The organism is Actinacidiphila sp. bgisy144 (genome assembly GCF_057708105.1).
Map to the genome: position 1 here is coordinate 57,672 of NZ_JBYIRM010000016.1, position 56,247 is coordinate 113,918.

The 56,247-nt window shown below is 71.1% G+C and carries 52 protein-coding genes, 1 tRNA gene, 3 pseudogenes and 2 CRISPR repeat arrays (2 of these 58 running past the window's edge); of the genes and pseudogenes, 18 read left to right on the plus strand and 38 right to left on the minus strand.

The genetic code is table 11. The features are described from left to right. The 4 genes from AC3EVP_RS19485 to AC3EVP_RS19500 form a co-directional block, all read right to left on the minus strand. Positions 1-782 carry the beginning of a hypothetical protein gene (locus AC3EVP_RS19485; RefSeq protein ID WP_435131401.1) on the minus strand. Its footprint begins 1,318 nt before the window's first position, so 782 of the gene's 2,100 nt are visible here — the first part of the coding sequence; it begins with the start codon at positions 780-782; the stop codon falls past the left edge of the window. Positions 783-882: 100 nt separating this feature from the next. Further along, positions 883-1,176 carry a hypothetical protein gene (locus AC3EVP_RS19490; RefSeq protein WP_435131403.1) on the minus strand — a complete coding sequence of 98 codons (294 nt, stop codon included), beginning with the start codon at positions 1,174-1,176 and terminating at the stop codon, positions 883-885. Positions 1,177-1,412: 236 nt separating this feature from the next. Then, complete coding sequence (locus tag AC3EVP_RS19495; protein WP_435131404.1) at positions 1,413-3,080, minus strand: polyamine aminopropyltransferase; 1,668 nt, start codon at positions 3,078-3,080, stop codon at positions 1,413-1,415. 181 nt (positions 3,081-3,261) lie between these two features. Then, positions 3,262-3,783 carry a DUF2617 family protein gene (locus AC3EVP_RS19500; protein WP_335980988.1) on the minus strand — a complete coding sequence of 174 codons (522 nt, stop codon included), beginning with the start codon at positions 3,781-3,783 and terminating at the stop codon, positions 3,262-3,264. A 379-nt stretch (positions 3,784-4,162) separates the two neighbouring features. Between AC3EVP_RS19500 and AC3EVP_RS19505 the strand changes: the two genes are divergently transcribed. Both AC3EVP_RS19505 and AC3EVP_RS19510 read left to right on the plus strand, forming a co-directional pair. Beyond that, positions 4,163-5,374, plus strand: a complete 1,212-nt coding sequence (locus tag AC3EVP_RS19505) for a pyridoxal phosphate-dependent aminotransferase (RefSeq protein ID WP_335980990.1) — start codon at positions 4,163-4,165, stop codon at positions 5,372-5,374. Between the two features lie 145 nt (positions 5,375-5,519). Beyond that, complete coding sequence (locus AC3EVP_RS19510) at positions 5,520-5,840, plus strand: DMT family transporter (protein WP_335980991.1); 321 nt, start codon at positions 5,520-5,522, stop codon at positions 5,838-5,840. Positions 5,841-5,966: 126 nt separating this feature from the next. Here AC3EVP_RS19510 and argG read toward each other — a convergent pair whose 3' ends face one another. The 4 genes from argG to clpB form a co-directional block, all read right to left on the minus strand. Then, complete coding sequence (gene argG, locus AC3EVP_RS19515; RefSeq protein WP_335981055.1) at positions 5,967-7,418, minus strand: argininosuccinate synthase; 1,452 nt, start codon at positions 7,416-7,418, stop codon at positions 5,967-5,969. 163 nt (positions 7,419-7,581) lie between these two features. Further along, a complete protein-coding gene (locus tag AC3EVP_RS19520; RefSeq protein ID WP_335980992.1) occupies positions 7,582-8,187 on the minus strand; it encodes a GNAT family N-acetyltransferase in 606 nt (201 codons plus the stop codon). A gap of 214 nt (positions 8,188-8,401) precedes the next feature. Beyond that, complete coding sequence (locus tag AC3EVP_RS19525; protein ID WP_435131405.1) at positions 8,402-8,962, minus strand: YbjN domain-containing protein; 561 nt, start codon at positions 8,960-8,962, stop codon at positions 8,402-8,404. Continuing rightward, the gene (clpB, locus tag AC3EVP_RS19530; RefSeq protein ID WP_335980996.1) at positions 8,959-11,589 is read right to left on the minus strand and encodes an ATP-dependent chaperone ClpB; all 2,631 of its coding nucleotides are present in this window, start codon (positions 11,587-11,589) and stop codon (positions 8,959-8,961) included. Before clpB ends, AC3EVP_RS19525 begins: the two co-directional genes overlap by 4 nt. A gap of 134 nt (positions 11,590-11,723) precedes the next feature. On the opposite strand from clpB, the gene AC3EVP_RS19535 reads away from it, so the two are divergent. The 4 genes from AC3EVP_RS19535 to AC3EVP_RS19550 all read left to right on the plus strand — a co-directional run bounded on the left by AC3EVP_RS19535 (position 11,724) and on the right by AC3EVP_RS19550 (position 14,838). Beyond that, entirely contained in the window at positions 11,724-13,028 is a 1,305-nt protein-coding gene (locus AC3EVP_RS19535) for a cytochrome P450 family protein (protein ID WP_435131406.1), read from the plus strand. A 76-nt stretch (positions 13,029-13,104) separates the two neighbouring features. Further along, entirely contained in the window at positions 13,105-13,512 is a 408-nt protein-coding gene (locus tag AC3EVP_RS19540; protein ID WP_335980997.1) for a pyridoxamine 5'-phosphate oxidase family protein, read from the plus strand. A 178-nt stretch (positions 13,513-13,690) separates the two neighbouring features. After that, the gene (locus AC3EVP_RS19545; protein ID WP_435131408.1) at positions 13,691-14,251 is read left to right on the plus strand and encodes a thioredoxin family protein; all 561 of its coding nucleotides are present in this window, start codon (positions 13,691-13,693) and stop codon (positions 14,249-14,251) included. Next, positions 14,248-14,838, plus strand: coding sequence for a hypothetical protein (locus tag AC3EVP_RS19550; RefSeq protein WP_435131410.1), 591 nt, complete (start codon positions 14,248-14,250; stop codon positions 14,836-14,838). Before AC3EVP_RS19545 ends, AC3EVP_RS19550 begins: the two co-directional genes overlap by 4 nt. Positions 14,839-14,848: 10 nt before the next feature. On the opposite strand, the gene AC3EVP_RS19555 is transcribed toward AC3EVP_RS19550, so the two are convergent. The 5 genes from AC3EVP_RS19555 to dnaK form a co-directional block, all read right to left on the minus strand. Then, the gene (locus AC3EVP_RS19555; RefSeq protein ID WP_335981000.1) at positions 14,849-15,355 is read right to left on the minus strand and encodes an FBP domain-containing protein; all 507 of its coding nucleotides are present in this window, start codon (positions 15,353-15,355) and stop codon (positions 14,849-14,851) included. 169 nt (positions 15,356-15,524) lie between these two features. Beyond that, complete coding sequence (locus tag AC3EVP_RS19560; RefSeq protein ID WP_335981001.1) at positions 15,525-16,001, minus strand: heat shock protein transcriptional repressor HspR; 477 nt, start codon at positions 15,999-16,001, stop codon at positions 15,525-15,527. 4 nt (positions 16,002-16,005) lie between these two features. Continuing rightward, positions 16,006-17,202 carry a molecular chaperone DnaJ gene (dnaJ, locus tag AC3EVP_RS19565; RefSeq protein ID WP_335981002.1) on the minus strand — a complete coding sequence of 399 codons (1,197 nt, stop codon included), beginning with the start codon at positions 17,200-17,202 and terminating at the stop codon, positions 16,006-16,008. Positions 17,203-17,243: 41 nt separating this feature from the next. Continuing rightward, positions 17,244-17,948 carry a nucleotide exchange factor GrpE gene (gene grpE / locus AC3EVP_RS19570; protein WP_335981003.1) on the minus strand — a complete coding sequence of 235 codons (705 nt, stop codon included), beginning with the start codon at positions 17,946-17,948 and terminating at the stop codon, positions 17,244-17,246. Further along, a complete protein-coding gene (gene dnaK / locus AC3EVP_RS19575; protein WP_335981004.1) occupies positions 17,945-19,819 on the minus strand; it encodes a molecular chaperone DnaK in 1,875 nt (624 codons plus the stop codon). Before dnaK ends, grpE begins: the two co-directional genes overlap by 4 nt. Positions 19,820-20,130: 311 nt before the next feature. Between dnaK and AC3EVP_RS19580 the strand changes: the two genes are divergently transcribed. Next, on the plus strand, positions 20,131-22,389 hold the full coding sequence (locus AC3EVP_RS19580) for a (Fe-S)-binding protein (RefSeq protein WP_335981005.1): 2,259 nt from the start codon (positions 20,131-20,133) through the stop codon (positions 22,387-22,389). Positions 22,390-22,509: 120 nt separating this feature from the next. Here the strand turns inward: AC3EVP_RS19580 and AC3EVP_RS19585 are convergent, their stop codons facing one another. After that, positions 22,510-23,400 (minus strand): DsbA family protein, encoded by an 891-nt coding sequence (locus tag AC3EVP_RS19585; RefSeq protein ID WP_435131413.1) that lies wholly within the window; start codon positions 23,398-23,400, stop codon positions 22,510-22,512. A 141-nt stretch (positions 23,401-23,541) separates the two neighbouring features. Between AC3EVP_RS19585 and AC3EVP_RS19590 the strand changes: the two genes are divergently transcribed. Together AC3EVP_RS19590 and AC3EVP_RS19595 are read left to right on the plus strand one after the other, a co-directional pair. Next, positions 23,542-24,498: a Yip1 family protein gene (locus AC3EVP_RS19590; RefSeq protein ID WP_435131414.1), complete on the plus strand. Its 957-nt coding sequence runs from the start codon at positions 23,542-23,544 to the stop codon at positions 24,496-24,498. A gap of 53 nt (positions 24,499-24,551) precedes the next feature. Further along, a complete protein-coding gene (locus AC3EVP_RS19595; RefSeq protein WP_435131416.1) occupies positions 24,552-25,004 on the plus strand; it encodes a DUF2000 family protein in 453 nt (150 codons plus the stop codon). 30 nt (positions 25,005-25,034) lie between these two features. On the opposite strand, the gene dcd is transcribed toward AC3EVP_RS19595, so the two are convergent. Both dcd and AC3EVP_RS19605 read right to left on the minus strand, forming a co-directional pair. Then, entirely contained in the window at positions 25,035-25,610 is a 576-nt protein-coding gene (gene dcd / locus AC3EVP_RS19600) for a dCTP deaminase (RefSeq protein WP_335981011.1), read from the minus strand. Between the two features lie 183 nt (positions 25,611-25,793). After that, on the minus strand, positions 25,794-25,982 hold the full coding sequence (locus tag AC3EVP_RS19605; RefSeq protein ID WP_335981012.1) for a hypothetical protein: 189 nt from the start codon (positions 25,980-25,982) through the stop codon (positions 25,794-25,796). A 179-nt stretch (positions 25,983-26,161) separates the two neighbouring features. On the opposite strand from AC3EVP_RS19605, the gene AC3EVP_RS19610 reads away from it, so the two are divergent. Beyond that, a tRNA-Gly gene (locus tag AC3EVP_RS19610) sits at positions 26,162-26,235 on the plus strand. A 557-nt stretch (positions 26,236-26,792) separates the two neighbouring features. After that, positions 26,793-27,515 (plus strand): hypothetical protein, encoded by a 723-nt coding sequence (locus AC3EVP_RS19615; RefSeq protein WP_435131420.1) that lies wholly within the window; start codon positions 26,793-26,795, stop codon positions 27,513-27,515. A 50-nt stretch (positions 27,516-27,565) separates the two neighbouring features. Here the strand turns inward: AC3EVP_RS19615 and AC3EVP_RS19620 are convergent, their stop codons facing one another. Together AC3EVP_RS19620 and AC3EVP_RS19625 are read right to left on the minus strand one after the other, a co-directional pair. Further along, positions 27,566-28,720 carry a tyrosine-type recombinase/integrase gene (locus AC3EVP_RS19620; RefSeq protein ID WP_435131422.1) on the minus strand — a complete coding sequence of 385 codons (1,155 nt, stop codon included), beginning with the start codon at positions 28,718-28,720 and terminating at the stop codon, positions 27,566-27,568. Beyond that, a complete protein-coding gene (locus tag AC3EVP_RS19625) occupies positions 28,720-29,037 on the minus strand; it encodes a helix-turn-helix domain-containing protein (protein WP_488179813.1) in 318 nt (105 codons plus the stop codon). The genes AC3EVP_RS19620 and AC3EVP_RS19625 overlap by 1 nt, the downstream gene beginning before the upstream one ends. A gap of 628 nt (positions 29,038-29,665) precedes the next feature. Between AC3EVP_RS19625 and AC3EVP_RS19630 the strand changes: the two genes are divergently transcribed. The 5 genes from AC3EVP_RS19630 to AC3EVP_RS19650 all read left to right on the plus strand — a co-directional run bounded on the left by AC3EVP_RS19630 (position 29,666) and on the right by AC3EVP_RS19650 (position 34,732). Then, a complete protein-coding gene (locus tag AC3EVP_RS19630; RefSeq protein ID WP_435131424.1) occupies positions 29,666-30,595 on the plus strand; it encodes a hypothetical protein in 930 nt (309 codons plus the stop codon). Further along, positions 30,592-31,284 carry an ATP-binding protein gene (locus AC3EVP_RS19635; protein ID WP_435131426.1) on the plus strand — a complete coding sequence of 231 codons (693 nt, stop codon included), beginning with the start codon at positions 30,592-30,594 and terminating at the stop codon, positions 31,282-31,284. Before AC3EVP_RS19630 ends, AC3EVP_RS19635 begins: the two co-directional genes overlap by 4 nt. Positions 31,285-31,373: 89 nt before the next feature. Further along, positions 31,374-32,288: a DUF2637 domain-containing protein gene (locus tag AC3EVP_RS19640; RefSeq protein ID WP_435131427.1), complete on the plus strand. Its 915-nt coding sequence runs from the start codon at positions 31,374-31,376 to the stop codon at positions 32,286-32,288. 176 nt (positions 32,289-32,464) lie between these two features. Further along, positions 32,465-33,001, plus strand: a complete 537-nt coding sequence (gene mobC / locus AC3EVP_RS19645; protein ID WP_435131429.1) for a plasmid mobilization relaxosome protein MobC — start codon at positions 32,465-32,467, stop codon at positions 32,999-33,001. After that, positions 33,002-34,732, plus strand: a complete 1,731-nt coding sequence (locus AC3EVP_RS19650) for a relaxase/mobilization nuclease domain-containing protein (protein WP_435131431.1) — start codon at positions 33,002-33,004, stop codon at positions 34,730-34,732. It begins immediately after the preceding gene. A 111-nt stretch (positions 34,733-34,843) separates the two neighbouring features. After that, positions 34,844-35,544: a CRISPR direct-repeat array (repeat unit 30 nt; unit sequence CGGGTCCATCCCCGCGGGCGCGGGGAGCAG). Between the two features lie 364 nt (positions 35,545-35,908). Here AC3EVP_RS19650 and fxlM read toward each other — a convergent pair. The 13 genes from fxlM to AC3EVP_RS19715 form a co-directional block, all read right to left on the minus strand. After that, positions 35,909-38,011, minus strand: a complete 2,103-nt coding sequence (gene fxlM, locus AC3EVP_RS19655; RefSeq protein WP_435131433.1) for a methyltransferase, FxLD system — start codon at positions 38,009-38,011, stop codon at positions 35,909-35,911. Between the two features lie 16 nt (positions 38,012-38,027). After that, the gene (locus tag AC3EVP_RS19660; protein ID WP_435131434.1) at positions 38,028-39,257 is read right to left on the minus strand and encodes a lanthionine synthetase C family protein; all 1,230 of its coding nucleotides are present in this window, start codon (positions 39,255-39,257) and stop codon (positions 38,028-38,030) included. Between the two features lie 41 nt (positions 39,258-39,298). After that, entirely contained in the window at positions 39,299-42,457 is a 3,159-nt protein-coding gene (locus tag AC3EVP_RS19665; protein ID WP_435131435.1) for a lantibiotic dehydratase, read from the minus strand. Between the two features lie 19 nt (positions 42,458-42,476). Further along, positions 42,477-42,626 carry an FxLD family lanthipeptide gene (locus AC3EVP_RS19670; RefSeq protein ID WP_435131436.1) on the minus strand — a complete coding sequence of 50 codons (150 nt, stop codon included), beginning with the start codon at positions 42,624-42,626 and terminating at the stop codon, positions 42,477-42,479. Positions 42,627-42,888: 262 nt separating this feature from the next. Beyond that, positions 42,889-43,011, minus strand: coding sequence for a hypothetical protein (locus tag AC3EVP_RS19675; protein WP_435131437.1), 123 nt, complete (start codon positions 43,009-43,011; stop codon positions 42,889-42,891). Next, entirely contained in the window at positions 43,008-43,580 is a 573-nt protein-coding gene (locus AC3EVP_RS19680; RefSeq protein ID WP_435131439.1) for a hypothetical protein, read from the minus strand. Before AC3EVP_RS19680 ends, AC3EVP_RS19675 begins: the two co-directional genes overlap by 4 nt. 36 nt (positions 43,581-43,616) lie before the next feature. Next, entirely contained in the window at positions 43,617-44,498 is an 882-nt protein-coding gene (locus AC3EVP_RS19685; RefSeq protein WP_435131440.1) for a helix-turn-helix domain-containing protein, read from the minus strand. Beyond that, positions 44,495-45,004: a DUF6907 domain-containing protein gene (locus AC3EVP_RS19690; RefSeq protein WP_435131442.1), complete on the minus strand. Its 510-nt coding sequence runs from the start codon at positions 45,002-45,004 to the stop codon at positions 44,495-44,497. The genes AC3EVP_RS19685 and AC3EVP_RS19690 overlap by 4 nt, the downstream gene beginning before the upstream one ends. Continuing rightward, positions 45,001-45,507, minus strand: coding sequence for a hypothetical protein (locus AC3EVP_RS19695; protein WP_435131444.1), 507 nt, complete (start codon positions 45,505-45,507; stop codon positions 45,001-45,003). Before AC3EVP_RS19695 ends, AC3EVP_RS19690 begins: the two co-directional genes overlap by 4 nt. Before the next feature lie 312 nt (positions 45,508-45,819). Next, positions 45,820-46,407, minus strand: a complete 588-nt coding sequence (locus AC3EVP_RS19700; RefSeq protein WP_435131445.1) for a class IV adenylate cyclase — start codon at positions 46,405-46,407, stop codon at positions 45,820-45,822. Positions 46,408-46,473: 66 nt separating this feature from the next. Further along, positions 46,474-47,043: a P-loop nucleotide/nucleoside kinase family protein gene (locus AC3EVP_RS19705; RefSeq protein ID WP_435131446.1), complete on the minus strand. Its 570-nt coding sequence runs from the start codon at positions 47,041-47,043 to the stop codon at positions 46,474-46,476. Next, positions 47,036-47,938, minus strand: a complete 903-nt coding sequence (locus AC3EVP_RS19710; protein ID WP_435131447.1) for a radical SAM protein — start codon at positions 47,936-47,938, stop codon at positions 47,036-47,038. Before AC3EVP_RS19710 ends, AC3EVP_RS19705 begins: the two co-directional genes overlap by 8 nt. Positions 47,939-48,044: 106 nt before the next feature. Then, positions 48,045-48,737 (minus strand): HAD family hydrolase, encoded by a 693-nt coding sequence (locus AC3EVP_RS19715; protein ID WP_435131449.1) that lies wholly within the window; start codon positions 48,735-48,737, stop codon positions 48,045-48,047. A gap of 98 nt (positions 48,738-48,835) precedes the next feature. On the opposite strand from AC3EVP_RS19715, the pseudogene AC3EVP_RS19720 reads away from it, so the two are divergent. Together AC3EVP_RS19720 and AC3EVP_RS19725 are read left to right on the plus strand one after the other, a co-directional pair. After that, positions 48,836-49,608 (plus strand): annotated as a pseudogene (locus tag AC3EVP_RS19720) (DUF5919 domain-containing protein). Next, positions 49,595-50,062: an NUDIX hydrolase gene (locus AC3EVP_RS19725; RefSeq protein WP_435131450.1), complete on the plus strand. Its 468-nt coding sequence runs from the start codon at positions 49,595-49,597 to the stop codon at positions 50,060-50,062. The pseudogene AC3EVP_RS19720 and the gene AC3EVP_RS19725 overlap by 14 nt, the downstream one beginning before the upstream one ends. On the opposite strand, the gene AC3EVP_RS19730 is transcribed toward AC3EVP_RS19725, so the two are convergent. The 7 genes and pseudogenes from AC3EVP_RS19730 to casB form a co-directional block, all read right to left on the minus strand. Beyond that, on the minus strand, positions 50,050-50,601 hold the full coding sequence (locus AC3EVP_RS19730) for an HD domain-containing protein (RefSeq protein WP_435131452.1): 552 nt from the start codon (positions 50,599-50,601) through the stop codon (positions 50,050-50,052). The two genes, AC3EVP_RS19725 and AC3EVP_RS19730, sit on opposite strands and share 13 nt — an antisense overlap. Before the next feature lie 178 nt (positions 50,602-50,779). Next, a CRISPR array of direct repeats spans positions 50,780-51,235; the repeat unit is 29 nt; unit sequence GGGTCCATCCCCGCGGGCGCGGGGAGCGG. Between the two features lie 430 nt (positions 51,236-51,665). Continuing rightward, a pseudogene (gene cas2e / locus AC3EVP_RS19735) lies at positions 51,666-52,033 on the minus strand (type I-E CRISPR-associated endoribonuclease Cas2e). Next, a pseudogene (gene cas1e / locus AC3EVP_RS19740) lies at positions 52,030-52,851 on the minus strand (type I-E CRISPR-associated endonuclease Cas1e); the annotation flags it as partial. The pseudogenes cas2e and cas1e, both read right to left, overlap by 4 nt. Before the next feature lie 15 nt (positions 52,852-52,866). Next, the gene (locus AC3EVP_RS19745) at positions 52,867-53,601 is read right to left on the minus strand and encodes a type I-E CRISPR-associated protein Cas6/Cse3/CasE (protein WP_435131453.1); all 735 of its coding nucleotides are present in this window, start codon (positions 53,599-53,601) and stop codon (positions 52,867-52,869) included. Beyond that, positions 53,598-54,485, minus strand: a complete 888-nt coding sequence (gene cas5e / locus AC3EVP_RS19750; RefSeq protein ID WP_435131455.1) for a type I-E CRISPR-associated protein Cas5/CasD — start codon at positions 54,483-54,485, stop codon at positions 53,598-53,600. The genes AC3EVP_RS19745 and cas5e overlap by 4 nt, the downstream gene beginning before the upstream one ends. Beyond that, complete coding sequence (locus tag AC3EVP_RS19755) at positions 54,482-55,822, minus strand: type I-E CRISPR-associated protein Cas7/Cse4/CasC (RefSeq protein WP_435131456.1); 1,341 nt, start codon at positions 55,820-55,822, stop codon at positions 54,482-54,484. The genes cas5e and AC3EVP_RS19755 overlap by 4 nt, the downstream gene beginning before the upstream one ends. Then, positions 55,819-56,247, minus strand: the 3' portion of a protein-coding gene (gene casB, locus AC3EVP_RS19760) for a type I-E CRISPR-associated protein Cse2/CasB (RefSeq protein ID WP_435131458.1). It continues 153 nt past the right edge of the window; 429 of the gene's 582 nt are visible here — the last part of the coding sequence; its start codon lies beyond the right edge, outside the window; its stop codon occupies positions 55,819-55,821. The genes AC3EVP_RS19755 and casB overlap by 4 nt, the downstream gene beginning before the upstream one ends.

Genomic DNA, 56,247 nt, shown 5'->3' on the forward strand with positions numbered 1-56,247 from the left:
GTGACGCTGCGGGACGGGTCGGTGGTGAAGGCGCGGTCGGCGAGGGCGAGGAGGAAGTCGGGGGCGTAGGTGCCGCTGTCGATGAGGGGAAGGAGGAGGTCGGGGCGGAACCCTTGGCCGGGGTCGTCGAAGCGGTCGAACCAGGTCGACCAGAAGGCGTGTCGGTCGCGCTCGGGGCTGGTGTCGGCCGCGACGCGGGTGAACCCGCCGAAGGTACGGGCCAGGACGTCGCGGTCATAGGCGAGTTGGTCGGGGTGGTCCGGGTAGCGGCGGTCGTAGGGGCTGCCGGACATGGCGTTGGACAGTTGGGACAGGCGGCGGGGGCCGAGGGTGGTGTAGAAGCCGCGGAGGAAGTCGCCGTCGTAGCCGCCGGCGGCGAGTTCGGCGAAGAGGTGCTCGGGGACGGCGCCGTAGTGGTCGCCCATCTGCTGGTCGAAGTCGCGGGCGAGGGCGCTGCCTTGGGCGGTGGCGCGGGCGGCCGCGCCGGGGGTGACGGCGCTGTCGGGGACGGAGATCAGGGTGCGCTGCGAGCTGTGTTCGCCGATGGCGGCCGCGAGGCGCTGGCGGCGGCGGAGCAGGGGGAGTTCGCCGTCGGCCCAGCGGGAGATGGCGAGCAGCCGGTCCAGCGGCCGGGTGTCGAGGTCGTAGTGGGCGAAGCGGTTGCGGAAGCGGGTGGCGCTGTCGTGCAGCCGTTTGGTGTCGCTCTCCAGGGAGTTGATGGTGCCGGGCAGCCGGTCCGGGTCGATGCCGGAGAAGGTCGGCTTCCGCTGGGGGTGTCCCATGTGTCGTCCCACGCTGCTTCCGTGCACGCGGACGCGGCGGCTGTGCGCGGGCCCGGGTACGTACGTACGGGGTTCAGGGGCGGTCTCGCCCCGGCGGCAACTACGGCTGGAGCAGGTCCACCTGGAGGCTCTTCGCCTCTCCCACGGTCACCTGCGGCGCACACGCGCTGATCGCGGTCTCCACCAGCGGTACCAGCAGGTCGAGTTGGGCCAGCAGGTCGGTGCGGCGGGCCCGCGCCTCGGTGTGCCAGGTGTCGGCGGTCGGGCCGACCCAGATCTCCCCCTGGCCGATGTCGGCGCACGGGCCCTTGAGCAGGGCGCGAAGGTCGTGCATCTCCTTGAGGAGATCCGTTCTGAGGGTGACCAGTTGCTCTCGCCACGGGTTGTCCACCATGGGCCCGTGGCTGTCGTCCGCCGCCACCCGCCGCCTCCCGTCGTACCGTCGTACGTCTCCCCCGCGCATACCGAGCGCACCCGGACACCCCAAGGCATCCCAGGCACCCGCGATCGCCGCGAAGGGTCACCAACTCCGCTACTCACCACGGTAATTCTGACACAACCCGGGCATCGCCCATCACTTTGCGTACACACGATACGGTGACGCCCCGCGCCAAACCGCCCCGCGCCCCACTACTCCGCGACGCGCGGACGCAGCAGCGTGGACGGCGGCACCGGGTGGGACGGACGCTCCCGCTCCGCCCGGCGGGCGGCGGCACCGAGGTCCGCAGCGGTGAGCGCCACACCGGACCCGGGCGAGGCGGAACCCGACGGAGCCGCCGCACCGGCCGGGGCCGACTCGCCCCGCGCGTCCGACGCTCCCGGCCGTTCCGGCGGAAGCCTGAGCCGAGGCGGCACCGAAGTGGGCGCGGCCAGCAGGAAGTTCCAGTCCTGCGTCGCGCCGCACGCCCCGGAGGCGGGCAACGTGTACGGGGTGCCGCGCAGGGACACGGCCCGAAGCGTCGCATCTGTTGTCCACAGGCTGTGGACAACGGAACCCGCGTGAACGGCGATCCGCCCCCCGGCTGCCAGTTCACGCGCGGCCAGCCCGTAGAACTCCTGCGAGTAGAGCTTCGCGCTGTCGGAGTCGCCGGGCGCGGGCAGGTCCTCGATGATCACGTCGTACCGCTGCCGGGCCGCGCTCCCCCCGCGTACGGACCGGCGCAGCCAGCCGAACACGTCGCCCCCCACCTCCCGCACCCTCGGGTCGCCGAACGCGTGCCCGTTGAGCGCGGTGAGCCCCGGGTCGGTGCGGCCCAGCCGGGCGACCTCGGTGTCGCCGGGGACGACGGTGACCGCCAACACGCCCTGGTAGCCCAGCACTTCACGCAGCGCGAGCCCGTCACCGCCGCCGAGGACCAGCACCCGGGCGTGCGGCCCGCTCATCGCCGGTGCCACCAGCGCCTGGTGGTGGACGGCCTCGTCGGCGCCGCAGACCGCCAAGTCGCCGTCGACGTACAGCCGCAGCGAGGCGCCGCCGCCCGTGCCGGTGCCGCCGGCGAGCACGATCTCCTCCGCGCCGGTCTGCTCGGCGACGCGCACCCCGTCGCCGTACACGGCGTGCCGGGCGGCGCGTTCGAACGGCCCGGCGCCGACGGCCGCGCACGCGAGCAGGGCGAGCACGCCGACGTTGGCGGTCAGCAGCCAACCGCGCGCGCGGGCGGTCAGGTCGCCGCGGAAGAGCCACAGCATGATGCTGCCGCCCGCGACCGCGTTGACCGCGCCCGTCGCGAGCGCGCCGGTCAACTGCCCCAGGAACGGCAGCAGGACGAAGGAGAAGGCCAGGCCCCCGAGGAGCGCGCCGACGTAGTCCGCGGCGAACAGGTCGGCGACGGCACCGCCCGCGTCCTGGCGGCGGATGCGCTGCACGAGCGTCATCAGCAGCGGCACCTCCGCCCCGATCAGCACGCCGATCACGTAGGCGCAGCCGATCATGGCGAACCGGGCCTGGCCGTACCAGGCGAAGACCGCGTAGAGCGTCATCACCGACAGCCCGCCGACGAGCGCGAGCGCGGACTCGACGGCGACGAACGCGGCGGCGGCGCGGCTGCGCAACCGTTTTGCCAGCAGCGAGCCGCAGCCCATCGCGAAGACCATCACCGACAGCACCACTGACGCCTGGGTGACCGAGTCGCCGACCAAGTACGAGGCGAGGGCAACGAGTTCGAGTTCGTACACCAGCCCGCAGGCGGCGCAGACGAAGACGGCCGCGAGGACCAGCGCGCGGGCCGCCCGCACGGGGACGGGCAACGCCAAGGCGAGCGGGCGGGGGGTTTGCGGTCGTCCGCGCTGGTCGAGCATGAATGCACGCTATGTCAGGGTTGCGCCGTCACCCGTCACCCACAAGGGTGCAATTCGTCCGTACAGGCGGGCGGGTGGCGGCGGGCGGTGGCGCCCGGAAGCGCGCAGGGGTACGGCCGGGCCCCATGCCGTACGGCACGCGCCCCGGGGGCGGCGGGCGGTGGAGCCGCGCCGGGGCCGGTCAGCACGGGACCCGCAGCCTGGTCCGGGTCGCCACCAACCGCCCTTCCTGCGGATAGGCGTGCCAGGTCCGCCAGCGCACGCTGCCCTCCCTGCACTGCACCAGCATCGCGGTGAACGCGTTGGGGTCACCCGGGAAGGTGCCGGCCAGGCCCTGCGGGTGGTCGGTGACCAGGGCGAGCAACTCCTGGGCGCGGGCGGTGAAGGAGCCGGGCGTGAGGTGCTCGATGCGGGCCGCGAACTCATACTCCCAGGTGCCGACCCGGCGGGATACGCCGAACGGCAGCGGTGCCTGGCTGCCTGGCAGGCACGCCACCGTCTCGGAGCAGTTGTCGCGGCCGGCGTCGACGAGCACCTGGTGGGAGGCGCCGAGCAGGCGTAACTCGACGTCGGCGTGGAGCGCGGCGGCCTCGCCGACCCGTACGCCGAGGGTGGCGAGCGCGGGCAGCGCTTCCTTGTCCAGGCACCAGGCGAGATCGCCTGCCCGGGTGTCCGTGTATGCGGTGTCAATGGTGGTGAGCATGGGAGGGCTCCGCGGTGCACGCTGGGGATCGCACACCCGGCGCGAACAGGCCGTCCCGCCCGCGCCGCGAGGCGGAGGTGCGGTGGCTTGCGCCGGTGTGGGGGCCAGGTGGATGAGGGATCGTTCAGGCACGGATCGCCGGTGGACCTGGCTCGGCCCGGCGGGTTCGGGGTGATCTGGATGATCGGGAGGCCCCGACGACTCCCGCGGCGATCCGGGACCTACGGAACCACGGATCACACGCCGCGCTCAGCGTTTTTACCCATCTGCGCGTACTTTCCATCCCTTGGAGCGCTTACGAGTTCAGGTGTTCCGATATGACAACCCGGTACCATCGGCTGATCGGTTGGGCTGGTGCGTGGAGAGCGGGTGGACCTCGATGGCAGGCACGGTGGGCGCGGCGGACGGCCCTGACGCGTCCCGGCGCCCCTTCCTGAACCGCCGGCTGGCCGGCCTGGGGACGACGATCTTCGCCGAGATGTCCGCGCTGGCGGTTGCCACCGGCGCGATCAACCTCGGGCAGGGCTTCCCCGACACCGACGGGCCGGAGTCCGTACGCGAGGCGGCCGTACGGGCGCTGCGCGACGGCCGCGGCAACCAGTACCCGCCCGGCCCGGGCGTCCCCGAGCTGCGCACCGCCGTCACCGACCACCAGAAACGCTTCTACGGGCTCGACTTCGACCCCGACACCGAGGTGCTGGTCACCGCCGGTGCCACCGAGGCGATCGCGGCGGCGATGCTGGCGCTGCTGGAGCCGGGCGACGAGGTGATCGCGTTCGAGCCGTTCTACGACTCCTACGCCGCCTGCATCGCGATGGCCGGCGGCGTCCGGGTCCCGCTCACCCTGCGCGCACCCGACTTCCGCCCGGACCTCGACGCCCTGCGCGCCGCGGTGACCCCGCGCACCCGGCTGCTCCTGCTCAACAGCCCGCACAACCCCACCGGCATGGTCCTCACCCGCGACGAGCTGACCGCGATCGCCGAACTCGCCGTCTCCCGCGACCTGCTGGTCGTCACCGACGAGGTCTACGAGCACATCGCGTACGACGGCGCCGAGCACATCCCGCTGATCTCCCTGCCGGGCATGCGCGAGCGCACCGTCGCCATCTCCTCGGCGGGCAAGACCTTCTCCTTCACCGGCTGGAAGGTCGGCTGGGTCACGGGCAGCCGCGAACTGGTGGCCGCGGTGCGGACCACGAAGCAGTTCCTCACCTACGTCGCCTCGGGGCCGTTCCAGTACGCCGCCGCCGAGGCCCTCGCGCTGCCCGACGCGTACTTCACCGGTCTGCGCGACGGCCTGCGGGCGCAGCGCGACATCCTCGCGGCGGGACTCGCCGACGCCGGCTTCGAGGTGTACGCGCCACGCGGCACCTACTTCATCACCACCGACATCGCCGGACTCGCCCCGGGCATGGACGCGTTGGCCTTCTGCCGCGCCCTGCCGGAGCGGGCCGGAGTGGTCGCCGTCCCCAACTCCGTCTTCTACGACCACCCCACCGCCGGCCGCACCCAGGTCCGCTTCGCCTTCTGCAAACGCCCCGAGGTGCTCCGCGATGCCGCCGAGCGCCTGCGGCAGGCGTTCACGGGCTGAGACCGACGCCGCTCAGGGCTGTCGCGCGGGGTGGTCGGCGGGCCGGAGGTAGGGGGGTCGGGGGCACTTGGCAGCCTTGGGGGCGTCGTCGACGTCGTCGTGCCGGCGGGCGGTCCGCCGCCGCCGGACCCCTTCAGGAGTCACCGTGCCCTACATACTGCTCGCGCTCGCCATCGCCTCCGAGGTCTGCGCCACCAGCTGCCTGAAGCTCACCGACGGGTACACCCGGCTGTGGCCGACGGTGGCGGTGGTCATCGGCTATGTGCTGTCGTTCGCGCTGCTCGGCCGGGCGCTCGTCCGCATCCCGGTGTCGGTGGCGTACGCGGTCTGGTCGGGCGCCGGTACGGCGGCGGTGGCCGCGATCGGGGCGGCGGCGTTCGGCGAGTCGCTGGGGCGGGTGCAGTGGGCGGGGATCGCCCTGGTCATCGCGGGCGTGGTGCTGCTGAACGTCCACACCTCCCACTGAGAGCCCGGCCGCCGGGCGCCGCGCGAGCCGGTCCGGTCCGGTCCGGAACACCGGAACCCCAGGTCACGAGGGACGCGACCTGGGGTTCTGCCGTGCTCTGCGCGCCTGCGGGCGGGGCTGCGCGGGTCAGTCGGTGCCGGACTCCATGGCGGCCAGGTCGAGCAGCTCGTCGTCCTCGGTGGCCTCGCCGCGGGAGGCGATCGCCTCGGCGCCGCCCTCGGGCAGGCGCGGCATGGTGCCGATCAGGCCGGTGGCAGCGGCCTGGGCGGCGCCGATGGCGGGGCTGCCGGAGCCGATCAGGCCGAGCTGGGCGTACTGCTCCAGCTTGGCGCGGGAGTCGGCGATGTCGAGGTTGCGCATGGTGAGCTGGCCGATCCGGTCCACGGGGCCGAACGCGGAGTCCTCGGTGCGCTCCATCGACAGCTTGTCCGGGTGGTAGCTGAAGGCCGGGCCGGTGGTGTCGAGGACCGAGTAGTCCTCGCCGCGGCGCAGCCGCAGGGTCACCTCGCCGGTGACGGCCGCGCCGACCCAGCGCTGGAGGGACTCGCGGATCATCAGCGCCTGCGGGTCCAGCCAGCGGCCTTCGTACATCAGCCGGCCGAGGCGGCGGCCCTCGGTGTGGTACTGGGCGAGGGTGTCCTCGTTGTGGATCGCGTTGACCAGGCGCTCGTACGCGGCGTGCAGCAGCGCCATGCCGGGCGCCTCGTAGATGCCGCGGCTCTTGGCCTCGATGATCCGGTTCTCGATCTGGTCGGACATGCCCATGCCGTGGCGGCCGCCGATGGCGTTCACCTCGGTCACCAGCTCGACGGGGCCGAGCTTCACGCCGTTGACCGTGATCGGGCGGCCCTGGTCGAAGCCGATCGTCACGTCCTCGACGGCGATCTCGACCGACGGGTCCCAGAACCGCACACCCATGATCGGGTCGACGGTCTCGACGCCGGTGTCCAGGTGCTCCAGCGTCTTGGCCTCATGGGTGGCGCCCCAGATGTTGGCGTCGGTGGAGTACGCCTTCTCGGTGCTGTCGCGGTAGGGCAGCCCGTGGTCGAGCAGCCACTGGGACATCTCCTTGCGGCCGCCGAGTTCGGTCACGAAGTCCGCGTCCAGCCAGGGCTTGTAGATCCGCAGGTGCGGGTTGGCGAGGAGGCCGTAGCGGTAGAACCGCTCGATGTCGTTGCCCTTGAAGGTCGAGCCGTCGCCCCAGATCTGGACGTCGTCGGCCAGCATCGCCCGCACCAGGAGCGTGCCGGTGACGGCGCGGCCGAGCGGGGTGGTGTTGAAGTAGACGCGCCCGGCGGAGCGGATGTGGAACGCCCCGCAGGCGAGCGCGGCCAGGCCCTCCTCGACCAGCGCCGCGCGGCAGTCGACCAGGCGCGCGACCTCGGCGCCGTAGGCCAGCGCGCGATCGGGGACCGAGGCGATGTCGGGTTCGTCGTACTGGCCGATGTCGGCGGTGTACGTGCACGGGACAGCGCCCTTGTCGCGCATCCACGCGACCGCCACCGAAGTGTCGAGGCCGCCGGAGAAGGCGATGCCGACGCGCTCGCCGGCGGGGAGGGTGGTGAGGACCTTGGACATAGCAAGAGTATGCATGATTACGCATGATCATGCAATGTCGGGTTGCCGATGTCTTCGCCGGGCGGTAAGGCGCCGGTCAGGTCGGGTCGTCGGGCCGCCGTCGAGGGGGCAGCACGGGTTGGCGCTCAGGCAAAGAATCGGCGCTCGAAGCAGCGCGCCCCGGTCAGTCGAAGGGCGGGACGGCCGGGTCCGTGGCGAGGCGGGCGTGCAGGTGGCAGTCGTGCCGGGTGCCGTCGGGCTCGACGAACGACCCGCGCATCACGCCCTCCTGCGCGAAGCCCGCCCGCAGCGCGGCCCGGCAGGAGCCGACGTTGTGCAGGACGTGGTCGAGGTGGATGCGGTGCAGTCCCAGACCGCCGTCCTGGGGCGGGCGGAACGCCCAGGTCGCGGCGGCGTCCAGAGCGCGGGCGGTGATCTGGCGGCCGCGCGCCGAGGGCGTCACCCAGTACCCGGCCACCGCCTGGTCGGGCACGCGGTGCACGTCGCGCAGACCGAGGTAGCCGAGCATCTCGTCGTTCGCCGGGTCGGTCACCGCGAACGCGGCGGTGCCCGTCGTCCACGCGGACAGCCGCGCCGACAGCCACACGGTGCCCCGGTCCTTCGGCGGCGAGCCGATCACCGCCATGCCGGCGGCCCACCGCAGGATGCCGGGGTCGGCCATCGCCTTCCTGACCGCGGGTTCGTCGGCCGCGACGACCGGGCGGAGCAGCAGCCCGTGGGCACGCAGGACGGTCGGCGCCAGGAGGTCGGCACCACGCGGAGAGGCCATGGCCAACACCTTACTGATCCGGCGCTCCGCCCGACCTCAGGTTTTGGCGTACGGACGCCGGTCCGCACGCCGGTACGCACGGATGCACGTACGGCTCCCGCTGCACCCCACTGCCCGCACGCCCGCACGTACGCCTGCCCGCACGTACACAGGCGAGCGCCCGGGCCCGTACGGCTCGCGTACCGGTCCCGGGCGCTCGGCGCGGTGGGCCCGCTCAGTCCTCGGAGCCCTCGCCGGACTCGCCCGGCTCCCCGGACTCGTCGTCGTCCGCGGCCCCTTCGAGGCCCAGCCGCTCGCCGAGCCACTTGTTGAACTCGATGGACGCCTGGACCCAGCTCACCGTGGTGGCCACGAAGTGGTCGAGGCCGACGCCCATGCCGATGAGCATCTGGGCCTCGCCGATGAGGCGGACGACCCCTTCGTCATCGGTGTTCGTGTAGACCTTCGGCCACAGCGTGAGGTGGTTCCACTCGTCGAGCGCCTCGAGGAGCTGCGCCTTCTCGTCCACGGAGTACGCGCGCTCGTAGAACGTGCGCACCGCGAAGACGTGCTGCTGCGCCTCGCCGCGGAACATGAAGTAGGTGCGGAACTCCTCCCAGGGCGCGAGGAGGTCGCCCTCGTCGTCGACCGCGTGCTTCAGGCCCATCTGGTCGAGGAGCTGCGTGACCAGGTCCTGGTCCGGGATCACCACGCTGGGGGCCGCGGGTCCTCCGCTCGGCTGGTCCGGTTCCGGCTGGCTCCCGAAGTTCGGGATCGAGGAGGGGTCGATGCTCACCGTGAGGGTTCCCTTCGTGACGTTTCCCCGCCATCCTCCCCCATGAGGATCAGCCCGTCGACCGTCCGGTCCACCCGGACGGTCTGCCCGTCGAGCACCTCTCCGGCCAGGATCGCCTTGGCCAGCGGGTCGCCGATCGAGGTCTGGATCAGCCGGCGCAGCGGGCGGGCGCCGTACGCCGGGTCGTTGCCCTCCTCGGCGAGCCAGTCGAGCGCGCTGTCGGTGATGTCCAGGGTGAGCCGGCGGTCCTTGAGGCGGGCGCCGAGCCGGTCGGTCTGCAACCGGGCGATCCGGCGCAGCTCGTCCTGGTCGAGCGCGGAGAACACCACGATGTCGTCCAGCCGGTTGAGGAACTCCGGCTTGAACGAGGCGCGGACGGTGGCCAGGACGCTCGCCTTCTTCTGCTCCGCGTCCAGGGCCGGGTCGACCAGGAACTGGCTGCCCAGGTTCGAGGTGAGGATCAGGATCGCGTTGCGGAAGTCGACGGTGCGGCCCTGGCCGTCGGTGAGGCGGCCGTCGTCGAGCACCTGGAGCAGGACGTCGAAGACCTCCGGGTGCGCCTTCTCCACCTCGTCGAGCAGCACCACGCTGTAGGGGCGGCGGCGGACCGCCTCGGTGAGCTGGCCGCCCTCCTCGTAGCCGACGTATCCGGGCGGGGCGCCGACCAGGCGGGCCACCGAGTGCTTCTCGCCGTACTCGCTCATGTCGATGCGGACCATGGCCCGCTCGTCGTCGAAGAGGAAGTCGGCGAGCGCCTTGGCCAGTTCGGTCTTGCCGACGCCGGTGGGGCCGAGGAAGAGGAAGGAGCCGGTCGGGCGGTCGGGGTCGGCGATGCCGGACCGGGAGCGGCGCACCGCGTCGGAGACCGCGCGGACCGCCTCGGTCTGGCCGATCAGCCGCTTGCCGAGCTCGTCCTCCATGCGCAGCAGCTTCTGCGTCTCGCCCTCCAGCAGGCGGCCGGCAGGGATGCCGGTCCAGGCGGCGACGACGTCGGCGATGTCGTCCGGGCCGACCTCCTCCTTGACCATGTTGGTCGAAGGGCCCTGGGCGGCGGCCTCTTCCTCCTCGCGGGTGGCCGCCTCCAGCTCCTCCTCCAGCTTGGGCCGCTCGCCGTACATCAGCTTCGAGGCGGTCTCGAAGTCGCCGTCGCGCTGGGCGCGTTCGATCCGGGTGACGATGTCGTCGAGGCGCTCCTTCAGCTCGCCGACCCGGTTCAGGCCCTGCTTCTCCTTCTCCCAGCGGGCAGTCAGGCCGCGCAGCTCCTCCTCGCGGTCGGCGAGGTCCTTGCGGAGTTTGTCCAGGCGCTGCACGGAGCCGGGGTCGGTCTCGTTCTTGAGCGCCATCTCCTCCATCCGCAGCCGGTCGACCGAGCGCTGCAGCTCGTCGATCTCGACCGGCGAGGAGTCGATCTCCATGCGCAGTCGGGACGCGGACTCGTCGACCAGGTCGATGGCCTTGTCGGGCAGGAAGCGGGAGGTGATGTAGCGGTCGGAGAGGGTGGCGGCGGCGACCAGCGCGGAGTCGGCGATCTGCACCTTGTGGTGCGCCTCGTAGCGGCCCTTGAGGCCGCGCAGGATCGCCACGGTGTCCTCGACGCTGGGCTCGGCGACCAGCACCTGCTGGAAGCGCCGCTCCAGCGCCGGGTCCTTCTCGATCCGCTCGCGGTACTCGTCGAGCGTGGTGGCGCCGACCATCCGCAGCTCGCCGCGGGCCAGCATCGGCTTGAGCATGTTGCCCGCGTCCATGGCGGAGTCGCCGCCCGCGCCCGCGCCGACGACGGTGTGCAGCTCGTCGATGAAGGTGATGACCTGCCCGTCGCTGTCCTTGATCTCGGCGAGCACCGCCTTCAGGCGCTCCTCGAACTCGCCGCGGTACTTCGCGCCGGCCACCATGGCGCCCAGGTCGAGGGAGACCAGCCGCTTGTTGCGCAGGCTCTCGGGCACGTCGCCCTTGACGATGCGCTGGGCCAGGCCCTCGACGACGGCGGTCTTGCCGACGCCGGGCTCGCCGATGAGCACCGGGTTGTTCTTCGTCCGGCGCGAGAGCACCTGGACCACCCGGCGGATCTCCTGGTCCCGGCCGATCACCGGGTCGAGCTTGCCCTCGCGGGCGGCCGCGGTGAAGTCGGTGCCGTACTTCTCCAGCGCCTTGTAGGTGCCTTCCGGGTCCTGGCTGGTCACCCGTTGCCCTCCCCTGGCGTCCTCGAACGCCGTCAACAGCGCCTTGGCCTTGGCGCCCGCGGCGTTGAGCAGGTCGCCGGCCGGGCCGCCCTTGACGGCGATCCCGATCAGCAGGTGCTCGGTCGACACGTACGCGTCGCCGAGGTCCTTGGCGCGCTGGGACGCATCGGCGATGACCGCGAGCATGTCACGGTTCGCCTGCGGGGGCGCGACGGTGGCGCCCTGGACCGACGGCAGGCCCGCCACCAGGCGCTCGGTGCCGGCGCGCACGGCGGCGGGGTCGGCGCCGGTGGCCGCCAGCAGGTCGAGCACGTTCTCGTTGTCGGCGCCGCTCAGCAGAGCGAGCAGCAGATGCGCGGGCGTCAGGTCCGGGTTCCCCTCGGTGACGGCCTTGGCGTTCGCGCTGTTGAGCGCTTCCCGGCTCTTGTTGGTCAGCTCGGCTTCCACGGGCGTTCTGTCCTCCTCATACGTACGTCGCTAGCATGTACCTCAACCTGACTACCTCAACATGAAGCAAGTTGAGTCTATTCCACTCAAGGTGATTCCGGGCACAGATCAGCACGCGTTTTTCGGGAGGACCCATGACCTCGGCGCACCCGGCGACACCGGACCCGGCACATCCGCACCCGGCGGCACCGCACCCGGCCCAGCCGTACACCCTGGGTGCCGGCGGCGCCTCCGTACGGGCCGACGCCGACGAGCTGCGCGAGCGCGCCGCCGCCTGCCCGGTGATGCTGCCGGGGGGAGTCCCCGGCATGATCGTCTCCCGCCACCGCGAGCTGCGCGACTTCCTCGCCCACCCCGCCGTGGCGAAGAACGCCCGCCACTTCGCCGCCCTGACGGAGGGCCGGGTCCCGGCGCAGTGGCAGCTCAACGCCTTCGCCCTGGTCAACGGCATGACCACGGCCGACGGCGACGACCACCGGCGGCTGCGGGGCCTTGCCGCCAAGGCGTTCACACCGCGACGGGTGGCCGCCATGCGGCCCTGGATCGAGCAGCTGGCCGGCGAGCTGGTGTCCGCCCTTCCGGACCGCGCCGGGCCGGACGGCGTCGTGGACCTGCGCGCGCACTTCGCCTATCCGCTGCCCATGGGGGTGATCAGCCGCCTGCTCGGGGTGGCGCCCGAGCACCGTGACCACCTGCACGAGCTGACCGGGCTGCTGGTCAGCACCTCCAGTTCGGCCGCCGAGGCGATGGCCGCGCAGCGCGGCATCCACGCGGTGCTCGCCGAGGTCGTCGCCGAGCGCCGGGCCCACCCGGCCGACGACCTGGCCGACGACCTGGCCGGCGCGCTGGTCGCGGCCCGCGACGAGGATTGGGCGGGCGGCGCCGAGCGGCTGAGCGACGAGGAGGTCGCCGGCACCCTGCTGCTGATGATCGTGGCCGGCCACGAGACCACCCTCAACCTCATCACCAACGCGGTGCGCGCCCTGTGCCGCCACCCGGACCAGCGCGACCTCGTCCTGACCGGCGGCGCCTCCTGGGAGGCCGTGGTCGAGGAGACGCTGCGCTGGGACAGCCCGGTGGCCAACTTCCCCTTCCGCTACCCGACCGCCGACCTCGACGTGGGCGGCACCGTCGTCCCGCGCGGCACCCCCGTGCTCGCCGCATACGCCGCCGCCGGACGCGACCCTCGGGAGTACGGCCCGGACGCCGACCGGTTCGACGTGACCCGGGCGCCCGGCACCCGCCACCTGTCCTTCGGGCACGGCGCCCACTACTGCCTGGGCGCCCCGCTGGCCCGCCTTGAGGCCGCGGTCGCGCTGCGCACGCTGTACGGGGCGTGGCCGCGGCTGGCGACCGCCGTACCCGAGGCCGAACTGCCGCCGCTGCCGGGCTTCGTCGGCAACAGCGTCAGCGAACTGCCGGTGCGGCTGGGCGGTTGAGCGGTCGGGTGCCCTGACCGGGCGGGGCGGCGACGGGGCGGGGCGGGGCGGGGCGGGGACGGGCTACCGTTTCCCCATGGCCCGCCGCGATCCCCGCTCCCCCGAACCCGGCTTCCTGGAGTTCTGGCGCGAGTACCACCTGTGCACGCTGACCACCACGCGCCCCGACGGCTCCCCGCACGTCGTCCCGGTCGGCGTCACCTACGACCCCGACGCGGGGCTCGCCCGGGTGATCACCAACACCCGCAGCCGCAAGGCCGCCAACGTACGGGCCGCCGGACCCGCGGGCGCCCGGGTGGCGGTCTGCCAGGCCGACCGCGGCCGCTGGGCCACCCTGGAGGGCCTCGCGACCGTCTCCACCGACCCCGAGCGCGTCGCCGACGCCGTCCGCCGCTACGCCGAGCGCTACGACCGCACCCCCGCCCCCAACCCCGACCGCGTCGTCATCGAGATCGCCCTCACCCGCGCCATGGGCAACGCCTGACCCGCACTCCCCGACCACCCGGCCCCACGCCCGCCCCCACCTGCGCGAACACGCGCTCACGCGGGGTGCGGCTCCTGCTACAGTGCGCTGACTCGGTCGAGCTGGGGGGCAGTTGGCGATGCGGGGACGAGCGCGCCGTGACGCGCGGAGACGTACCGCGGTCAGCACGGGAACGCGGATGCTGGCGGCGGGGGGCGCCGCGGCGGTGACGCTGCTCCTCGCGGGCTGCGGAGCCTCGGACGGAGCGTCGTCCGACGCGTCCGCGCCGGCCACGAAGCCCGCCGGCACGAGCAGCACTCCGACGGCGACGACCCCGACGACGGCGCCTGCCGCGACGACGCCCGCCACGGCGTCGCCGGAAGGCTACGACCCCACGCGGGACGCGGCGGCGGACGTGACCGCTGCCGAGCGGGCCTCGGCCAAGGACGGCCGACCCGTACTGATCGACTTCGGCGCGGACTGGTGCCCGGACTGCGTGGTGCTCGGCCGCACCTTCACCAAGCCGGCGACGGCTGCCCTGCTGTCCAAGTACCACGTGGTGCGGGTCGACGTCGGCCAGTTCGACCACAACCTGTCGCTCGCCGCGCGCTACGTCGACCTCGACTCCAGCGGCATCCCGGCGCTCGCCGTGGTGGACCGGCACGGCACCACCGAGACGGCCACCAACCAGGGCCAGTTCTCCAACGCCCGCAGCATGCCGGAGAGCCAGGTCGACGCCTTCCTGAAGACGTGGGCGTGAGAAGGACCCCGGCCGCCGTACGAAGGAACGCCATCCGCTCCACCGCCGTCGCCCTGCTGCTCTGCGCGGTCGGCTGCGGCCAGGGCGGAGAAGGCGGACAGGGTGGCCACGACGGCCACGGCGGTTCGCCACACGCGGCGCCGGCGCGTACGCGGGCGTCCTTCACCGCGGGCGGCGTGGACGTCGCCGTCACGCTCGAACGGTCGGGCGCGGACACGGTGGCGGTGAGCGCCACCCTCAGCCCGCGGCAGAAGGGCTTCCACCTCTACAGCCTCACGCTGCCCGACGACGGGGTCGACGGTCTCGGCATCCCGACCCGCCTGACGGTTGGCGCGCCGCTCACCGCGACCGGCCCGGTGACGTCCTCCGCCGCCCCGCACGAGGTGCGCCCGGCCGGCCTCGACCTGGCGCTCCCGGTCTACCCCGACGGGCCGGTGACCCTGCGCCTGGCCACGCGGCTCGCGGGCAGCGCCGACGGATCGGCCTCCGCGCGGGTCCTGCTCACCTACGGAGCCTGCTCCACCGACGGCGCCTGCCTCGCGCCGGTCCGGGCACACCCGGTGACGCTGGCCGTCCCGCCGCGCTGACGCCAGGCGGTCAGTGCGGCTGGGGAGCGGTGATCTTGGTGAGGAAGCCGTCGAGGTTGCGCAGGGTGCGGTCGATCTGCTCGGCCAGGGTGAGCGTCTCGTCCATCCGCTTGGCCAGTACGGAGGTCTTCTTGCCCCGGACGTAGAGGGAGCAGGCCAGGTCGGCGCACATGTAGATGCCCACGGTGTTGCCCTGCCGGCCGGCCGGGCCGGCCAGCGGCGCGGCCAGCAGGTCGACGCCGCCGCCGGAGTGGCCGGTCAGGCAGACCGAGCACAGGCTGCTGCGCATCAGGTTGCGGCGCGCGCCGGGGGCCACCCGCAGGGTGACGCCGACCGGCTGCTCGCCCGCGGTCACCAGGTAGGCGCGGTCGGGCGCGCCCGGGTCGCGCCAGCCGAAGAAGTCCAGGTCGTCCCACGGCACCTCCGCGAGGTCCCGCGGCAGCCGGACGCGCTTCGCCTCCCCCTTCGAGCAGTTCACGAAGGAGTCCCGGATCTGCGCCTCGCCAAGTGGGTCCATGACGACCGAAGCTAACAAGCGCCCGGCGCCGCTGTCGCCGCATTTACCGGCGGCCCGCCGGCCGCAGGGCGGGCCGACGCACGAGATCCCCGCGACCCTCGGGAGGGCGCGGGGACCGTGTGCGCGGCGTGAACAGCATGGCGGGACCAGCCCGGCGTGAACAGCCTGGTCAGACGTCCCGCTTGGGGCGCCACACCACGAGCGCGCTCGTGTGCTGCACGTCCTGGTACGGCACCAGGTCGCGCCGGTAGGAGGCGTGCACCGCGGCTTCGCGCTGCTGGATGACGGCGGCTGCGCCGTCGACGGCGGCGGAGAGTTCGGCGACCCGGGCCTGGAGCGCGGCGACCTGGTTCTCCAGTTCGATGATCCGCTTGATGCCGGCGAGGTTGATGCCCTCGTCCTGCGAGAGCCGCTGCACCTCCCGCAACTGCTCGATGTCGCGGGCGGAGTAGCGCCGCCCGCGCCCGGCCGCCCGGTCCGGCGAGACCAGGCCGAGGCGGTCGTACTGCCGCAGGGTCTGCGGATGCAGCCCGGACAGCTCGGCCGCCACCGAGATCACGTAGACCGGTGACTCCTCCGTCAACTGGTACGGATTGCGGCCACGTCCCATGCGGGGCCCGGGAGCCCCGCCGCCGTCGATGCCCATCCGTTCACGCTCCCTTCGCGGCCTTGAACAGCTCCGCCCGCGGGTCGATGTCCGCGGTCGCCTCTCGGTACGACTCCAGTGCGTCCAGCGCCTTGCCCTCGGTCTGCGCGGGCACCGCCACCTCGACGGTGACGAGCAGGTCGCCGCGCGACCCGTCCTTGCGCACCGCGCCCTTGCCGCGGGCCCGCAGCGTCCGGCCGTTCGGCGTGCCGGCCGGCAGCTTCAGGGTGACCGGCGGCCCGCCCAGGGTGGGCACCTTGATCTCCCCGCCGAGCGCGGCCTCGGTGAAGCTCACCGGGACCGTGACCGTCAGGTTCGCGTCCTTGCGGCCGAAGACCGGGTGCCGGCCGACGTGCACGACCACGTACAGGTCGCCGGCCGGTCCGCCGCGCTCACCGGGGGCGCCCTTGCCGCGCAGCCTGATCCGCTGCCCGTCGGTGACGCCCGCCGGGATACGCACCTGCATGGTGCGCGAGCTCTTCGCCCGGCCGCTGCCGTGGCAGACCTCGCAGGGGTTCTCCGCGATCAGGCCGCGGCCCTTGCAGTCCACACACGGATCGGTCAGCGAGAAGCCGCCACCGCCGCCGCGGGAGACCTGCCCGGTGCCGACGCAGGTCGGGCACACCCGGGGGGTGCCGTTCTTGTCGCCGGTGCCGGAGCACGCCTTGCAGGGCGCCTGCGAGGACATCCGCAGCGGGACCGTGGCCCCGTCGACGGCCTCGGTGAAGCTGAGCGTCACCTCGGACTCGATGTCCTGGCCGCGCCGCGGCTGCACACGGGTGCCGCCGCCGCCCCGGTTGAACAGGCCGCCGAACACGTCGCCGAGACCGCCGCCGAAGCCGCCGCCCTGGCCGCCGGTCGTGGTGCCGCCGGGTCCCTGGGCACCGCCGAAGAGGTCGCCCAGGTCGAAGTTGAACCCGCCGGTGCCGCCCGCGCCGGGGCCGGGCCGCATGCCGCCGTTGCCGAACAGCGCGCGGCCCTCGTCGTACTCCTTGCGGCGCTTGGTGTCGGACAGGACGTCGTTGGCCTCGGAGATCTCCTTGAAGCGCTCCTCGGCCGTGGCGTCGTTCTTGTTGGCGTCGGGGTGGAACTCCCGGGCCAGCTTCCGGTACGCCTTCTTGATCTCGGCGTCGGTGGCGTCCTTGGGGACGCCGAGGACCTTGTACAGGTCCTTCTCCAACAGGTCCCTACTGATGCTCATCCTCGGCGTCCCTCCTCTCCGTCCACGTCCCGCGCCCGTCGTCAGCCCTCGGACGGACCACCGGTCTCCTCGTCGTCCGCCTTGCGGTCGGCCGACTCGGCCTCGCCCGGCTCGGACTGCTCGTCCTTGCCGTGCGTGCCCGGCTGGGGTTCGGCCACCGCGACCCGGGCGGGTCGCAGATTGCGCTCCCCGATCCGGTACCCCGGCTGGAGGATCTGCACGCATGTCGTCTGCGTGACGTCAGGCGAATAGCTGTGCATCAGCGCCTCGTGCACCAGCGGGTCGAAGGCCTCGCCCTCCTTGCCGAACTGCTGGAGGCCCAGCTTCGCGGCGACCGTCTCCAGCGACTCGGCGACCGACTTGAAGCCGCCCACCAGTTCGCCGTGCTCCCGTGCCCGGCCGATGTCGTCGAGCACCGGGAGCAGTTCGGTCAGCAGGTTGGCGACCGCGACCTCCTTGACGGCGACGCGGTCCCGCTCCACCCGGCGGCGGTAGTTCTGGTACTCGGCCTGGAGGCGCTGGAGGTCGGCGGTGCGCTCACCGAGCGCGGTGCGCACCTGGTCCAACTGCGCCTTGACGGCCGTCAGCTCCTGGGAGGTCGCGTCGTCCCCGCCCCCGGACGACGGGCCCGCCTTACCGGCGGTCCCGTTGCCCGAGCCGGACTTGCCCGCCTTGCCGGCGGCCGGCTCCTCGGCGGCGTCGGAGGGGACGTCGGGCTCCTCGAAGCCCTTCGGCTCCTCCGTCACGCGGCACCATCCCTCTTGCCCTCGTCGTCGACGATCTCGGCGTCCACGACGTCGTCGTCCGCGGCCTGGGCCGAGTCACCGGGCGCGCCCGCGTCGGCACCGGGGGCCGCGCCGCCCTCGGCCTGCGCGTTGGCGTACAGCGCCTGGCCGAGCTTCTGGCTGGTGGCCGCGACCTTCTCGGTGGCCTCGCGGATCGCCGCGGTGTTGCTGTCGTCGGACGACTCGTTCTTCAGCTTCTCCTTCAGGTCGGCGACCGCAGTCTCGACCTCGGACTTCACGTCCTCCGGGAGCTTGTCCTTGTTGTCCGCGATGAACTTCTCGGTCTGGTAGACGAGCTGCTCACCCTGGTTGCGGGTCTCGGCGGCCTCGCGGCGCTTGTGGTCCTCGTCCGCGTACTGCTCGGCCTCCTGGCGCATCCGGTCGACCTCGTCCTTGGGCAGCGAGGAGCCGCCCGTGACGGTCATCCGCTGCTCCTTGCCGGTGCCGAGGTCCTTCGCGCCCACGTGCATGATGCCGTTGGCGTCGATGTCGAAGGTGACCTCGATCTGGGGCATCCCGCGCGGGGCCGGCGGCAGACCGGTCAGCTCGAACATGCCGAGCTTCTTGTTGTACGCCGCGATCTCGCGCTCGCCCTGGTAGACCTGGATCTGCACCGACGGCTGGTTGTCCTCGGCGGTGGTGAAGATCTCCGAGCGCTTGGTCGGGATCGTGGTGTTCCGCTCGATCAGCTTGGTCATGATGCCGCCCTTGGTCTCGATGCCGAGGGACAGCGGGGTGACGTCGAGCAGCAGGACGTCCTTGACCTCGCCCTTCAGGACGCCGGCCTGGAGGGACGCGCCGATGGCGACGACCTCGTCCGGGTTGACGCCCTTGTTGGCCTCCTTGCCGCCGGTCAGCTCGCGCACCAGGTCCGCGACGGCGGGCATCCGGGTCGAGCCGCCGACCAGGACCACGTGGTCGATCTCGGACAGCTGGATGCCGGCGTCCTTGATCACGTTGTGGAACGGGGTCTTGCAGCGCTCCAGCAGGTCGGAGGTGAGCTGCTGGAACTGCGCCCGGGTGAGCTTCTCGTCCAGGTGCAGCGGGCCCTCGGCGGAGGCCGTGATGTAGGGCAGGTTGATCGAGGTCTCCGTCGAGGAAGACAGCTCGATCTTGGCCTTCTCCGCGGCCTCGCGCAGCCGCTGGAGCGCCATCTTGTCCTTGCCCAGGTCCACACCGTGGCCGGACTGGAACTGCTTGACCAGGTAGTCCACGACGCGCTGGTCCCAGTCGTCACCACCGAGGTGGTTGTCGCCGTTGGTGGCCTTGACCTCCACCACGCCGTCGCCGATCTCCAGCAGGGACACGTCGAAGGTGCCGCCGCCGAGGTCGAAGACGAGGATCGTCTGGTCGTCCTTGTCCAGGCCGTACGCCAGCGCGGCCGCGGTCGGCTCGTTGACGATGCGCAGCACGTTCAGGCCGGCGATCTCGCCGGCCTCCTTGGTGGCCTGGCGCTCGGAGTCGTTGAAGTACGCGGGGACGGTGATCACCGCGTCGGTGACCTTCTCGCCCAGGTACGACTCCGCATCCCGCTTCAGCTTCTGCAGGATGAACGCGGAGATCTGCTGCGGGTTGAAGTCCTTGCCGTCGAGGTTGATCCGCCAGTCGGTGCCCATGTGGCGCTTGACGGAGCGGATGGTCCTGTCGACGTTGGTGACCGCCTGGCGCTTGGCCACCTCGCCGACGAGCACCTCGCCGTTCTTGGCGAAGGCGACGACGGACGGCGTGGTCCTGGCGCCCTCTGCGTTGGTGATGACGGTGGGCTCGCCGCCTTCGAGAACGCTGACGACGGAGTTAGTCGTGCCCAGGTCGATGCCGACCGCACGTGCCATGGTTAATCCTCCAACAACTGACTTGAGTGCAACTGGCTCAACCATGCCTGACCGCGAGCCGGAAGTCAATTGACATGAGCCATGGCGACTCAACTTAACGGCGCGCATCCGACGCACTACCCAGGAGACACCCTGCGCACACCCCGGTTCGCCCGAACGGCGGCCACTCCGACCCCCCGGGTACCCGGCCCGCGACACAGATCACCAGCAGGGCGGCTTTATGGCCCCGGAATTCCCGGGTACCCTCAGCCGAGACCGGAGTAAGTTACCGCTTAGTACGTTTTTGCTCGCAGCAGGCCCGAGGAGCCCTCATGCAGCTCGCCGCGATCATCGTGTCGCTGGTCCTCACGGCGGTCGGCGTCGCCCTGATCGGCCTCGCCGTCGCGCAGATCTACCGGTTCGTCCGGCTCGGCCAGCCCGTACCCGCGGGCAGCCGCACCGACGACCCGGTGGCGCGCACGAAGACGCTGGCCAAGGAGTTCGTCGGCCACACCCGGATGAACAAGTGGGGGCCGATCGGCGTCGCCCACTGGTTCGTGGCGGTCGGCTTCCTCACCCTCGGCCTGACCATCGTCAACGCCTACGGCCAGCTCTTCAAGGCCGACTGGATCCTGCCGGTGATCGGCACCTGGCTGCCCTACGAGGTGTACGTCGAGTTCATCTCCCTCTTCACCACCCTGGGCATCCTGGTGCTCATCGCGGTGCGGCTGATGAACCTGCCGTCCCGGGCCGGCCGCAAGTCGCGCTTCGCCGGATCGACGGCCTGGCAGGCGTACTTCGTCGAGTACGTGGTGCTCGTCATCGGCCTGGCCATCCTGATGCTGCGCGGCCTGGAGGGCGCGCTGCACGGCGTCGACCACTACGAGGCGGCGTACTGGGTGTCGTACCCCCTGGTGGCCGGCCTGCGCGGGCTGAGCACCGGCACCCTCCAGAACACGGTGTACCTGGTCGCGATGATCAAGCTCGGCGTCACCATGATCTGGGCGATCACCCTGGGCCTGAACACCTCGATGGGTGTCGCCTGGCACCGCTTCCTCGCCTTCTTCAACATCTGGTTCAAGCGCAACGCCGACGGCCCGGTGGCCCTGGGCGCGCTCCAGCCGATGACCAGCGGCGGCGTGCCGATCGACTTCGAGGACCCGGGCGAGGACGACGTCTTCGGCGTCTCCCAGGTCGAGCAGTTCTCCTGGAAGGGCATCCTCGACTTCTCCACCTGCACCGAGTGCGGCCGCTGCCAGTCGCAGTGCCCGGCCTGGAACACCGGCAAGCCGCTATCGCCGAAGCTGCTGATCATGAGCCTGCGCGACCACGCCCACGCCAAGGCGCCCTACCTGCTGGCCGGCGGCGGCAAGTCGGCCGAGGGCGAGGAGCGCGCGAGCCAGGAGCAGCTCGCCGGCGTGCCCGCCGCCGCGCTCGCCGAGGCCGAGCGCCCGCTGATCGGCACCCTGGAGGAGAACGGGGTCATCGACCCCGACGTGCTGTGGTCCTGCACCACCTGCGGCGCCTGCGTCGAGCAGTGCCCGGTGGACATCGAGCACGTCGACCACATCGTGGACATGCGCCGCTACCAGGTGATGATCGAGTCGGCCTTCCCCAGCGAGGCCGGCACGATGCTGAAGAACCTGGAGAAGAAGGGCAACCCGTGGGGGCTGCCCAAGAAGCAGCGGCTGGCATGGGTCAAGGAGGTCGACTTCGAGGTGCCGGTCGTCGGCGAGGACGTCGAGGATCTGACCGAGGTCGAGTACCTGTACTGGGTCGGCTGCGCGGGCTCGCTGGAGGACCGCGCCAAGAAGACCACCAAGGCGTTCGCCGAGCTGCTGCACATCGCGGGCGTCAAGTTCGCCATCATGGGCGGCGAGGAGAACTGCACCGGCGACTCGGCCCGCCGCCTGGGCAACGAGTTCCTGTTCCAGCAGCTCGGCCAGGAGAACGTCGCCATGCTCAACATGGCGTTCGGCGAGGAGCTGGACGACGACGGCAAGGTGGTCGCGTCCTCGCGCCGCCCGCGCGCCGCCAAGAAGATCGTCGCGACCTGCCCGCACTGCTTCAACACCATCGCCAACGAGTACCCGCAGCTCGGCGGCGAGTACGAGGTCATCCACCACACCCAGCTGCTCCAGCACCTGGTGGACGACGGGAAGCTGGTCCCGGTCACCCCTGTCGAGGGCCTGATCACCTACCACGACCCCTGCTACCTCGGTCGGCACAACAAGGTCTACACGCCGCCGCGCGAGATCATCGCCAAGGTGCCCGGGCTGCGCAGCGAGGAGATGCACCGCCACAAGGAGCGCGGCTTCTGCTGCGGCGCCGGCGGCGCGCGCATGTGGATGGAGGAGCGGATCGGCAAGCGCATCAACAACGAGCGGGTCGACGAGGCGCTGTCGCTCAACCCGGACATCGTCTCCACCGCCTGCCCGTTCTGCCTGGTGATGCTCACCGACTCCGTCAACGGCAAGAAGAACGACGGCAAGGCGAAGGAGTCCCTCCAGGTGGTGGACGTCGCACAGCTGCTGCTCGACTCGGTGAAGACGCCGGCCGAGGCGACGGCGGAGGCGGCGCCGGCGGGCTGAGCCGAGCACCCCGCCCACCGGTCCTGGACCCTGTCCGGCCTCCTAGGTGCCTGAGCACCTAGGAGGCCGGACGCGCGTCCGCACCCAGGAGGCGAAGCGGCAGTCAGGCGCCAGGACCGCTCAGGACACCCCGTGCTGGGAGAGGATCTTCCTGAACGAGGTGGCGTCGAAGATCCCGTCGTCATTCGACACCTTGTCGCCGTCGATCTTCACCATCGGGGTGCCGCCCGCCCCGCTCTTGATGAACGCGTTCTCCGAGGCGCTGACGAAGCTCGCGTACTTCTGCCCGCGCACCGCGGCATCGAAGGCCGCCGAGCGCAGCCCCGGCACCTTGCCCGCGAGTTGGAGCAGGAAGTCCGCGGTGAAGCCGTCGGTCTGCTCGTTCGGCTGGTACTGGTAGACCAGCGTGTGCAGCGCCACGAAGCCGCCGCCGTCCGCCGACGCGGCCAGGGCGGCGCGCAGGGCGTTCACCGCCCGCTTGGAGCCGCCGCCCCCGCTGTTCTGGTCGATGAACGACGCGAAGGTGTACTGGACGCGGATCTTGCCGGCCGCCTCCAGCGCCTGGATCTGCGCCGCGTTCGCCTGCTCGAACTGCTCGCAGATCGGGCAGCGCGGGTCCTCGTAGACGGTGAGGGTGTGCGCCGCGGCGGGGTCGCCGACGGTGACGGTGGTGCCGTCCGCCTCCAGCCGGGCCGGTATCGCTCTCCCGGTGCCGGTGGTGGTTCCGGTGGTCTCCATGCCGCCGCTCGCGGTGGGAGTGGCCCCGGCGGTGGTGCCGGTCGGCGCGGCCGACGTACGCGCGGGGCTGGTGCCGGAGTCCGGCAGCCGCGAGCCGGGGCCCGGGCCGCTGGAGCAGGCCGCCAGGGGCAGGGCGAGGGCGGCGACCGCGGCGGCGAAGAGGGCCGCCCGCCGGGCGCCGGGCGCGGCGGTGCGCTTCACCCGGACGGCCCCCTCCCGCGCGGCCGCGCCCTCCGCGTCCGATCCGAGGACCGCCTCGGCAGCCTTGTCCATCGTCACCCTCCCCGTACCCGGTCCAGCCCGTCCCCGTCGTCGCCCGGCAGGCTACCGGGGCGTGTCACAGGTTGGCAGCAATGGCCCGCACTCGGACAGACGATCGTCCCGGCACTCGCGGTAGCGGGTACGTTCGAAGGCGTGGCAGGTTTCAAGGGACGACGGGGCGGCGGCGGGCGGCAGGGCGGGGCGCCCTCGGCACGGTACGGGGCGTCCGGGGCCGGCGGCGCCGGGCAGGGCTCGGGTCAGGGTTACGGTCCCGGGTACGGCGGTGCGCCGGGGTACGGCGCCGGTGCGCCCGGCTACGGCGGTGCGCCTGGGGCCCCCTCGTACGACGACTCCCCCGGCAGCACCCGCTCCTTCACCCTCGGCGCGAACGACGGATACGGCGACGACCCGTACGCGGGCCAGGCGTACGACAACCGGGCACCGTACGGCGGCGGGGCACCGTACGGCGGCTACGACGACGGGCGGGGCGGTTACGACGACGGGGCGGCCTACGGCGGCGACAACGTGGCCACCTACCGCGCCGGCCAGGCCAGCGCGCCCCCCGCGGGGCCCCGGCTGCACTGGAAGGAGCTGCTGAGCGGGATCGTGCTGCGCCCGGGCCGTACGTTCTGGCAGATGCGGGACCACTCCGTGTGGGGCCCGGCCCTGGGCGTGACGTTCGTCTACGGGCTGCTCGCCGTCTTCGGCTTCGACGCCGCCCGCAGCGACGTGCTCAACTCCACGCTGACCGCGAGCGTGCCGTGGGTGCTGACCACCGCGGTCATGGTGGTGCTGTGCGGGCTGACGCTCGGCGCGGTCACCAACACGCTCGCCCGGCAGCTCGGCGGGGACGGGGTCTGGGCGCCGACGGTCGGCCTGGCGATGCTGGTCAGCTCGCTCACGGACGCGCCCCGGCTGCTGTTCGCGATGTTCCTCGGCGGCGGCAACGGCTTCGTGCAGCTGCTGGGGTGGGTGACCTGGATCGCGTGCGGGGCGCTGCTGACGTCGATGGTGGCCAAGTCGCACGACCTGCCCTGGCACAAGGCGCTCGGGGCGGCGTCGATCCAGCTGGTGGCGCTGCTGATGCTGTTCAAGCTGCCGCTGATCTGATCGGTCAGGAACGTACAAGATCCGGGGCGGGCCGGGGCGCGAGGGTGGGGTGCATGAGCACCGAGAACGACATCGCACCCGAGCCGCCCGAGCCGATCCGTTTCGACACGAAGATCGCCGTACTCCTGCGGGAGGACCTCGAGACGTGGCAGCGGCTCAATGTCACCGCCTTCCTCGTCAGCGGGCTCGGCTCGCACGTGCCGGAGGTGATGGGCGAGCCGTACGAGGACGCCGACGGGACGCCTTACCTGCCGATGTTCCGGCAGCCGGTGCTGGTCTTCGAGGGCGACAAGCAGATGCTGACCACCGCGCACGCCCGGGCGCTGTCCCGCGCGCTGCCGCGGTCGCTGTTCACCGCGGACCTCTTCGCCACCGGCAACGACCGGGACAACCGGGCGGCGGTGCGGGCGGTGCCACGGGACGGGCTCGACCTGGTGGGGCTCGCGGTGTACGGGCCGAAGAACGGGGTGGACAAGGTGCTCAAGGGTGCGCGGATGCACCCGTGAGGACCCGACCGCGGTGGGCGGGCGGCTCGTTCAGACCTGCGTGCGGTGGAAGTTGAGGAACGAGCGGGAGGGCGTGGGGCCGCGCTGCCCCTGGTAGCGCGAGCCGTGGCGGGCGGACCCGTACGGGAACTCCGCGGGGGAGGACAGGCGGAACAGGCACAGCTGTCCGATCTTCATCCCGGGCCACAGCTTGATCGGCAGGGTCGCCATGTTGGACAGCTCCAGCGTCACGTGGCCGGAGAAGCCGGGGTCGATGAAGCCGGCCGTGGAGTGCGTCAGCAGGCCGAGCCGGCCGAGGCTGGACTTCCCCTCCAGCCGGGACGCGATGTCGTCCGGGAGCGTGATGACCTCGTACGTCGAGGCGAGCACGAACTCGCCCGGGTGCAGGATGAACGCGTCGTCGCCCTCCGGCTCCACCAGCCGGGTCAGGTCGGGCTGCTCCACCGCGGGGTCGATGTGCGGGTAGCGGTGGTTCTCGAAGACCCGGAAGAAGCGGTCCAGCCGCACGTCGATACTCGAGGGCTGCACCATCGCCGCGTCGAAGGGGTCCACCCGCACCCGGCCGTTGTCGATCTCGGTCCGGATGTCCTTGTCTGAGAGAAGCACCCCCCGAGACTAACCGACCCTGATCAGGGTGCCGCGTGGGTGGGCGTGCCACGCCGTACGGGTGCTCGGGCCGCAGGGGCACGGCGTACGGGGGGCGGGGGCGTACGGGGGGCGTACGGGGGTCGGGGCGTACGGGGGGCGGGGCGCCGGGAACGGTCGCCCCGCTTCCCGTCTACGTGCCCGCTACTTTCCCGTGGCCCCGTGCAGGCCACCGGCGGGCTCGCCCACCGGCACCGCGTGCCGCAGCCGCGCGCACTTCGGGCACCTCAACAACCGTCCAGGGCCCAAGCGTTCAGCGCCGAGATGCTGCATCGGAAACGACGCCGTACTGAACACATGTCCCTCCGCACACCGAACAACCGTGCGCTCCATGTAGCCCCTTCCCCAACTCCGCGTGGCCGACGAACCCACACATTAGGGGATGTCCCGCCCACCGGGGCTCCACCACACCGACCCCCAACCTACCCCTCCCCCACCCCCGAACCCCTCCCCATCCCACCCCCGCCATGCGGTACAGTATCCCCGCAGCGTCTTCCCGAAGCCGCTCACACGCGGATGTAGTTTAATGGTAGAACATGAGCTTCCCAAGCTCAGAGCGCGGGTTCGATTCCCGTCATCCGCTCCATAAAGAAGCCCCAGTTCACCGAGTTGGGGCTTTGTCGTTGTCCAGACCAATTACGGTGCCGCGTGCCATTGGCGTGCCGTTAGGCGAGGAATTCCGGCGGGCGGACACGCCGTATGGCCTCGGTTGACCGCTGGGGCCCGAGGCGCTCTCGTATGCCGAGACGCATTTTCGGTGAACTGCATCACATACAATCGCGTGGAATGCACCGGTTGATCCGGATATGAACCCCGGATTCGGCGCGGAGATCCTGCGTCGCGAGGCCCAGTTGCCCCGCCGCAGCCGGCCTCGGCAGGGCGTGCCACTCCCGTGCCACAGCGAGACAGACGCTCGCTCGCCCGGCTCCGCCTTGGTCTCGCTCTCGTCGTTCCCTGCGTAACAGTGGACAAGCAGCCGTCACCAAAGGGCACCGGACCGCTCGTTGATGCCCATGAGCGCGATTCCCGTACGGGAGAACGTCTGATCCTCATTGATTCCTTCTTTAGCCAGCCCACCGAGCGATTCACGGTTCGCGTTGGTCGTGAAGCACCGCGCGTCGGTTGAGCGGCAGTATGTCCTCCGTGATGGACAACGCAGATCTGCACCCGGCCCGGATACCGGGATACGGCGAGGGCCTCCTCACTCGCCAGGACGGGCTCCTGGACGAGCCTCTCTTCTGGCTGTGCCACCTCTCCTCATGCGCGCATGGCAACGCGGCCGAGGAACTGCTGTTCGGCGCGGACTACGACGCCGCCAGCACCTTCCAGCGGCGCATGTGGCAGAGCACGAAATGGCCTACCTTCACCGTCCCGCTCGCCGGCGACCATCGGCTCCATGTCGTCCACCGCACCCTCGCCGACGACCCCGGCACCGACTACCTCCTCCATCATCCCGACTGGGAGCAGGCCGAACTCCTCGCTCGAGACGACGGGCACTTCATGGGACCGGGCCTGTCCTGGCCCGAGTTGGTGTCGATCGCGGGCAACGCGCTGCCCGGGGGCAGCACCACCGATCCAGGCGCCCGCCTCCTGCTCCTGCTGCCGGCGTTCGGCGACGAGGAGGTAGACGACCAGGCCGTTGACCGTCTCACCGACGCGCTCCACTCCCTCACCCGCGTTGAGGACCCCAGATGCCTGTCCGAAGCCCTCCTGGAAGGTCAAGGCGCTCCTGGCCCCGTACGCTGGACGATGGCGGGACAAGGGTTCCAGGTCAACGACGGCGCGCACTCCTTCCGCAACCCCGCCAACCGCTTCGCACTACCAGCAGACCGCCTGGCCCGAGTGGCAACCGCATTGGCCCCGTAACGGGCGCACGCCAGCCGAGGGTCGTTGGCACGCCGCTTTGCGCATGTCGTTCACGCGTGCCGGGCATCTCCTCCGGGCTGCTGGCCGCCAGCGCGCCGGTCGCGGACGTGCGCGTCGATGTCCTCGGCCAGCCGTCGCTGATGCTCCAGCGTCGAGTGCTGGTAGATGAGTTGCGCCTTCTGCGAGGACTGGCCGGCCCGGACCATGAGGTCCTTGAGCTTGGCGCCGGTGTCGGCCGCGAGGGTGTTGCCGGTGTGCCGCAGGTCGTAGAAGCGGAAGTTCGGCGGGAGACCGACGGCGGCGCGGGCCTTGCGCCACCTGCGGCCGAACGTCGAGCGGCGGAACGGCGCACCGCGCTCGCCGACGAACAGCAACCCGTCCGGCTCCTTCGCCGCGAACCACTCCAGGTGTCGCCGTACGTCCACGACGAGGAAACCCGGCAGCACCACGATGCGCTTCCCGGCCCGCGACTTCGGGTCGCCCACCGCCCGGCGGCCCGTGGTGAGTTCGGGTGCCGCGCGGCTGATCCGCAGCACCACCGCGCCGTCCTCGAAGGCGACGTCGGTGCGCCGCAGTTCGGCCTGCTCCTCGGGGCGGAGGCTGGCGTAGGCGGCGAGGAAGACCATCAGCCGCCAGCGCGGGCCGACCGCGTCGGCCAGCGCGTCCACCTGCTCGACGGTGGCGATCGGCCGCTCGTCCGCCTCCTCGCGCCCCGCGCCCTTGATTCGGCACGGGTTGCGGCGGATCAACTCGTCGTCGGCCGCGGTCTGGAGGATCGCTTTCAGCAGGCGGTACGCCTTGGCGACGGTGGTCGGCGCCCCGGTGGTCTCCAGCCGTTCCGCCCGCCAGGTGCGGACGCGCGGAGCGGTGATTTCGTCCAGGTCCCACTGGCGGAAGCCGGGCAGGACGTGCAGCCGCAGCAGGCGCAGGTACAGCTCCTCGGTGGTCGGGGAGAGGCCGCGCTCGGCGACCCAGCGCAGGGCGTACTCCTCGAAGTCGACCGCGCCCGCGTACGGGTCCGTCCAGTCGCCTCGGGACAGGTCCGCCTCGATCTGACTGAGCCAGACCTCGGCGTCGGTCTTCGTGTCGAACGTCGTCGGCGCGCGGCGCTCCAGGCCGTCGGGCGCACGGTACCGGGCCTGGTAGCGGCCCGAGGCCAGTTGGCGGACGGTGCCGAACCGGCGCCGCTTCCTTCCTCCTGCCATCAGGCGGCCCTCCGGTATCCGGCGCGCGCCCTTACCCGGCTCGGGCGCGCGGTGACGGGCGGGACGGTGTTGGCGAGGACGTAGGCGTCCAGGACGCTCTCGGCGAGGCGGACGTGGCGGCCGACCTTGACAAAGGCGATGCGGCGCTCGGATATGAGGCGGCGCACGAAGCGCTCGCCGGTGCCGAGGCGTTCGGCGGCCTCGGCGACGTTCAGCAGCCGCCCGGACACGGGAGCGGCGTTCGCGTTCACGTTCGCGGGGCGGGGGCCGGAGTGGGGTCGGGTGGCGGTGTGCGGGCATGCCGCAGAGGTGCACATGGCGGTCCTTGTCTGCCGGCGCGGGGTGGCAGCCCCGGGTGGTGCCGGCGGGCGGTGCAGGGATGGGCGGGTTCCGGGTCGGGGGCTTTCGGAGGGACGTCATGTTGTACCTCTGGAAACGCGTTTTGGGAAACCGCGTTTTCGGGTGTACAACGCGCCCCGATCATTTCCTTGGCCGGGACGCCGCCCGGACGGTAGCACCGAATCCCGGACGCGCCCTGAACGCACCCAAAACGGGCGACACGGACAGGCGGCGGCGGTCCTGACCTGGTGTGATCTGCCGCTTGGTCCATCCGCGATCGTCGGCTATGGTGCGCGCACCGCACACCGGAATTCGATTGCGGCCCGTCCTTCGAAGGAAATCAGAGCTATATCTGGACTGTCGGCGGGGAATGTGGTTCTACTGTCTGGTCCACCCGTCCGAGAACGAGAAAGGCCCCCGGCGCTGAGAACGCCGGAGGCCGAAGCAGAAACCCCGCCCGCCCATCCCTGAACGGTCCGCCAGCACGCCGGGGCTGCCACCCCGCATGGCCCGCTGACAAGGAGCTCTGTGCACCACCCTACGACCCCGCGCCGCCGCCGCGCACTCCCCTTCGGCCGCCCGGCCCCGAAGGCGGGGTGCTGAGGCATGGCCCGCATCCGCACCATCAAGCCCGAGGCGTTCGCCTCGGAGTCCCTGGCCGCCGTGTCCCTGTCGGCCGAGCGGACCTTCTTCGGCCTGCTCACCCAGGCCGACGACCACGGCCGGTTCCGCGACCAACCCGCCGTCATCGCCGGCCTGCTGTGGTCGCTGCGCCCCGACCACGGCCCGATCGGCGTCGAGGACGACCTCACCCAACTCGCCACCGCTGACCTCATCTGCCGGTACGAGGGCCACGACGGCAAGCGGTACCTGCACGTCGTCTCCTGGCACCGGCACCAGAAGATCAACCGCCCCAGCGGCACCCGGGCTCCCGCCTGCCCTCACCACGACGACCGCGCGGACCGCGAGCCGTCACCGCGTATGCACCGCGCCCTCCATGAGGATTCAGTGAGCCCTCACCGACAGCTCCCCGAGGGCTCCCCGAACCCGCGCGAGCCCTCACCGGATCACGAACCAGCAGGTCAAAGCCCCCTCGCCGAACCCTCGGTGACACCTCACGGAGAGCTCACTGAGTCTGCGCTGATCCCTCACCATCCGGATCTAGGACCTAGGATCCTGGATCTAGGATCAGTACCTGCGGGGCGCGCGAGCGCACCGACGCCCCCGCCGGACCTTCCCGCCACGGCCTCGGACCTCGTCGGCGAGTACGTCGCCGCCTGCACCCACCGCCCGCCGAAGGCGTTCCTCGCGCAACTGCGCCGTGCCGTCGACCGGCTGCTCGCCGAGGGCATCGCCCCCGCCCACATCCGCCCCGCTCTGGAGCGGCTGCGGGCCAAGAGGCTGAGCACCAGCGTGCTGCCGAGCCTCGTCAACGAGGCCATGAACGCCGTCCCGGTCCCGCCGAACGCCCGCCCGCCGTACCGGGCCTGGACCAACCCGGCCGACGTCGAGTCCGCGTACGGCGGTGACCTGTGACCACCGCCACCCGCGAACCCCGCACCGCAGCAGGCGCGATCACCCGCCTCGCCGCCATCCTCACCGCCCGCGGCATCGACCCGTCCGCAGAACCCTCGACGAGCCCCGCCGAGCCAGTCACCGCCCTGGAGTTGGCCGACACCCGCATCCCTCCCCGCTACCGCCACGCCCGCGCAGACCACCCCCGCACCACCGCCTGGGTCACCGAGATCGCCCGCACCGGCACAACCGGGTCCGGCGGAGCACCCGGCATCGCCACCGGCCCGTCCCTGCTGATCGCCGGCCCCACCGGCACCGGCAAGACCCACCAGGCGTACGGCGCCATACGGTCCCTCCTCGCCGCAGGCGTACGGCTCCGCTGGGAAGCGACCACCGCCGCCGACCTCTACGCCGCCCAACGCCCCCAGCACGGCACCAACCCCGAACTCCTCCTCGGGCGCCTCACCCGCAGCCCGCTCCTCCTGCTGGACGACCTCGGCGCGACCAAGCAATCAGCGTGGACGGAAGAGTTGACCTACCGCCTGGTCAACCACCGCTACAACCACATGCTGCCGACCCTCGTCACCACCAACCTGCCCGTCACCGAACTCCGGGACGCGGTGGGTGACCGCGTCGCCTCCCGGCTGGCCGAGATGACCGAACGCGTCGTCCTCACGGGCAGCGACCGCAGAAGGCACCGACCCGCCTGAAGCGCAGCGTCGCAATACGACGGCGCCCGCCTCTCCACGTCTCAGCGCGCCGCCCGCGCATCCACGTACCGCCCTCCCGGAGCTCCCGCATGCCCTCGCCCCACCCGCACGCCCTTGTGTCCGCCCCTGCACCGTCGGCGCGTCACCGCCCCCGGCTCTTCGACCAGGTCGCCGTTCTGCTGCTCGGCGCCTGCGCCTGCGTCATGTCCTTCGACGCCCTGCGCCAAGTCGCGCTCGCCACCCACATACGCCCCGCCCTCAGCTACCTCTTCCCCGTCGTCATCGACGGCTTCATCGCGTACGGCGTCCGCGCGATCCTCCTCCTGCGCGACGCACCCCGAGGCGCACGCCGCTACGCCTGGACCCTCTTCGGCACCGCCACCGCCGCCAGCCTGTGGGCCAACGCCCTGCACGCCCTCCGCCTCAACTCCCCCGGCGCCCGCACCCTCACCCTCGACAACCACACCGTCGCTGTCCTGTCCGCCATCGCCCCGCTCGCCCTCGGCGGCGCCACCCACCTCCACATCCTCGTCAGCCGCCACGCTCACCCCGAACCGGCCGAGGTCAGCACCAGCCATCCGGCACCGGCCGCACCCTCTCCCGTCGTTCCGGCCGGAGCCGGTCCGGTTCCGGCCGATCCGGCGGCAGATACGGCCACCAGGCCCGACACCCCCGGCACCGACAAGCACGAGACGGCCGCCTTCACCACGCCCGCCGGAAACCCGCATCCCGAACCGGCAAGGCCCGCACCGGAATCCCGAACCGTCCACGGCCCGCAACGCGCCTCCCCCAGCACGCGATCCGGCCGCCGCCCCAAGGCCACCATCGACCAGCTCGCCACCGTCCTCGCCGCAACCCACCCCGACCCCGCCGCCGTCAGCCGCACCACCGCCCGCACGACGCTCGAAGCCGCCGGACTCCCCGCCGGCAACGACCGCATCACCCAAACCCTCGAACGCCTCCGCAGAAACGACACAGCCCGACCTCACCCGCCCACCGACTGATCCACCGCCTCCCGTCACGCACAGACCCCACCCCTCCGGAGCCCCGCATGCACCACCCCTCGACACCGACCTCTCCACCCGCCACCTCCGCGCAGAACGACCAGCTCAACGGCCGAGCAAGGTATGGCGCTGGACCGTCCAACGGCCGGTCCCACGCAGGCTCCTCCGCCCCGGGGGTGGCGGAGGAGGGACTCCGGCGCCAGGGGGCGCCGGAGGGAGAAGCCGCAGGCGCGTCCGCCGTCGAGACGCCCACCGAACCGCCGAGCCTGACTCGCGCCTCCGCCGAAGCCGCCGTCCACCGCGTCGCCCGCCGTCGCCGCCGCGAGCACACCCAGCGCACGTACCGCGTCGACGTCCGCTACAGCGCAGCCGAACACCACGCCATCAAGGCCAAGGCGAAGACGATGGGAATCGCCGGCGCCCACCTCGTCGGCGCGGTCGTCATGGCGTTCGTCGAAGGAGCCCAACTCCTCCCCGGCCACCGCACAGCCACCGACGACCTCATCGACGAACTGGTCGCCCTGCGCACCCAGGTCGCCAAAATCGGCGGCAACGTCAACCAGATCGCCCACCGCCTCAACTCCGGCGGCACCCCGCACCCCAGCGACCTCCCCCTCCTGGCCCAGACCCAACGCACCCTCGAGACCGTCCGCGCCGCCATCTCCGCCATCGAAACAGCCGCCCACCAGGCGACCGGCCGGAAAGCCGCCTGAATGATCGCGAAGATCACCCGAGGCAAGACCGTCCGCCGCCTGCTCGGCTACCTCTACGGACCCGGCCGGGCCAACGAGCACACCGACCCCCACCTCGTCGCCTCCTGGGACGGCTTCGCCCCCGACCCCGGCCGCGACACCGACCCGCAAGCCGCCATGCGCCAGCTCACCCAAGCCCTCGACCTCCGCCTCAACCAAGCCCGCCACAACGACGACCGCAACATCCCCGACCGGCCCGTCTGGCAGTGCTCCATCCGCGCCGCCCCCGAAGACCCGATCCTCACCGACGACCAGTGGGCCGCCATCGCCCGCCGCATCGTCCACGCCACCGGCATCTCCCCTGACGGCGACCCCGACGGCTGCCGCTGGGTCGCCGTCCGCCACGCCCCCGACCACATCCACATCGCCGCCACCACCCTCCGCGGCGACCTCCGCACCGCCCGCCACTGGAACGACTACCTCCGCGCCGACAAAGAACTCGAAGCCGTCGAACGCGACTACCACCTCCGCACCGTCATCCGCGGCGACCGCACCGCAGCCAAACGCCCCACCCGCGCCGAAACGGAGAAGGCTCACCGCACCGGCCGCGTCCGCACCCCACGCGAGCAACTCCGCACGATCGCGCGGACCGTGGTCGCGGTGTCCACCAGCCCCGAGGAATACCTGCCCCTGCTGGCCGGCAGCGGCGTCCACGTCGAGGTGCTCCGCTACCCGTCCGGCGACATCCGCGGCTACAAGGTCGCCCTCGACGGCGACACCAACGCGGCCGGAGAGCCCATCTGGTTCTCCGGCTCCACCCTCGCCCCCGACCTGTCCTACCCCCAGATCCGCAACCGCCTCACCACCACCGAACCCACCACCGTCGACCCAAGCATCCGCCGAACCGACCCGTGGCACCAGGCCACCGCCGCCATCGAACGCATCCCCCACCACCTGGACGGCACCGACGACAAGGCGTCCCAAGCCCACATCGCCGCCTTCGCCGAAGCCCTCGACGCCCTTCCCCTCACCGCACCGGTGAACCTGCGACCCCAACTCCGCCAAGCCGCACTCGCCTTCGAACGCGCCAGCCGCTCCCGCATCGCAGCCGACCACCAGCACGCCCGCGCCCTACGAGGAGCCATCCGCGCCATCACCCGCCAACCCACCACCGCCGACGACACCGGCCTCGCGATGTTCCTCGACGCCGCGATCCTCGCCGTCATCGCCATCCAACGCTGGCACTCCGCCCGCCACCAGGACCAGCAAGTCACCTCCGCGTACAGGGCCCTTGCGCATCTGCAGACCGTGTACGACCACGCCGCAGCGGCACCGCTGACCGCTCTCACCCACCGCACCCCCGCGCAGCCGACCGTCGAACGCTGGAACCACCTCATCCAGCAGGCCGTCCCCACCCACGCCGAACAGATCCTGGCCGACCCCGCCTGGCCCGCCCTGACCTCCACCCTCACCGACGCCGAAACCGCCGGCCACGACCCCACCCGGCTCCTCCAACTGGCCGCCGACCAGCGCGCCCTCGACGACGCCCGCTCACCCGCCCACGTACTGATCTGGCGCCTCCACCGCCTGGCCCAACGACCTGCTCCGAGCCCAAGGGCTCGAGCCGCGACGGCCCGCAGCACCCTCGCCGCCCGCCGGACTCCGTCTGTGCCCACCGAGCAACCAGCGGCGCACCCGCCCAATCGGGACCCCGCCAGCGTGAGCGACCTCAAGCACGGACGTCGGCGTTGATCGCTCGCTTGCGTTCCAGGACTACGACCGGGCAGTGCAGAGCATCGGCGATCTTCATCAGATTGGCGAGCGTGGCGTCACGCCAGCCCGTGTGGCTCACACTCCACGTCTTTGGTCCATTCCCGCAGGCGCGGGGAGCAGTGCAACAGCCGTGCGTTGATGACGTTGAGGACGGGTCCATCCCCGGGGGCGCGGGGAGCAGCAGTATCCGGCCTGGGCGTGGGCCTGGGAGGTGGGTCCATCCCCGCGGGCGCGGGGAGCAGCACTGCCAGGCCGGCGCGGTGCACAACCGGCAGGGTCCATCCCCGCGGGCGCGGGGAGCAGGCAAGTACCCCCCGGCCGTCCTCTTCGGCGAAGGGTCCATCCCCGCGGGCGCGGGGAGCAGCGTCACGTGCTCGCCCCGTTGCCGCAAAGCGCGGGTCCATCCCCGCGGGCGCGGGGAGCAGCCCATCTGTCCGCTCGCGCCCTGGGCCACGTCGGGTCCATCCCCGCGGGCGCGGGGAGCAGGGTGTGCGCCGACCGCCGTTGAACGCGCTGTAGGGTCCATCCCCGCGGGCGTGGGGAGCAGCGATCTTCCCGTACTGCGCCGCCTGCGTGGTCGGGTCCATCCCCGCGGGCGCGGGGAGCAGCGTGCGTCCTGGACTGGAAGACGAGCAAGGACGGGTCCATCCCCGCGGGCGCGGGGAGCAGGGATTCCGGGACGGTGCCGCTGTCGAGCTTTCGGGTCCATCCCCGCGGGCGCGGGGAGCAGCAGGCACCGATCCACGTGGTGGAGATCCGCAAGGGTCCATCCCCGCGGGCGCGGGGAGCAGTCTGACTGACCTGCGGGTTTCCTAGAGGGCCGAGCCGCCCTGAACCAACTTGAGAGAAAGCGACATTTAGGGCATCGGACGGACGAGAGGTGCCGTCGACTCCCCACCGCACAGCGTACGGCCGCGCGAAGGCTTACCGCTCTCGGCCACCGCGCAAAGCAGCAAACGTGCCGGTTCGACTCAGCCGCTCCACGGCCGCACCCCGTAAGCATCACGCCGCACCACCGTCGCACTACTTCCAGGGACGCGACGCCACGAAATTCAGACCTGGCCCGATGACGGCGGCACGCGCAGCAGCTTCCGTGTTCGACCCCTGAGTGTGGATGTGGCCGTACGAGGTCCCACCACACGACGTCGTGCCCTGTCACCAGCTGATGGTCAGGCGGGTGTCGGGCCTGGTGAGGCGGGCTCCGGGGGCGAGCTGATCGTCGGGGGTGGCGGCGGGGTACGCGGTGATGACCGGTTGGGCGGGGCGCTCGTCGTTCCAGCGACTCAGGAGGTCAAGGACCTGCGAGTTGAGTTTGTTGCTGTCCGGCCCGTGGGTGATGAGGCCCAGTTCGTCGGTGTCGTCGTCGATGGGTCGGGTCGTGAGGTAGGAGATGGTCGCGCCGTCGTACAGGGTGGCGCCGGCCCAGCGGATGGCGGGGATGGCCAGGCCGAGAGCGTGGGCGGCGGGGCCGATGGACAGGCGGCCGAAGTTGAGGTCGCTGTCGGTCGTGGCGAGCCAGAGGTCGAGGTGGGCGGCGGGTTCGTCGTGGCGGACCTGGATGCCTGTCCAGTGCTGGTGGGCGGGGTGGGTCAGGGCTTGGGCAAGGGCGGGCTCGTCGGGGAGGTCGTCGGCGTCGAGTTTGAGGATGACGTCGTCGGCGAGGCGGACGTGGCGTTCGCCCATTTCGGAGGCGCCGCGCATGGGTACGAAGCCGCAGACGGAGGCGTTGGTGCTGCGCATCCGGTGCTCGTCGGTTCGGTCGAAGGCGAGGGAGCGGGTCAGGCCGCTGCCGTGGAGGCGCAGGGGTACGACGATGCGTCCGCCGAGGGCGAGTTGATGCCACCAGGCGGCGGAGATGTCCCAGGCTCCGGCGGTGACTTCGATCCTGTCGTAGGGGGCGCTGGCCGGGTGGCCGAGGGCGCCGTCGCCGCAGATGACTTCGACCTGGCCGTATCCCGCGGCGGCCAGGTTGGTGCGGGCGCTTTCGGCGAGGTCGTCGTCGAGTTCGATGGTGGTGACGTGGCCGGTAGGGCCGACCAGTTCGGTCAGGAGGGCGGCGTTGATGCCGGTGGCCGCGCCGATCTCCAGGACGCGGTGGCCAGGTGCGGCTTGGAGCTGTTCGAGCATGGTGGCCACGATGTTGGGTCCGGAGGCGGAGGAGACGGCCGTGCCATCGGCAGCGCGCTTTGTGACGACGGCCTTGCGGGCGTAGGCCGTGGCCAGGTCCACCCCGGGGAGGAACAGGTGGCGGGGCACGCTGCGGAAGGCGGCCTTCACCTCGGGGGTGCGAAACGTGCCGAGGCGGTCGATGAAAGCAACGAGGGCTTCGCGCAGCCGCTGAGGTTCTGTGGTCGTCTGGTCCGTCATGTCCGTGGTCACCGTCTTCACAGTAAGGGGCTGGGCGTGGTCGTTCCGGCTGCCGTACGGAGTGTCGTCGGCTGCCGGTTGCCGGTGGAAGATCACTCTGCTGGCGGCAGTGGCCAACAGGTACTGGTGCTGGGCGGGGATGCCGAGCCGGTTGAAGGCAAAGAGCAGGTGGTCCGTGAGGATGGCCCGTAATCCCCGGGTCAGAGCGCCTTGTTGAGCGAGGCAGGTGAGAGCCCGTCCGGCGTCCTCGAAGGCTGTCGGCCAATCGGGCGCCAGCGTCAGGGGGCTTCCGAGACTGTCGCTCGCGGCGGTGACGAGGAACTGCACCGCGGTCAAGGTCGGCGCCCCCGGCTGCGGGGCGCCGGCGTCTGTCCGGTGTTCGGCGACCTGGGCCCAGATGTCGCCCTGCTCGTAGAAGTCCTGCCCGGCCGCGGTCATCATGCGCGTGCCCAGACGCACTGCGAGCTCGCGGCGGTGATCGTCCCCCGTACCGACACGGGCGAGGTACTGAAGGATCTGGCGGCTGTCGGCGTGGAAGAGACGGTGCGCGATGGCCATCGCTTCGGGTCCGCCGAACCGGTACGTCTCCGGCTCGTAGACGGCCTCATGGGCACGCTGGATGGCGGCTCGATCGATCAGGGTGGTGGTCAGGTGGTCGAGGAAGGCGGCGGCCGCCTGGTCGTTCTCGCCCCTGGGGAGGAAGCGCAGTCGCCAAGTCTCCGCTTTGCGGACGAACCACCAGCCAGAGACAGTTCCGGTCGTCTCGGCGTCAGTCAGGAACGGTCCGAGATGGGTGACGGCCATGTGCTCGGCGGCCTCCCAGTCGCGGCACCGCAGGTTGACCTGACGCCATCTGCTGCCGCCGTCCAGCTCGTACATGGTGGGTCCCATTCCGTTGATGCAGTGGTCAGTTGAGCAGGAGACAGGTGGTCCAGCCGCCGGGTGTGCCAATGGCGGCAGTGGCCACGGTGTGCAGGGTCAGGGCGATACCGGCACTGCCCTCGATCAGGCCGGGCAAGGCTCCTGGTGGTAGGTCGCGGGCGTGGCGGAGGAGCTGTTCGAGCAGGTGCGGGAGGTGGGTGGCGAGGGTGGGTGTGGCTGCGTCGTTGGCGGCGTGCCACGCGGCCGCGACGAGGCCGGCCCAGCCGTGGCACAGGGCCGGATCGGTGATGCGGGCGAGTTGGTTCTCGTCGGCCAGGCATCGGGCGAGGGCGTCTTCTGCGGCCTGTTGGCGTGTGCGGTCACCGACGGCGAGGGCGGCCAGTTGCAGGGCGCGGGCGAGGCCCGGCGTTCCGTAGCACCAGGAGGGACGTGCCGGGCCGCCTTGGAGTGACCGTCCGGTGCGTAGTTCGTCGAGGGTGATCCGCTCGGGCCACCACGGTCCGGCCGGCGCCGTGTGCTGCCAGGTGTCGAGCCATCGGCTGATGGTTTGGATCGCGGCTGCGTGGCCGGGAACCTCGACTCCGCGCCGGGCGGAGAGGGCCAAGAGCGCGAGGGGGCCGGCGATGCCGTGGGCCATGCCGAGGTTGGCGTGTCCGGCGTCGAATCGGGGATCGTACGACCCGGAGGGGGTGTCGGCGGTCCACCAACCCGGGGCGCCGGGACCCGCCTTGTCGGTAGCCGGCACGGGTTCGGTCAGCCGCACGAGGTAGGTCAGGACTTGTCGGAGGAGGTCGCCATCCAGGTCACGGGTCAACAGGTAGACGCCGAGTCCGGTGAGGCCCCGGACCAGGTCGAATTCGTTGGGCGACGGACGCAGGCCGCGGTCGATGCGGGTATGGGCGGCGTCCAGTCGGGTGTGGACGAGTTGGGCGATGCCTGCGTCAAGGCGGGACATGGCGCCCAGGTAGGTGCCGGGCGCGGAAGTGACCAAGGCGAAGGCGATTGCGGGCGCGCCGAACCACAGGCCGGCTCCGGGGCCGGCCGACAGGTCGTCGCGGGTGGCGCGGGTCAGCCATGCGTGCAGTGATTCTCGCCCGCTCAGGCCGTGTTGGGCGCGTAGTCCGTACAGGGCGGCGACGCCCGCGGCGCCTTTGGACAGCGACTGATCGCGCCAGCGCGAGCTGGTGGGGCTGTAGTCGTCGGCCGGATCTGTCGACGGTGGTACGGCGAGCGCGGCAGCCAGTTCGTCGGACATCGCGGCGGCTGCCTCAAGTAGGGCGCTGTCGAGCAAGGCGGTCACCGGTCGCCGCCCGTTCCGGTCTGGCGGGCGGCCCAGGCGAGGGCGGCCGCGCGGGCCAGTTTGCCCGATGCCGCTTCACCCGCCGGATCGATCCCGCGGGCGCGGTTGTGGTGCATGTGCAACAGCGAAGTCAGCGCCGAGGCCGGGGTGACCCGGGTGATCTCGGGGGTGAGGCACGACGCGTAGCGGGCGGCGGCCTCGGACCTGGCCCGCCAGGCGGCGGAGATCTCCGGACCACCCGGCAGGGTGAGCAACGTCCAGGCGTTGGCCAGCAGAAGCGTCTGACGGCGCGCCTCACGGTCCAACACGGCTGCCCCATCGGCGATTTCCGGATGGTCGATGAGCCAGCGCATACCCGAAACGGTGCCGCCGGTCATGGCGTGGGCGAGGTCGACCAGGCTGGCAGCGGTCAACGCCGAAGGCTGGATGTCCCGGGCGCCTGCCAGGGCGGCGAGCTGCGTCAGGACCGTGTGAGAGTCGGCGGCGAACACCGCGTGTGCGGCCTGCATGGCCGCCCCGGGCCCGTACCGTGCGACCTCCGGGTGGTAGGTGCAGAACGTCAGGTCGCCGATGAGGCCGAGCCGTCGCATCTGCGTGGCCCAAGCCCCTACGTAGCCGTGGGTCCGTTCCGGATCGGAGTCGTGCAGGCGCAGCCGCAGGTGCGGTGAGCCCTGACGGGATCGGGTGAACCACCACAGCGGCTGCACGTCCCACCGTTCCAGCAACGCCGGCACGTGCCGGAGCAGGATCGCGTCGAACACCTCCGGGTGCCCGTACACCTTCACGAACACCACGTCCTCGCACTGCTCGGGTGGGGTCAGCGGCAGGGGTGCGGCGCCGGTGAGGACGGCCGGTGCCGGAACAGGCGGGGTGGTGGCAGCCAGCGGGATGACGATCTCGTGGGCGCGTCCCTGAAGCCAGCCGTAGTCGACGACGGTCGGTGCTTCGCGGACGGTAACGGGGCCGTCAGCACTGTCGACGTGGGCGCGCAGCACCGCCAGGTGCACGGGGTCGTCCAGGTCCAGACGCAACTGCCGGTCGGCCGTTCCCACCGAGATGTTGGCGGGCAGGTTCCGTCGCTCGCGCGCGGTGTCGAGAGCGGCAGTCCATGCGCTCATCGGCGACGACGAGTTGGGCAGGCTGGCGGGGTTCAGATCCCATTGGGCGGGGGCGAGGATGCTGCGGCCGTATCTCACGCGTGGGAGGAACGGCAGAACCGCAGCCGCACCCCAGTCGAAGGACGTAACCGGCGCATGGGCGGAGCGCGGGATCTCGAACAGCAGCCGGGCCAGATGCGGCATGGTGTGCCGCGCCCCCGCGTGCGGCAGGATCGGTTCCACGACGCGCCGACGGGACAGCGACACCACGTACATCCGGTCGCGGTCGGCAGTGACCGCCAGGTCCCGCAACGGAATCTGTCCTGGTGCGGGGTCGCGGTGCTCGGCCAGCGAGATCACGTGCGACACCACCGGCGGGACGCGCAGCACATTCTCCGAGCGCACCGTCCACGGTGGGAACGACAACTGAGCGACGAGCCCGTCCTGCACGCTCGGCGGCAACCGCCCGTAAGCCTCGGTCATCCGTCGGCGATCCGAGTCGGAGAAGAGGTCAAGGAACCGGCCGGCGTTGGCCGCGGTCCGGCCGAACCCGGACACCCCCAAGGTGAAGAAGCCCTCCGCGAGGGCGCGCGTCGAAGAGGCACGCACGTCCACCCACACGTCCCCGTGCGCCGCTGGCCCTGGCAGGACCGACCCGTCACCCGTCAGCGCGTCCAAGGCGGCATCGTCGAGCCTGATCTCCTGCACGCCGTCGAGCGCGGCCTGTTGGGCAAGCACGAGCAGGCGTTCATCGCGTCGCGACAACACGCCCGCAGGGATTGCGGGTTGGGTGAAGTGCTGTGGGAACCCGAGCCCGACCAGGGGGTCGGTGAGTTCCGTCACCGGCACCAGCGCGCCGGGCCCGTATCGGTCAAGGAACCTTCCGCGGTACGCGTTCCACGCGGCGACCGCCGGGGTCTGCGGGGCAAGACGAACGAGTGCTGCTGCTGCCGACGCGGCCTCGTGCGCCACCTGCAGCGGAAGCACCGCCGAGCAATCTAGCCGCAGATCGACCGCCAAGGGCTGATCTGCGGCGCTCGACACCTGATGCATCTGTTGTGCGACCGTGTGTCCCTGGCGATACGGTTTCGCGGATTCGGCACGCTGCAACGCCTGGTGGATGAAATGGAGTTCACCGACAAGGTGTCGGACCTCGGACAGGCGGTCTGCCTCCACCTCACGCAGCCGGGCCAGAAGATGCACCAGAGCATCGGCCTCGGTCGCGGGTGGACGAAGGCCGCTGATCAGCACACCCCGCGTCATGAGTTCACCCACGACCGCCTCAAGCGAAGCAGAGGCGGGGCCGGGATGTTCGGCCGCGATCTTGCCGATCAGATCGCCGACACGGATGGGGGTACGAGTGAAGCGGAGGATCGTCTCCACGACGGGTACCAGCCGCACAGACACTTCCTCCTGCGAGCCGGAAGTCTGGGCGGCGGCGTGGGGCTGCCAGGTCACGAGCAGCCGCTCTCCGCGCACCGTCGCAAGGTCGTTCACCACGACCGGCAGCCGTAGCCGTAACTGAGGACAAGACTTGAGGCGGGCGGTCACGTCGGCCAACCACACCGCGTCGGCCCGGGCCCGGACGAGGTCGTGCCCGCCCCAGCGGACGGAAGCACCGTGGCCGAAGCGCACCGCGCTCACGCCCGCGAAGAGGCCGAACGGAGTCGCCCGGCCTTGTACGCGCACGAGGTAGCGGGCCAACGCCAGAGCCGTTCGCCGTACTTGCCGGAGATCCGGCTTCCGACGAGCGAGCATCGTCTCGATCTGTTCGGCCAAGGCAGGGCTGGCGAACGCGACCGCTCGTGCCACTGACTCGCTCGCCCACACCTGTGCGATCCAGCTGCACCACTCCTCCGGCCCGGCCTCACCGCTGGCACCGGGCCAAGGCCACCGTGTGCCTGCCTCAAGGGGGTGAGCAGTTGCTCGCAATACCGCCGCGTCGACGTGTTCATACACCGGCTTGCGTTCTCCTGCTCTCACTCTCGAACCCCCCGTCAAGCCGAACGTCCCGGTGAAACCGGGTGGTGGGTACGGCGGGCAAGACACCCACCGCACCCACCGACCCGGGGTCCGATCAGCAGTCGCCGTTCTTCTGGGTGTCGCACCCGTCGTCGGTGCTGCTCAGCAGCGCCGCCGCCACGGGGCCGGCGGTGACGATCCGAACGTCCAAGTCGAGGTCCACGCCCTCGACGGCCTTCGGCGGTGTGCTCGTGACGATGTCCACAGCAAGTCCTCCTGCTCGTTGGGGTAATGCTCATTGCGGTGGTGCCTGCGGCCGAGCCCGTGCGGGAGAGCGTCTATGGCTCTCTGCACCCACAGCCGGTTCCGGCCACCCCCGCACGTCGCGAACAACGCCACGTACGGGAACTTGTGCGCTCCACCCCGCCTGAACGGCCAGGGTGGGCGTCCGCTCCGGGCCCCGCCGACCGTCCCCTGTGGGTGGAAGGGGCGGTCGGTCTCGTTGCCAGCGGTCGGAGCGGCAGCTTTCAAGGGGCGGGTTGGCTGGCGAGGGCGAGCCCGAGAACGAGGCCGATCGTCAGGGCTAGGACGGTCAGGACGAGAATTCCGGTCCAGCCGGCGATGAGGGCGATCTTCCACTGGCGGATCACGGGAGGCCGTCCTCGATCTGGTCACCCGCACGCCTCGCGGGGTGGTCTGGATCGGGTATACGCGACCGGTGGGCGGCCCAGTCCTCGCGGGCGGTGATCAGGTCGGGAAGGACGGTGTTCTCGAAGTAGTCGGCCTGGGTGCGGATCTGGGTGGCGAAGCGGGCGAGGTCGGTGGGGGTCAGGCCCTCGAAGTCCCACGCGTCGACGATCGTGAGGCTGGCGGTGGGAACCTGGTGGTGTGGCTGGGTGGAGTAGGGGTGGAAGGCGATCTGGGAGGCGAACATCGCGCTGGTGGACTCGCGATAGCGGGTGCCGTTGATGTCGATGTCGATGGTGGCGGGCGGCAGGACCGGGTCGACGGGCAGCATCGTGTAGTGGGCGTAGCCACGCAGGTAGCGCACGGCCTGGTCCAGCGTCATGCCGGTCTGGCTGGGGACGTCCATGGACCAGTCGGGCTGGTGGCCGGTCAGAGTGATGCCTTCGACCGTGGTGACCGTCCAGGTGCGCGGCGCGTGCTCCGGTGGTGGCGGCGGGGTGGTGGGTTTGGTGAGCAGGGTGGTAGGGGTCATGGGCGATGGCTCCTTGGGGTGACGGGAGTTGGTGGGTCAGCGGGTGGTGGTGCGGAGGGTGTGGAGGTGTTCGATGGTCTGTGCGGGCGTGAGGGCGAGGTCGCGCAGTTCGTCGTAGAGGCGGCTGAGTTCCTCGACGTCGTCGGGGTCGTCGGTGATCTGGTCGGTGAGGGTGCCGTGCGTGTAGGCGAGGGCGGCGCCGACGCGGAAGGACAGCAGCTGGAGGGGACCGTGCAGGTCGTGGGGGCCGGCGTGAAGAGGGAGGAGTTGGAGGGTGACCGCGGGCTCGTGGGCCGCGGTGATCAGGTGGTCGAGTTGGCCGTCCCAGGTCGCCTTGTTGCGGGCGCCGCGATGGAGGACCAGTTCGTCGAGAACGGCCCGGTAGCGGACCGGGTGAGGGGTGGTCTCGGTGAGGCGGGCCTGCCGTTCGCGGAGCACGTTGATCTGCGCGGCGAGGACGTCCGGTGACTGCGGGTGGGTGGTGGCGAGCTGCTCTTCGGCGTACGCGGGGGTCTGGAGCAGGGCAGGGATGGCGGTGAGGGAGTATTCGCGGATGCTGGTCGCGGCCGCTTCCAGGGCGGTGAGTCCGCCAGCCGCGCGTTTGGCTTCCCGCTTGGCCAGCAGCCACAGCCCGGCGAGCAGCTCCCCGGTGCCGTAGAAGCGGTCCAGGGTCTCGGCGACGAGCATGTTGCCGAGCCGTCCGCCGGTCTCCAGGCGGTGGAGGTAGGACTGCTCGTAGTGGCACCGGTCAGCCAACTCGACCAAGGAGAGGCTGGCCTTCGCGCGCAGGAACGCGAGGTGGTGGGCATACAGGGCACGGGCGCTCACCTGCCCGGAGGCGATCGCAGCCCGGAAGGCCGCGAGCCGATCGGCGCTGGTGGTCACGGGGTCCACGACGGGCGTCGTGTCGGTGGTCACGGGCGGGCCCCCGTACCGGAGGTGTGGTGAGCAGCCCACTCGGCGCGGATGTCGTTGAGCTGGGGGATGACGACACCGTCGAGCCGGTCGGCCACCGCGCGCAGGCCCGCGACGAGGTGCGCCACCCCCGTCGGGTCGAGGTCGGTCATCCAGTACTCGCGCACCGTGGCAACCGGGACAGCCAGCTCGGGAGCCGGGGCGTAGGGCGTGCAGGTGATGCTGGAGGACATGACCTCCAACTCCTCCGGCTCGTCCGTCGTGTTGCCTGGCGAGTACGCCCGCAGGACCTGCCCGGGGAACTCCCTGTAGTGGCAGACGTCCGCAAGCCGCACGGCCAACTCCTCCGAAGACACGTCCGCCTCGCTCGGGTCCTCGGTGGCCCAGGACGGCAGGTAGCCGGAGACCTGCTCACCGGTGGTCGTGGTGATCACCCACTGCCGCGTCGAGCTGGTCGTGGCGTCGGGCTCGGCGGGTAAGGCGGCGGGCGAAGGGACCGCGGGGTTCATCGTGCGGGGTTCCTGTTCGTGGTGGGGCGGTGGAATCGGATGGCGGCGTCGAGCACACGTCCGTCGGGCGGCTGATCCTGCTGCGCGAGGAGCGGACCGAAGGCCGCGAGGAGAGCGGACGGCAGGACCGGGTCGGCCAACTCCCAGCTGTGGCCGCCGGGGTGCCCGGCGAACTCGCTGCATGCCTCACCACCGTCGGCAGTGGCGACAGGGCAGTCGGGGAGCAGGAGGGCGAGGCAAGGCTCGACGCCGTCACGCCAGGCGGCCCAGACGGTGCCGGTGCCCGGACCACGCAGGTTAAGCACCACCCCGTGGTGGACCCGACCGCGGTGGGCCTGGAGCGTGCAGACCAACCGCGCCACCGCGTCCTCCGCCACATACACCAGCCCGTCCCACGCAGGTGCAGCAGTGGCGTTGGCCATGCCCAGGGCCACCTCGACGAGCCGGGACGGCATCAAGGCCTGCCGACCACAGGCGAAGCCGCGCGGACAGAACTTGGACATCGGGGGCACTCCGTCGATCGCTTCGTGTGGGGATGGGTTGGGCCCGCTCCGGTCGCGGGGCGATGCCGTGAGTCCGGCACGCCCGCGGAGAGCTGGGGGCGTGGGTTCCTGCTCGACTCGGCATGGCCGAAGCGGGGGAAGACCGCTCCAGCGGCGGAAGGCGCCCGCTGCCGCGCGCACGGGGACCGGAGTGCGCACAGCAGTGTCGGGTGACGCGCGGGCGGGCCGCTGGAGCTGGAGCGAACGCAGCCGATTACGGGTATCGCTCGGTGCCGCAAGGAGACCTCCGTCGGCACGGCTGCGCTCCGGTGGTCACTGCCTCTGCGCGGGCGGCGCGGGCTGTTCGCCCCTGTGGATGTCGGAGAACAAGAGGGTGGGCTCGGCGAGGATGTCGCGGCCGGCCTCGCTCTTGTAGATGGTGTCGACGCTGCCGAAGCGAGCGTCCAGGTAGTCGAGCCCAAGGCGTGCGGCCGCCTCGCGGACCGATGCCTCGTCGGGGCCTTCGATCTCCAGGAAGGTGGGGAGGTCGGGCCAGGTGTCGAAGTCGTATGTGACGTCGCCGAGTTGCCACTCCTCGCGGAAGTTCTCCTGGTAGCGCACCTCGCGCAGACCGACGTTGCGGAGGATCTCGGCCATCGCCTGCAGGTCACTGACCTCGGTCTCGATCTCGGTCGTCCCGTGGATCGAGGTGGCATCGGTGACCTGCTTGAGGGTGAGCGTGGTGCGGGTGCCCTCGGTGCGGAGCCGTACCCACTGCGAGCCGTCGAGGGCGTCGCTGTCGAAGATCTTCCGGGTGAGCAACGTCCGGGGGAACGTCTGGGCCGCGCCCAGCTCCGCCAGCTTGGTCTGGAGATCGTCCACGTCGACGGCGAGGAACTTCGCCTCGTACTCGTGCTTCATGATCGTTTCATGGCCTTTCGTGGGTCCTTGAGGGCGGCAGGGCGCGAAGTGCGTCCGTGTCGCGGATCAGCGGGTAGGACGGATCGGAGGTGCGGGCGGCACGGAGAGGATGGCGCGGACGACCTCTTGCGGCGTGCGGCCTGTCGTGTCCACCGAGCGCATCGGGAAGGGGGCGTAAGCGTCGGTGATCTGCTCGGCCACCTCCTCTGCGAGCCCGTCCCAGCGTGAGGTGGGCTTGTGGCGGGCGGCGAGCCGGCGTCGGCGTTCGTCCTCGTCGCAAACGAGGTGGTACGTGACCGGCTGGGGCAGGTCCGGCGGCAGGGCTATGCCCAGGCGAGCGCCGAACGCGCGGTGGTTGGCCAGGCACCGGGCGAAGTAGCTGTCCACGACGACCGGGGTTCCAGCCGACAGGTGCAGTCGGATGGCGTCCGCGGCGGTGAACAGCGCGGAGAGGTAGAAGGCCATTCGGGCTTCTACGTTCTCTCCTGCGTCGATCTCCGGCCGCAACTGCTGGTAGACGGTGGGGACCGTGGGGACGACTACTGCTCCGCGGGCGGCCGCAAGCAGTGGCGCGACGGTTGACTTCCCGGTGCCGCGCAATCCTTCGAGGCTCTCGAAGAGCGGCTGGTCAGGCACGGGCGTAGCGCACACCGGGCACCGCGAGGACGATCTCGTCGGTGGCGGAGGGCCGGTGGACGATGTGGCCGGCCTGCTTGTCGTACCAGAAGGCGTGGGCGTCCTTCCCGACCGCCTTACACGACATCGTCAGGCCGCCGCGCGGGTCTGCCTCGATCCGGGGGATGGAAACGGTGCTCGCTGCCGGCCCGCGGCTTTCCGGCGTTCCTTCCTCCGACAGGTCCTCGTCCACGATGACCTCGATGGCGAGGTGGGAGGTCCGGAGTTGTTCGCGCAGCCGCGCGTACGCGGTCGTGTCGGAGATGCGCAGTTCGGGGTGATGGGCGGCGTTGCCGACGGGCCGCAGGCGGTGGAGCTTCAACTGCCGGGCACCGTAGTCCTGAAGGGTGCGGGCCAACGGCAGCACCTCGTCGATGTTGCGTGCGTTGACCGTCATGGTCGCGCCGGTGGGGATGCCGAGGTCGCGGGCGTGGTTCAGGGCGCTGAGGGCGCCCTGATAGCTGCCGTACCGACGGATGGCGTCGTTGGTGGCGCCGTTGCCCTCCAACGAGATCCGCAGCAGGTCCAGATACGGGGCGATCTCGGTGAGGCGGCGTTCGATGCGGTAGCCGTTGGTGCAGATCTCGACGTGCAGGTCCAGCTCCTGCTTGGCGTAGCGGACGACCTCGGGCAGGTCCTTGTGGAGGAAGGGCTCGCCGCCGAGGAGGTTGACAGCCTCGGTGCCGTACTCCTTGTGCATCAGCCTCATCAGCGTGACCGCCTCTTCGAGGGTGAACGCGTCCAGGTGCTGGAGGCGCTCGCCGTGGAAGCAGTGCTGGCAGGCGAAGTTGCAGCGGTAGAGGAGTTGCAGGTACAGCATCCGGACCGTCCGGATGCCTGTGACTTCCGTGATCATGTGGGCCTCACTGGCGAGTTGCCTGGTTGAGGCTCTGATAGTGGCCCGGCGGTTCGGGACCGCATCACCGCGTAAAGGGACGCTCCAGGGACGTCCTGGGACGTTTTCAGCCCCGCTCGACGTCCTTCAGCAGACCGAGGACACCGTCGGTGTCCGAGAGGTCCGGCAGTACGACGGACGCGCCGGCGGCTGCGAGTGCGGACGGGCTGTCGACACCACTGGCCACGGCGATGATGTGCGCGCTTGAGGCGCGGGCAGCTTCGACGTCCCGGGGTGTGTCTCCCACGAGCACGGTGGGCGTCCCCTCGGCCAGGCCGCGGTCCCGCTGAATGCGACGACGGGCGACATCCACAAGGTGTGGACGCTCCAGGGCGTCGGCACCATACGCGCCGACCGACAGATCGACGAGGGAGTCGAGATCGAAGGCCGAGAGCTTCACACGGGCGTTGGCCGCGACATTGCCGGTCAGGACGGAGGACACCCAACCCGATTGCGCCGAGGCGCTCTTGAGCGCATCACGTACTCCAAGGAGCGCTGATCCGCGCTTGCGAAGCTCGCCCGACCGTTCCTCGCCCGCCCGCGCGAGTGCGGCTTCGACCTCCGCCCACGCGGGTTCGTCCACGCCGTTCCGCTGGAACATCTCCCGCATGATCAGACGGTCCGTACGTCCCTCGGTGACCGCCGGCCGCGCAGCGGGGCAGCCCGCCACGATCTCGAAAGCGGCAGCGTAGATCTCCTTGCTCACGCCGGCGTTGTCGATGAGCGTGTGGTCGATGTCCCACAGAACGATGAGCGCCATACGTCCAGCGTATTCGTGACACGGGAACCGTCGATTCCGCTCCCGGGCCGGCGGAAGAGGCTTGCCCACCCGCAACACCGTCGGCTTGTATGGCCTTTGTGAACGAGCGACTCCACTCTGTACTCGCCCAGCGTGGTGTGACGCCCGAGTTACTCGCCGCAGCCTGCGAGGTCGACCCGAAGACCGTCGGCCGCTGGCTCGGCGGACGCATCCCGCACCCGCGCCACCGCTACCGCGTCGCTGAGCACCTCCGCGTGGAGGAGTCCTTCCTCTGGCCCGTCGAGCAAGCGTCGAGCAGGCCGACAGGGGGTGCCCGCAGCACCGAATTGATCGGCACCTTCCAGAACCGGGCCAGCGTGCCACGGGAGATGTGGCTCGCCCTGCTCCAACAAGCACAGGAACAGATCGACGTGCTCGTCTTCTCCGGGACGTTCTTCGCCCAGAGCAACCCGCACGTGGCCAGGATGCTCGCGACCCGCGCGGCCGCCGGAGTCCGGGTCCGGCTGTGTTTCGGCGCGCCCGACGGCCAGGCGGTCGCCAACCGCGGTCGTGAGGAGGGCATCGGCGACACGCTGGCCGCCAAGATCCGCGCTTCTCTCTTCTACTACCGCTCGCTGTTGACGGTGGCCGGATGCGAGGTCCGTCACATGACACGACCCTCTACAACTCGCTCTTCCGCTACGACGACACACTCCTGGTGAATCCGCACGTCCTCGGTCAGCCAGCGAGCGCGAACCCGATCCTGCACCTCAAGTGGGCGGGGGCGGGGGGCTGGTTCGACGACTACGCTCACAGCTTCGACCACGTCTGGGCCGGCGCGCACCCCTGGACACCCGAGAGCGAGAAAACCGCCACGCATGGGCAGGACTGAGTACTACAACGACCCCCACGCTCCCAAGGCAAACACCCTCATCCCCGCCAGCAACCTCCTGGTCGTGGACGAGGCCGGCGCGATCCTCCTCCAACGCCGTCGCGACACCGGGCAGTGGGCGCTGCCCGGCGGGGCCCAGGACATCGGTGAGACCGCTGCCCAGTGCGCGATCCGCGAGTGTCTCGAAGAGACCGGCATCATCGCGGAGATCAACGGCTTCCTGGGCGTCTACACCAACCCGAAGCACATCGTCGCCTACACCGACGGCGAGATCCGACAGCAGTACGAGAACACCTACATCGGCCGCCCGATCGGCGGCGAGCCCACCATCAACAACGAGGCCGACGGCGTCCTTTGGGTTCAACCCGACGACCTCGACCAGTACGACATCCACCCCAGCATGCGCCAGCAGATAGGCGACTACCTCGCCGGCACCTACCCCTACCTCGGCTGAACCGCGGCCAGCCCCTTCTCGATACGTCCGACAGCAGCGACGATCTCCGGCTCCGCCCGCCGGATGAACCTGCCCACGATGCTGTCCGCCCCGTACCGGCCGACGATCTCCGCGACACGCTCCCCCGCGGTGGTCGGCTCTCCGCCCGGTGTCGTCGTCATGTCGCAGTACACCAGCGCGTCGACGAGCAGCTGGTCCTTCAGCAGGGGGAACTCGTCCTCCAACGTCTCCCGCAGTCCGCGCTCCTCGGCCTCGAGGAGCGCGAACGAATGGTTGGCCACGAGCCTCGTCAGCCGGTCGTCAGCCGTGTGCTGGTCCCGAAGGAATCGCGCGCCGTCCAGCGGATGGAACCCGGTGACCGCCAGGCGGGGCGCGTAGCCGACGTCATGCAGCACCGCCGCCGAGCGAAGAAGAGCCGCCTGCTCACCAAGCAGTTCCGCCAACCCCTCGGCTCGCGCCGCAACACCTTGGGAGTGCGCCCAGCGCCGCGGAAGCGCCTCCGCCAACTCGCTCTCGGCTACGGACCAAGCCCAGTACACGGCGCCCCCCCAGATCAATCACAGCGATCGCTCGCAAGGGCGAGCCCCGAACATCCGAGCCTCTGCTCAGCCCCGCGCCGTTGCCGCACGCTGCAAATCACCCGGTGCTGGCATCCGCGACGCGGTGGAGACCCGGTCAGAGCGCCAAGAAAGGTCCCGGATAACCCACACCCGAACAGGCTACAGGCCCGCGGGCGCGGGGAGCGGGCGCGCGAGGACCTGTCCTTGATCGCGACGGAGGGTCCATCCCCGCGGGCGCGGGGAGCGGTTCGCCATCGCGGCGAGGATGGCCTGCACGTAGGGTCCATCCCCGCGGGCGCGGGGAGCGGGGCGCGGGGTTCGTGCAGAGCGAAAGAAGTTCGGGTCCATCCCCGCGGGCGCGGGGAGCGGGCCCATGCGATGGCCTCGGCCGTGCTGCGGGGGGGTCCATCCCCGCGGGCGCGGGGAGCGGGAGCGCTGGGGCGAACTGGGCGTCCGAAAGATGGGTCCATCCCCGCGGGCGCGGGGAGCGGCTGGCGGCGGTGGAGTGGGCCGTCGAGCAAAAGGGTCCATCCCCGCGGGCGCGGGGAGCGGTGCGCCTGGCCCTGCACGGTCTGCTGCGCGCGGGGTCCATCCCCGCGGGCGCGGGGAGCGGTCTTCCTGAGCTGCGGTTTCATCAAGGGGCAGCGCTTGTTTCAGCAAGGATGAGAGAAAAGAACATACGGGACAAAAGGCACCTCGCGTGCCCCAGCTGTCCACATGACAGGTTACGCGGACGCCCTGTGGGCATTTCTGGTGCGGCCACCGAGACTTCGCGCTGCACGTGATCCCGGACCGCTGCGCACGCCGTCACGGTGGGATCGAGACGAGCGCCCGTACACGGTGGCACAGTTCAGAGCCTGTGGGGCGGCAGGCTGGTGGAGCCTCACGGCAGTTGGAAGATCTCTTCGGGCTGCTGCCCCGTCAAGTGGGGTTCGCCCCCCCCTGCGGATCGGCAGTCCGCAGAGGAGCCGCTCATACAGCCCCTGGCGGTACGGGCATGCGGAAGCTGCTACTGACGGCGCGACACTCGCCGCTCCATGGGACTACGGCGCGCGATTCCCAAAGCGGCGGCGTTTGGACGCCTTACTCCAGCCGGTAGAGGGAGACGAGCCGTCCGGAGAGGGACGATCCGGCTGGCGATCTGCCGGGCGGAGGATGAGGGTGAGGCCCTCGTGGTCGACGGGATGCCACTTGTGGCGTGAGTGCGGAAGGTGTAGCCCTGCTCGGAGTTGGTGGAATAGGCGAGCAGGGCACGACCGTTGCCGGCGTACTGGCGGACCTCGTCCCACAGAGCGTCGCGGATTCGGGCGGAGGGATTGCCGAGGAAGACGCCGGGGGAGATCTCCAGGAGCCAGCGGGTGAGGAATCCGCGCAGGCCGACCGGGCAGTGCGTGAGGACGATGATGGTCACCAGATGACGCCGTCCCGAACCAAAACGTCCTGCGCCCGAACGTCCTGCACCAGGACACCGCCGTGGACCGAGTCGGTCTCACCCTCACCGTAGTTGCGGCCGGCAGCCACCTCGTCGCCCCGGTCGGACAGGAGCGTGACGTGGTCACTGTCGTCCGGCAGGGTCGCGCCCAAGGGCGCGAACAAGGTCTGGATATCTCGTACGCATCGGTCAAGCAGCCCGGTGGTGTTGATCCGGTCACGCAGCGCCCGCCTGGTGCGGGGGCCAATGTCCTCCGGGCCCTCTGCGACGACCTCGAAGGCGACCGGAATGCCGATGTCGGTCTTGTAGAAGTCGGCGACATCCAGGACGAAGGAGAGTTCGTGACCCGAGTGCACGAAGCCGAGTCCGGGACTGCAGCCCAGGGCGGCTACCACGGTCTGGGCGATGCCGTACATGCACTGGGCGGCAGCGGTGACCGCCTGGTTGGGTGCGTCGCCACTGCCGAAGTCGCCGGGGGTGAATCGCCGGCCGCGCCACGGGACCCCCGTACGGGCCGACTCCTGCGCGTAGCAGCGCTTGACGCGGTCGCCCTCCCGGCCCAGCAGTTGGCGCCTCGTACAACCGGCCGGGTCCTCGTCGGGAAAGCGCAGCCGGTACATGGCCCGCGCGACATCCAGCCGGGTCCGCTGGTTGGCCCACGCCACCGCCTGGGCCTCGACCAAGGCGGAGGACCTGGTCAGCGCCCGGCCGCCAGCGTAGAACCGCACGCCGTTCTCGCCGACCCAGACCACGACGGCACCGCTCTCGCCCAGCACCGCCATGGCCTGGCCCGTCCCTTCCGTGGCGGCGCCTCACCGCACCAGGATCAGCCCGCAGCTGTAGGCGCGGGCGTGGCCGATGCCGCGTGTGAGAGCCGCGACGAACGCCGGGGGGTCCGTGATGGTGAGAGTGCCCTTGATCTCGGCGCGGGCGACGCGCAGGCCCTTGTGGGCGGTGGTGCTGGAGACGGTCGGGAGAACACGGAGGACCAGGCAGTCGGTGTCGGCGACGGCGCCGATGCGAGTCACGCCGTCGGAGGCGGCGGCCGGCTCGCCGACGGGTTGGAGGCGGCGGGCGAACCAGGTCTTGATGTGGTCGGGACGGGTGTGGGCCACGCGTTTGCCCCGGACCCTGACCGAGGGCGAACTGGAAGGCTGCGGCCGGCTGTGAACGGGGTTGACGACCGTGCGGAAGGCGAGCTTCTCGCCCGTATGGAAGGTGCGGTCGATGGTGAGGGTGTGCGGTTTCTCGGCAAGCGCGGCTCGGGGAACGCGACTCCAGTCACCGGGGACACCGGACTGCACGACCAGGGAGAGCTGTGCTTTGCGGAGGTCGACAGTCCACGTCGACAGGACACCCATCTGGGAGCGGGCGTCGCTGCTGCCCTCTTCGGCCCAGCCGCGGAAGCCGCTCATGACGGTCCGGTGCATGTCCTGGGCGTCGAGCAGGGACTTGGCGACGAAGGGGTGCCGCGCGTCCAGGGTGAGCAAGGTGTGCGTGGTGACGAACCTCGCTCCGGAACCGGTGCCGGTGGGTGTGGTGGTCACGGGATGATGTCCCATTCGCTGGCGTGCGGGGCGATGGTGATGCGGTGGCGGGTCTCCCATCGGAGGCCATGCTCGGGGCCGTCCGCGTCGAACCGCACAGGCTGGTCCTGGACAGGGCCGACGCCTGGGAGCGGCTTTCGGCTCTCGATCCAGGCCCAGGTGCGGGTACCTGCCGACGGTCCGGACGACGCGCCGACGGCAGGAAGGAGGGACCTCGTCTCGAAGACGTCCTTCAATGCGCCTGATACGACGCCGAGGGCAAGCTGCCCGGTAGGCGGACAGGCTTTGCGGCCGAGCCAGAGCAACCGCTTGGGGTGCTCAAGAGCATGGGCAACGCCTTCGAGGAGCGTCCGGTCCGGATGCTGGAGCCCGACGAGGAAGGTCGCGTCGGCGAGATACCAGCGTTCGGTGACCATGGGATGGCGACGGACCTCCGCGGAGACCAGGGCTCCCGAGACCGGATCGGCGGCAATTCTCTTCGGAGCCCCGTACCAGCTCTCCAGCGCCTCGCGCCCGAAGGCATGGACAGCCGGATCGCCGGAAGCGGACCGTACGTCCTCCACCGCCCCCGTGGCAGCTTCCACGGCTGCTGCCCGGCGATGATCGGTGGCGAGGTCGCGCGGCCGGACCGGATACTTCCCGCCGCCCACGGTGTGGAAGTCGCGCAGCGGAACACCGGGATGGTCCGCGCGAACGCCGAACAGCACCGCGGCCAGCTCGCCCAGAGGCTCGTCACGGTCGAGGCCGAGCGCCGCCGCGCACAGTCCGATCACACCTGACTTGGTGGGCCGGGGGTGGGTGTCGCGGCGCGCGAACCGGCTGGCCACTCCCCAGGACTGGATGGGCCCGGCCAGTCGGATGAGCAGGACGTGGCTGTCGGTCATGGGGTGAGGTCCTCGATCTTCTCCACCACCTCGGCGGACAGGGACAGTTGCGGCTCCCTCAAGACCTCGTCGACCTGGGGGTCGTAGGTGAGGACGCGCGCGGTACGGAGATCGTCGCGGCGCTTGCTGACGAAGGCGTGGTGGCGTAGGAGTCTGCGGACGGCCGCGGGTCCCGCCGGACCCTCGCCGCCGGCGTCCACCGGCGTCTCGTCGACGGGCAGTTGGAAAGCGGCCGCGTAGTTGTAGGGGCGTTCACCCTCGAAGGCCAGGACCAGGGCGGGCAGCGACCCGGTGGACGCGGTGGAGTTCTTCTTGGCCTCCGGAAAAGCCTCTACGAACGCGTTGACGAATTCCTTCTCCGCGTCCGCGGCAGCCTCCTCCGCCTCGCTCTGCGGCATTCCGGCCGCGCGCAGGTTGGTGCGGAGCTGGATCCGGTCGAGAACCGCGTGCCGGTAGAAGGTTCCGGAGATGAGCGACTGGTACCCCGTCATGCCCGCGCCGGCGTCGTCCGCGGCGTCGAGGAAGTTGAGGGCGTTCCGCTTACGGTCGAGCTTCGCGTCGTCGGCCGCCGCGTAGAAGTCGTCGATCTGCTCCGCCTCTTGAACGGTGAAGGCGTGGCTGCTCTGTACGGCCCCGTCGACGTTCGGCGAGTCGGCGATCTCGGCGAGGAAGCGTCCGTAGAGGGCGATGTCGACCGCGTCGCGCGGGGCGAGGGCGAGGAGGACCGCGTCACGGGTGGCCTTGGGCAGGGGCGGGAGCGCCGCAGCGGCGGCATCCGTCGCACCCTGTTCCTCCGGCAGCAGTGCGTCCGCCTTCTTCGCTCCGCGGCGGGATTTCTTGGCGGCCTCCGCCTGGGCCCGGAGGTAGTTCTCCCGCCATTCCCTGAGATCATCGGCGTGGTCGGAGATGTGGCCGGCGATTCGTACGCCCGCGTCCTCGGGCGCGAAGACCAGGACTTTGGTCAGGTTGGCGACGGTCTTCTTGTTCGGGTCGCCGAACTTCAGACCGCTGGCCTCGATGACTGCCCGCGCGGTGGTGACCGCCTCGTCCTTCGCCCAGCCGTGCTCGGATTCAAGCGCCTGACCGGTCAGGAGCGCCCATTCCCGAGTCCGGATACCCATGCTCCGGTTGGCGAGTGCGCCGAGCCCGGCGTTGGCGCGGTTGCGTGCGTGGACCCGTTCGGCCCGCCTGCGCGCCTGGCTGGTGATCATGTGCCGCTCGGCCCCGCCGTACACAAGGCTCTTGGGCTGCCCGTTCTCGTCCCTTACCGGGAGCACCGCGACGAGGGTCTCCAGCAGGTGCAGGGACAGGAACTGGCTTCGTCGGGCCTCGGTCACGTGGTCGCGTCCTTCCGGGTCGTCTGCTTGCTCTGGGCTGCCCGGCTCCGCGTCGCCGGAGTGTGGAACTCGACCGACCACTGGTAGGCGACACGCGCCTTCCGGTCGTTCCAGCGGATCAGGTCCTCGGTGAGCTGGGCCCACGAGGGCGGCGCCTGATCACACGCTCGGAGCCGTGTGATCGCGTGCTGGAGGTGACGCCAGGGGATGCGGCGGCTGGCGACCACCCGGTCCAGTAGGCGCTGCGCCCCCGGGTTGTCCGGACCGCGCCCTGTACCGTCTCCGATCCGGCGTGCCGCGGCGCCCAAACTGCCGTAGCCGTACGAGGGCACCGGGCGGCCCTGGTGGTAGATCGCGAAGAGGAAGGCCACCTTCTCGAAGATCTCGCGGTGCTTGTCTCCGCCGTACCAGCCGGCCCGAATATG

Coding starts and splice junctions, on each gene's coding strand:
- AC3EVP_RS19490 (WP_435131403.1), bottom strand. CDS start 1,176: ATGGTGGACAACCCGTGGCGAGAGCAACTGGTCACCCTCAGAACGGAT.
- AC3EVP_RS19495 (WP_435131404.1), bottom strand. CDS start 3,080: ATGCTCGACCAGCGCGGACGACCGCAAACCCCCCGCCCGCTCGCCTTG.
- AC3EVP_RS19500 (WP_335980988.1), bottom strand. CDS start 3,783: ATGCTCACCACCATTGACACCGCATACACGGACACCCGGGCAGGCGAT.
- AC3EVP_RS19505 (WP_335980990.1), top strand. CDS start 4,163: ATGGCAGGCACGGTGGGCGCGGCGGACGGCCCTGACGCGTCCCGGCGC.
- argG (WP_335981055.1), bottom strand. CDS start 7,418: ATGTCCAAGGTCCTCACCACCCTCCCCGCCGGCGAGCGCGTCGGCATC.
- AC3EVP_RS19520 (WP_335980992.1), bottom strand. CDS start 8,187: ATGGCCTCTCCGCGTGGTGCCGACCTCCTGGCGCCGACCGTCCTGCGT.
- AC3EVP_RS19535 (WP_435131406.1), top strand. CDS start 11,724: ATGACCTCGGCGCACCCGGCGACACCGGACCCGGCACATCCGCACCCG.
- AC3EVP_RS19540 (WP_335980997.1), top strand. CDS start 13,105: ATGGCCCGCCGCGATCCCCGCTCCCCCGAACCCGGCTTCCTGGAGTTC.
- AC3EVP_RS19545 (WP_435131408.1), top strand. CDS start 13,691: ATGCTGGCGGCGGGGGGCGCCGCGGCGGTGACGCTGCTCCTCGCGGGC.
- AC3EVP_RS19555 (WP_335981000.1), bottom strand. CDS start 15,355: ATGGACCCACTTGGCGAGGCGCAGATCCGGGACTCCTTCGTGAACTGC.
- AC3EVP_RS19560 (WP_335981001.1), bottom strand. CDS start 16,001: ATGGGCATCGACGGCGGCGGGGCTCCCGGGCCCCGCATGGGACGTGGC.
- dnaJ (WP_335981002.1), bottom strand. CDS start 17,202: ATGAGCATCAGTAGGGACCTGTTGGAGAAGGACCTGTACAAGGTCCTC.
- dnaK (WP_335981004.1), bottom strand. CDS start 19,819: ATGGCACGTGCGGTCGGCATCGACCTGGGCACGACTAACTCCGTCGTC.
- AC3EVP_RS19580 (WP_335981005.1), top strand. CDS start 20,131: ATGCAGCTCGCCGCGATCATCGTGTCGCTGGTCCTCACGGCGGTCGGC.
- AC3EVP_RS19585 (WP_435131413.1), bottom strand. CDS start 23,400: ATGGACAAGGCTGCCGAGGCGGTCCTCGGATCGGACGCGGAGGGCGCG.
- AC3EVP_RS19595 (WP_435131416.1), top strand. CDS start 24,552: ATGAGCACCGAGAACGACATCGCACCCGAGCCGCCCGAGCCGATCCGT.
- AC3EVP_RS19605 (WP_335981012.1), bottom strand. CDS start 25,982: ATGGAGCGCACGGTTGTTCGGTGTGCGGAGGGACATGTGTTCAGTACG.
- AC3EVP_RS19620 (WP_435131422.1), bottom strand. CDS start 28,720: ATGGCAGGAGGAAGGAAGCGGCGCCGGTTCGGCACCGTCCGCCAACTG.
- AC3EVP_RS19625 (WP_488179813.1), bottom strand. CDS start 29,037: ATGTGCACCTCTGCGGCATGCCCGCACACCGCCACCCGACCCCACTCC.
- AC3EVP_RS19630 (WP_435131424.1), top strand. CDS start 29,666: ATGGCCCGCATCCGCACCATCAAGCCCGAGGCGTTCGCCTCGGAGTCC.
- AC3EVP_RS19640 (WP_435131427.1), top strand. CDS start 31,374: ATGCCCTCGCCCCACCCGCACGCCCTTGTGTCCGCCCCTGCACCGTCG.
- AC3EVP_RS19650 (WP_435131431.1), top strand. CDS start 33,002: ATGATCGCGAAGATCACCCGAGGCAAGACCGTCCGCCGCCTGCTCGGC.
- fxlM (WP_435131433.1), bottom strand. CDS start 38,011: ATGGGACCCACCATGTACGAGCTGGACGGCGGCAGCAGATGGCGTCAG.
- AC3EVP_RS19660 (WP_435131434.1), bottom strand. CDS start 39,257: ATGTCCGACGAACTGGCTGCCGCGCTCGCCGTACCACCGTCGACAGAT.
- AC3EVP_RS19680 (WP_435131439.1), bottom strand. CDS start 43,580: ATGACCCCTACCACCCTGCTCACCAAACCCACCACCCCGCCGCCACCA.
- AC3EVP_RS19690 (WP_435131442.1), bottom strand. CDS start 45,004: ATGAACCCCGCGGTCCCTTCGCCCGCCGCCTTACCCGCCGAGCCCGAC.
- AC3EVP_RS19695 (WP_435131444.1), bottom strand. CDS start 45,507: ATGTCCAAGTTCTGTCCGCGCGGCTTCGCCTGTGGTCGGCAGGCCTTG.
- AC3EVP_RS19700 (WP_435131445.1), bottom strand. CDS start 46,407: ATGAAGCACGAGTACGAGGCGAAGTTCCTCGCCGTCGACGTGGACGAT.
- AC3EVP_RS19710 (WP_435131447.1), bottom strand. CDS start 47,938: ATGATCACGGAAGTCACAGGCATCCGGACGGTCCGGATGCTGTACCTG.
- AC3EVP_RS19715 (WP_435131449.1), bottom strand. CDS start 48,737: ATGGCGCTCATCGTTCTGTGGGACATCGACCACACGCTCATCGACAAC.
- AC3EVP_RS19725 (WP_435131450.1), top strand. CDS start 49,595: ATGGGCAGGACTGAGTACTACAACGACCCCCACGCTCCCAAGGCAAAC.
- cas5e (WP_435131455.1), bottom strand. CDS start 54,485: ATGACCGACAGCCACGTCCTGCTCATCCGACTGGCCGGGCCCATCCAG.